Here is a 57,671-nt window from a genome sequence, read left to right on the forward strand (position 1 = left end):
GGCCCCGCCCGCCTCCCCCGCCCCGTCCGTCGGAGCCGAGCCCCCGCTCGGTCCCCTCTACCAGCCGCGGGGCGGGGAGCCCTGGAACGCATCCGCAGGAGACCGACCGTGAACGCCCCGCTCCCCGATGTCCCCGAGGTCCGCGTCGTCGGCCTACCCCAGCTGACCCAGGGGTTCGACCTGGTCGAGCGTCTCGACCTGCCCATGCACCTCAAGGTGCACGGCCCCCTGGAGGCGATGACCGGTGAACGGCTGGCACAGCTCGCCGAGCACATATCCCTGACCGGCCGCGGCGGCGCCGGGTTCCCCTTCCACAAGAAGCTGCGTTCCGTGGCCAAGGCCGCGATCCGGCGGGGGGTGCGGCCGGTCGTCGTGGTCAACGGCAGTGAGGGGGAGCCGCCCTGCCGCAAGGACACCGTCATGCTCAACCGGGCTCCGCACCTGATCCTGGACGGCGCGCTGCTCGCCGCCGAGGCCCTGGGCGCCCGCACGCTGGTGGTGGTCGTCACCCGTAACTCCACCGAGGTCTCCATCCGCGCGGCACTGGCCGAGAGGGGCCTGTCCGACCGGCGCGGCCAGCAGTTGAGAGCCCGGGTGGTACGGACTCCCGAGCGCATGGTCTCCGGCGCGGCGGGGTCCGTGATCCGCGCCGTCAACGGCGGTCCCGCACTGCCGCCGGGCCGCAGCGGGCGCTCGTCCGAGTCGGGCGTCGACGGCGCCCCGACGCTCCTGTCGAACGCCGAAACGTTCGCGCAGATCGCCGTCGCCGCCCGGGTCGGCGCCCGGCGCTACAACCACACCGGGCTCGAATCGGAACCCGGCACGGTCATGCTCACGATCTCCGGCGCGGTCGCCCGCCCCATGGTGATCGAGGCGCCCACGGGAGTGCCGCTGCCCTACGTGCTCCAGATGGCGGGCGCGCCGCCGGTGCCGCAGGGCGTGCTGACCGGTGGCTACCACGGCAACTGGATGGACTCGGTGGCCGCCCACGAGGCCGTGATCTCCAAGGAGTCCTTCTCGGCCTACGGCGGCGCACTGGGCGCCGGCGCCATCCTGCCGATCGGCCCGGAGAGCTGTCCGCTGGGTGAGGCGCTGCACGTGGCCAACTGGCTGGCGGCCGAGACGGCGGGCCAGTGCGGGCCCTGCTACCGGGGGCTGCCCGCGGCGGCCGGCGGCCTCTCGGACGTCATCAACGGCGGCGGACAGGCCGCCCTGGAGGCGCTGCGCGCGGTGACCCAGGCCGTCAAGGGCCGGGGCGTGTGCCACCACCCCGACGGCTCGGCCCGCTTCTTCGCCTCGACCCTGTCGGCGTTCACGGACGATCTCGCCGCGCACGTGCTGCACGGCGGGTGCGGGCGCGAGACGTACGGCGTGCTCCCGCTGCCGGGCCCCGAGCAGGAGGAGGCGGCGGAGGAGTCGATCCCGAGCGGCGAGAAGCTGGTGATCGACTGGACCCTGTGCGAGGGCCATCTGCTGTGCACGGACGTACTCCCGGAGCTGATCAGGACCGCCGCGGACGGGTTCCCGATGTTCTCCAACGCGTCGGTACCGCAGCACCTCCAGGCGCGCGCCCAGCGCGCGGTGCGCCGCTGCCCCGAGCTGGCGCTCCGGCTGGAGCAGTCCGGCCCGCCGCGGACACCGGAGAAGAAGCCCGCACGGGCGGAGCTGCCCCCGGGCGGCGGCCGCAAGGCGCTGGGCTCGGGCCGGGGCTGACCCGCCGCGGCGGCCGACAACTGAAAACAGAACGGACCGGCGGGCTCCTGCGGGAGCCCGCCGGTCCGTTCGCGCCCTGCCATCAAAAGGCAAACAGCACACCATGGAAGCAGAAAAGCCGCACCTTACGGAGATGCGATACGAAAAAGCGGACCATCCCGATCGGACGGTCCGCTTCTTCATCGCACTGTCGTGCCGCTTGTGGAGCTAAGGAGAATTGAACTCCTGACCTCCTGCATGCCATGCAGGCGCTCTACCAACTGAGCTATAGCCCCTTATGGGACGCCTCTTCGGGAATCCCCTCGGCGACGTCGACAAGATTACACGTTCTTTCGGGTCCCTCACCAATCGAATCCGCTCTGCACCCATTTCGACCGATATGGTCGCCGATGTGACCGTTTCCGTATCCAGAAGCACATCGGCCGGGGACTCACGGCCCGACACCCCGGCCGACGCCCGAACCGACACCCCGCCCACAGGCGCACCGTTGGAGCGCGCGGGACACGCGGGGCGTACGGAGCATGTGTCCAGGAGACGCGTTCTCGCCGCCGTGACGGCCTGTCTGGCGTCCTTCGCCGCGTTCTGGGCGGCCCAGCGGGCCGCCGGGGTCTCGATGATCGACCTGATGGTCTACCGGGCCGAGGGCCGGACGGTGCTCGACGGCGGCGACCTCTACGCGATGCGCGTGACCCACGCCCATCTGCCCGCGACGTACCCGCCCTTCGCGGCCCTGCTGTTCACCGTGCTCACCCTCCCCGGCGTCCCGGTGCTCCGCGCGCTCGCCACGGCCGCGAACCTGCTGCTCCTGGTGGTGTTCGTACGGCTCTGCCTGCGCGTCGTCGTACCGCACGCCCCGCGGGGCCGGGCCTGGACGATCACGCTGTGGTCGGCCGCGCTCGCCGTCTGGTGCGAGCCGGTCTGGACGACGCTGCGCTACGGGCAGATCAATCTGCTGCTGGCGGTCGCGGTGGTGTGGGACCTCTCGCGGCGGGCGGGGCACCGCTGGGCCGGGGCCGGCACCGGCCTCGCGGCGGCGGTCAAGCTCACGCCCGCCCTGTTCGCCGCCGTGGCGCTGCTGACGGGCCTCGTACGGGCCGGGGCGGCCCTGCGGACGGGCGGCGGCCGCCGCGCCCCCGGCCCCGGCGGCCCGTGGCTGCGCCTGGCCGCCACCGCGACGGCCGTCTTCGCCGTGGCCGGCGGCGTGGGCGCCGCGATCCTCCCCCACGACTCGCTGCGGTTCTGGACGGGCGTCCTCTTCGAGGCGGACCGGGCGGGCCGCGCGGAGGACGTCGCCAACCAGTCGCTGCGCGGCGTGCTGGCCCGACTGCCGGACGTCGCGCACGGCGCCGGGTCCTGGACCGAGGGCCGGGCCTGGGTCTGGCCCGTCATGGCCGCCGTGGTGGCGGCGGCGGGCCTGGCCACGGCGGTGGCGGCCGCCCGGCGCGAGGACCGCGCCGGGGCCCTCGTCTGCTGCGCCGCGACCGCGCTGCTGATCTCCCCGGTCTCCTGGTCCCACCACTGGGTGTGGTGCGTACCGGTTGTGCTGTTCCTGGCCGTGCGCGCCGGCACGCCGTGGGCGGTCGCGGCCGGGCTTGTCTTCTGCTCGTACGCCCTGTGGTGGCCGGTGCCCGGCACCGGCGGCCTCGGCGGGGTCCCGGGCGGCGAAGCCGTCGGCGACATCGTCCGGCCGGCGCTCGCCGCCCTCTACCCGCTGACGGCTCTGGCGCTCCTGCTGTACGTCGCGCGCACGAGTCTCAGGCGCGCGTACGGGACTCAGGCCGTGGCGAACGTGTAGAACCGCTTGAGGGTGCAGTGCTCGTCGAGGAGCCGCCCGTAGATCGGCTCGCCCTCCAACTCCCGGTAGGTCTCGATCGGGTCGCCCTTTATGATCAGCGCCTGTGCGCACTCCTCGCACCAGTACTGGTATTTGGGGTTGGGCGGGTCCATGTCCCGGACGATGGGCGTGCCGCTGCCGCACCAGTCGCATTTTCGCCTGTGTGCCCCCATGGTCAACTCCGCCTGTGGCCGCGGGCCGTGCGCGCGTGGGCAGTCCCGCCGTTGTCGCCGAGTGGGGGAGCCACGTGACCCGAGTGGCGCGAGGGGCGGTCGGGGCACCCACGCACCGCCGGGGGGACAAGCAGGTCATCGGGTTCGTCGATGCTGCTGGCGGACAATACGCACTCCCTCTCTGTCCGGTCCCTCGCCCCGTCCGGCCGTCCGATTCTGCCACGCCGGAGCAGGCCGGTCAGCCTGAAAGGACGCACCTGGCAAGGGCCGGTACGGGAGATCGGCGCCGGTCGGCCGCCCGTGGCCCCGTCCGCTCCGGCCCGTTCGGGCACGGCGGCCCGAACACGCTTGCGGTGCACGGGCGTTGGGACTCGTCCCCTCAGGGACCCGTATCTCCGGTGGCTCCGCGTCCACGCGTCCCGGTGTTCGTGTTCCCGGTGTCTCCCTGTCCCGTCTCCGCCCCGGTTCCCGGACAGCAAGAATCCCGCCCCCTGTCGGGGACGGGATCCGGTGTCGCGATTGTGGAGCTAAGGAGAATTGAACTCCTGACCTCCTGCATGCCATGCAGGCGCTCTACCAACTGAGCTATAGCCCCGCGTGTTCTTCGCGCTCCGCGCTGCGAACAAGAAGAACTTTAGCCTGCGACCTGCCGGAAAGTGAAATCCGCTCGGCAGGGGCGCCGGGGGCCTGGGCTCAGTCGTCGTCGCCGAGGACCGGCTCGGGAAGCGTGCCCGCGTTGTGCTCCGTGAGCCGCCAGCCGCGCGCGCCCTCGCCGAGGACCGACCAGCAGCAGTTGGAGAGCCCGCCGAGGCCTTCCCAGTGGTGCGCCTCCAGCCCCAGCAGCCGCCCGATGGTCGTACGGATCGTGCCGCCGTGGCTGACCACCACGAGCGTGCCCTCGTCCGGCAGCTTCTCGGCGTGGCGCAGCACCACGGGCGCGGCCCGGTCGGCGACCTCGGTCTCCAGCTCGCCGCCCCCGCGCCGCACCGGCTCGCCGCGCTTCCAGGCCGCGTACTGCTCGCCGAACCGGGCGATGATCTCCTCATGGGTCAGCCCCTGCCAGGCGCCCGCGTAGGTCTCCCGGAGGGCCGCGTCGTACGTGATGTCGTGGCCGGTGATCGTGGCCAGCTCACCGGCCGTGGCGGCGGCCCGCCGAAGGTCGGAGGAGATGATCGCGGCCGGCTTCAGGGAGGCCAGCAGCCGGGCCGACCTGCGGGCCTGGCCGAGCCCGGTGTCGGTGAGCTCGATGTCCGTGGTGCCCTGGAAGCGGCGCTCCAGATTCCATGCCGTCTGGCCGTGGCGCCACAGGATGATCCGGCGGCCCCTGCCCCCTTTGCTCCCGTTCAGCTCAGCTCACCGTCCGGGTCGGCGGCGGGCACGGCGGCGGCGTCGGACGCGCCGCGGGTCTTGACTGCGTCCTCGGGCAGGTCCAGCTCGGGGCAGTCCTTCCACAGCCGCTCCAGGGCGTAGAAGACCCGCTCCTCGGTGTGCTGGACGTGCACGACGATGTCGACGTAGTCGAGAAGGATCCAGCGCGCGTCCCGGTCGCCCTCCCGGCGCACCGGCTTGGCGCCGAGCTCCTTCTGGAGCCGCTCCTCGATCTCGTCGACGATCGACCTGACCTGGCGGTCGTTGGGCGCGGAGGCGAGCAGGAAGGCATCGGTGATCGACAGCACGTCGCTGACGTCGTACGCGATGATGTCGTGCGCGAGCCGGTCGGCGGCCGCCTGGGCGGCGGCGTTGACGAGCTCGATGGAACGGTCGGTGGCGGTCACAGGCAGGCTTTCGTCGGCGGTCGTGGCAAACCCCAGGGTCTCACGGACCACCGACAACACGCGCGGCCATTGAAACGCACCTTCGAGTCTCCGCCTCCCCCGCGAACCTCGGCGACGGCCCGACCGGACCGGCCGCACCGGACAGCCGGCGCTAATCGACCTCGTAGTCCTGTCCCAGGACCACCGAGACGTCCGCGTTCGGTACCGCCTTGTCCTGGCGCACCGCGCTCGTCGGCAGCCCCAGCGTCTTCGCGACCTCTTCCGCCTGGGACTTCTTCGCCGCGTCGCCGTAGCTGACCCGCGATGTCGGGGCCGCGTCGTCCGTGCCCGCGTCCACGAACGCGTAGCCCGCGTTGACCAGGGAGATCCGTGCGGACTCCGCCGCGTCCTGGGCGCCGCTCGCGTTCCGCACGCCGACCCGTACGGCCGCGCCCGGTTCCGGGGCCTTGACCGAGCCGCCCAGGACGTCCTTGACGACGGTCTCCGCGGTCTTGTCACTGAGCGTGCCGGTCGGCTGGACCGGCAGGACGGACGTCCGGTAGTCGCCCACCTTCGCGTGCTCGGCGAGGTTGGCGAGCGAGGCGCCCAGGTCCTTCTCCGGGAGCGACGGGTCCAGGATCATCGCCAGCGTCTCGATGGTGACCGTCGCCGCCTCCGGGTCGTCCGACATCTTGCGCAGGACACCCTGGATGACCTGTCCGAAGCGCTGGAGCTGCTTGGTCTCGGGCTCCTCACCGGCCCGGTACGTGGCGTAGGCCACGGCCATCCGCCCGTTGAGCGTCTCGTTCTCGCCCTTCTCGACCAGCGGGTCCTCGCCCTTCTTCGCGGCGGGGACCTCGGTGTCGGTGGTCACCTCGATCGAGCCGACCATCTCGACGAGGTTCTCCAGGTACGGGGTGTCGAGCCGCCAGGTTCCGGTGATCTCTGTCCCGAGCAGGGAACCGATCGACTCCCGGGTGCCGTCCGAGCCGTCGTTTTCGACGGACTGGGCGAGCGTCGTGGGGGCCCCCTCCTCGTCCGCGACCGACAGGGAGTTCGGCAGCAACAGGGTCGTGCCCTGTCCGGTGGTGGCGTTGTTGACCAGCAGCGCCGTGGAGGTGCCCTTGCCCTCGGTGTTGTGCAGGTGCACCACGATCACGTCGCGCTTCTCCGGACCGGAGGCGGCACTCGCCGTCCGGTCCCCGCCCGAGGTGCCGGGCAACATGCCCGCGTACCAGAGGTAGCCGATCCCGCCGCCCAGCGTCAGCGCCAGTACGACGGTCAGCGCCACCACCCGGCTCCGGCCGCGCCGCTTGGCCTCCTCGCGGCGCTCGGACCGGCTCTCGGTGAACTTGAGCCAGTCGATGACGTCTTCGGACTCCTCGTTCGGCTCCTCGATGAACGAGAACTGCTCGGTGCGGTAGTCCTTGTCGGCGGCGTCTCCGGCGGTCCCGACGTCTCCGGCGGTCCCGACGTCTCCGGCGGTCCCGGCGTTTCCGGCGCCATGGGCGGAGTCGGTGCCCGCGGGATCCCCGGTACGCGTGCCGGTGCCGGGGGCGTTTCGCGGGTCAGTGCCCTGGCGCTCGGCCGGGTCCCCCTCCGCTCGGCGCTGCCCGGGGACGGCGGAGGCGCGCCCGGCCTCCGGTTCCGTCGCCGTCTCCGGCGCGAGCGGTTGTCGCCGCTCCTCGTGAGGCTGCGTCTGAGTCCGCGTCTGGTTCTGCTGCGGGATGTCCCACTGCTGCGCGGGCTGCTGGACGCCCGAGGGGTCATACGTTCCGTACGACTGCTGCTGGTCCGTGGCGTAGCCGTACGCGTCGTACGACCCGTACCCCTGCCCGCCCGGCTGCCCGCCCTGCTGCTGTGCGTACGGGTCGTGGCCGTAGTCGTAGCCGTACGCCTGCTGCTGGGGCTGCCCGTAGGCGTCGTACTGCTGCTGCTGTTGCTGTTGTTGGTGCTGCTGCTCGTAAGGCTGCTGCTGTTGCTGAGGGATCTGTTGAGACTGCTGAGCCTGCTGGTACACCGGCTGCCCGTACGCGTCGTACCCGACGATCCGCGGCTGAGGATCGTACGGGCCGTACGGATCGTACGGCTGCTGCTGGTCGTTCACCCGGTGTGCCCCTCTCCGTGGCTCATGCTCCCTGGCTCACGCGCCCCGGTACAACTGCCGCTTGTCGATGTAGCGGACCACACCGTCGGGCACCAGGTACCAGACCGGATCGCCCTCGGCGACCCGCTGCCGGCAGTCCGTGGACGAGATCGCCAGCGCCGGTACCTCGACCAGCGAGACGCCGCCCTTCGGCAGCCCGTCGTCCGTCAGGTCGTGGCCCGGCCGGGTGACCCCGATGAAGTGGGCGAGCGAGAACAGTTCCTCGTGGTCCCGCCAGCTCAGGATCTGGGAGAGCGCGTCGGCTCCGGTGATGAAGAAGAGATCCGCGTCACCGTGGAGGGCCCGCAGATCCCGGAGCGTGTCGATCGTATAGGTCGGGCCACCGCGGTCGATGTCGCTGCGGCTGACCGAGAACTGCGGGTTGGACGCCGTCGCGATGACCGTCATCAGATACCGGTCCTCGGCCGGGGAGACCGTCCGGTGGCTCTTCTGCCACGGCTGCCCGGTCGGTACGAACACCACCTCGTCCAGGTGGAACAGGGCGGCAACCTCGCTGGCCGCCACCAGGTGCCCGTGGTGGATCGGGTCGAACGTACCGCCCATGACGCCGAGTCGGCGCTTGCCGTGGCCCGTGCCATGCCCCGTGCCTGGTGCCGCGTCGTGACCGGACGCGGGATCCGTGGGCGTCTGCTGGTCTCCCATGCGTGCAGAGCCTACTGGCACGGGGATTCGATCCTGCCCCAGCCGTCTCGATTCCCCCGCGGCCGCTCCGGACGCCGCCCGGCGGCCGCTCAGCGGTCGCGGTTGAAGCGCGTCGTGATCCACAGCAGCAGGAGCAGGGCGAACAGGGCGCCACCGCCGGTGAGAAGCGGGTTGAGGCTTTCGTGGTTGCCGCCTTCAACGCCCTCGGCGAGCATTACCAGGCTGGCGGCGGTGCCGGAGGAGAGGCTCATTCTGCGGGCCCTTTTCGTCGGTTCGGAGCGGTGACTGCGCCCACATCGTATGCGGGCCCCTCGGGCACGCTTACGCCGACTCAGTCGTTGGGGTCGTTGTCGCGGTATCCGCGCAACAGGAACCAGGCGAGCAGGGCGGCTCCGACCAGCGAGACGACCAGCACGATCCGGATCGTGTCGCCCGGTCCCTGTTGAGCAGAGGCCGCGGCGAGCAGTGTGGCGGTTTCCGGCATGTCGGTGGTGCTCCTCGGTCTTTACCGTCCGGCCGGGACCATCACCGTCCGGCCGGGGGCCCGGGCTCTTTCCCTGTTGATTCACGGCCGTGGGCCCCGCTCCACGGTAGACCCAGGGCCCAGGCCCTGTCCGGCCGGTCTTCGTGGATCAGCCCGCGGCGTCTGGTGCGTGCGATCGCAAGGCGGAGGATCGCCCGTGTACTGGATGTACTCGGGCGACTCCGACAACGCGGCGAGCGTGCGTGCCAGGCGTCGCGGGCCCACGAAGACCGGCCGGACAGGGCCTAGGCTGGGCGCGGCAGGGGGACGAGCGGGCAGCGGACTCGTACGAACAGGGGACTTCCATGACCGATGACCGTCACGACAGCCAGGCGCGGCACAACGGCGGTGAGCCGAACGGGGCGAACGGACCGGGCGGAGGCAGCGGGCCCGGGGAACCGCCGTCCTCGGGACGCGTGCCGAGCAGGCAGCGCCGGCGCTTCCCCGGCATCTCCTCACGGGCGTACGAACACCCGGCGGACCGCTCGGCGCTGGTGGCACTGCGCAGGCTGAGCGGCTTCGACACCGTCTTCAAGTCACTGAGCGCGCTGCTGCCGGAGCGGAGCCTGCGGCTGCTCTACCTCTCCGACTCCGTACGGGTCGGCGAGACGCAGTTCGCGCACTTGCACACGATGTTGCAGGACGCCTGTTACATCCTGGACCTGGAGAAGGTCCCGGCCATGTACGTGACCCAGGACCCGCGGCCCAACGCCATGTGCATCGGGCTGGACGAGCCGCTCATCGTGGTCAGCACGGGCCTGGTGGAACTGCTCGACGAGGAGGAGATGCGGGCGGTCGTCGGCCACGAGGTGGGCCATGCCCTCTCGGGTCACTCGGTCTACCGGACGATACTGCTCTTCCTCACCAGCCTCGCGGTCAAGGTCGCCTGGATCCCGCTGGGCAATGTCGCGATCATGGCGATCGTGACCGCGCTGCGCGAGTGGTTCCGCAAGTCGGAGCTGTCGGCCGACCGGGCGGGGCTGCTGGTCGGGCAGGACCCGCAGGCGTCGATGCGCGGCCTGATGAAGATCGCCGGTGGCAATCACCTGCACGAGATGAACGTGGACGCGTTCCTGGAGCAGGCGGAGGAGTACGAGTCGGGCGGCGATCTGCGCGACTCCGTCCTCAAGATCCTCAACGTGCTGCCGCGCTCGCATCCCTTCACGACGGTCCGGGCCGCCGAGCTGAAGAAGTGGGCCGAGAGCCGTGACTACCAGCGGCTCATGGACGGTCATTACCCGCGCCGCGACGAGGACAAGGACACCTCGGTCACGGACTCCTTCCGCGAATCCGCGTCCCACTACGCGGACACGGTCCGCACGAGCAAGGATCCGCTGATGAAGCTCGTCGGGGACATCGCGGGCGGGGCGGGCGACCTGGGCGGCAAGCTCCGCGACCGGTTCACGGGCGGTGGCGGTGGCGGTAAGTCCGGCGGGAACGGCACCGGCCGCGCCACGGACGACGGACAGGACACGCCACCGGCCTGACCGGCGAACCGGCCACCGGACCGGCCGGGCCCACGGGACCGGCCACCGGACCGGCCGTCCGACCGCTGAACGCCCACCCGGCGACGGGACCGCGCCACGCCCGCCCGGGCGGTCACCGCCCGGGTCCGCACGCACCGCTCCGGCCCCCGCCGCCGGGGCCTACCGCGCCGGCGCCGTGGGGGTCGGCTCCGCCGCGCGGGAGAGCGTCCCGCACAGGCCGGTGCCGGACGGACCGGTCGTGTACGGGTCGGTCCCGGCCGGGTCGTCCGGTTTCGCCCGCTGCCCCTCCAGCAGGGGCCGCAGCGTGCCCGGCGGCTCGGCCGAGCAGTCCTGCGGCCCCGCCCGCGTCTCGCTGCTGAGCAGTTCCAGGCTGTGCTTGGGCAGGTCCGCCATGTCGATCCGGAACCGCAGCTCCCGCCGTACGGTGAACAGCGAGGCGTCCCGTACGGGCAGCCCGTGCGCCCCGGCCGGGCGCAGGGCGTAGACGAAGAGGTGGTCCGCGGTCACCTCCAGCGTGCCTGGAGCGGTCTCCTCGTAGCGCAGCGTCCCGTGCACCCGCACCTGGCTGTCGGCCTGGGCCACCTTCCCCGGGTCGAAGCGGACGAGCCAGCCGACCGGCGCGTGGCGGCCGTCGTCGGCCGGGGCGGCGAAGCTGCTGTCGAACTGCGTCTGCTGGCCCGGATCGAGCAGCACCCGCACCGGGCGGACGGTGCGGCCCGCGAGGACGTCCGGATCCAGCGAGGACGCCACGAGGTAGTCCTTGACGGTCGTCAGCGCGGCCGTCACCTGGCTCTCCGAGAAGTCCCCCGCGCCATGGGCGGCGGGCAGCGTGATCCCGGCCGCCCCGACCCGGAACTGGGCCGCCGGGCTGTGCGCGAAGAGGTCCTCCGGGGCTCCGCCGGGCACCGGCCCCTGGGGCGCCAGGGGGATCACCGACATCCGCGCCTGGGCCGCGCCACCGACGACGGGCGGCCGGTAGGGAGAGCGCACGCCCAGGTAGACCGCCGTACCGAAGGCGAGCACGATCACCAGGACGAGCATCAGGAACTGCCGGGGACCGTTCCTGAACACCCGGGCGGGCCGGCCGCGGCGGTGCGGAGGCGGCGGGGGCGGCACCCTGCGGACGGCGTGGGCGTGGTCGCCCATGCGCTCCTTCGCGGAGTACTCCTTGAGCCGGGCAGCGCGGATGAACGATTCGTCGAAGACGACGGACCGGTATTCGTCATCGCCGCCGGGGAGCCCCTCGGGTTCCCCTTCGGGTGGGTCTCCACGCCCTGCCATACCCTCAGAGTAGGTCGGCGGGGGCGAACGTAAACGTTGGGCCGCCGGTCGGCTTCGGAGGCCCTTGTGAGCCCTCCGGGTCTCACGGGCTCCGCGGCACCATCGAGGCCTCCGGGGCCGACGCCGCGGCGGATCCCGACGGCACCGTCTGCCCCGGCTTGTCGATCCCGGTCCGCGCGGGCTGGGGCACCCGGTCGTCCCGGCTGCCCGTCGCACCCCGGTAGACGGCCGTGAAGGCGATCGCGACCATGCCGATGCCCATCACCACGGCGAGCACCCAGGCGACGGGGCGGTGCCAGCGGGCGCTGCCGCGGTACGGGCGGAGCGTGCCGCCGTGCCGTCCGTACGGGCCCGCGCCCGCGTCGTCCGGGTCGTTGTCCAGCTCGTACGGATACTCCGGACCGTAGGCGCCGTCCCGGCCGTACAGCTCCTCGTACGCGTCGCGGTCGTTGTCGTCCTCGGCGGCTCCCCCGCCGGCCCGCGCCCGGGCCGCCTCGGCCTCGGCACGCGCCTGGGCGGCGGCCAGCAGGCGCTCCACGGCGGAGGGTTCATGGACGGTGGCCGCCTTGACGAAGTCCTCGTCGAACACCACGGAGGCGAAGTCCTGGTCCGCGCCACCGCGGTCGTCGTCGGGCTCCCAGCCGTCGGGAAACGGCTTGCCCCCCACGTCGTCCGGCACCCCCTCAGAGTAAACCTGGGACGGGTTTTTGGGCAGGCCGAGTCCGAAGTCTCCGGAAAACGGCGCGGCCGCGCCGCCTACCGGGTGTGGCCGTCGCCCGTCACGATGTACTTCGTCGAGGTCAGCTCCGGCAGCCCCATCGGCCCGCGCGCGTGCAGCTTCTGCGTGGAGATGCCGATCTCGGCCCCGAAGCCGAACTGACCGCCGTCCGTGAAGCGCGTCGACGCGTTCACGGCCACCGTGGTGGAATCCACCAACTGGGTGAACCGGCGGGCCGCCGCCTGCGAGGTGGTGACGATCGCCTCCGTGTGCCCGGACGACCAGAGCCGGATGTGCGCGACGGCCGCGTCCAGCGAGTCCACCACCGCCGCCGCGATGTCGTACGAGAGGTACTCGGTCTCCCAGTCCTCGGCGGTGGCCGGTACGACCGTCGCCTTCGAGCCCACCGCGTACGCCGCCACCCGCTCGTCCGCGTGCACCGTGACTCCCGCGTCCGCGAGCGCGTCCAGCGCGCGCGGCAGGAAGGCCGCCGCGACGTCCTGGTGGACGAGCAGCGTCTCGGCCGCGTTGCAGACGCTGGGCCGCTGCGCCTTGGAGTTGATCAGGATGTCGACGGCCATGTCGAGGTCGGTCTCCGCGTCCACGTACACATGGCAGTTGCCGGTGCCGGTCTCGATGACGGGAACGGTGGACCCCTCGACGACGGTACGGATCAGGGAGGCGCCGCCGCGCGGGATGAGGACGTCGACCAGACCGCGCGCCCGCATCAGTTCCCGCACGGAGTCCCGGCCCTCGCCGGGCACCAGCTGGACGGCGTCGGCGGGCAGCCCGGCCCCGCCCACGGCGTCGCGCAGCACCCGCGCGAGCGCGGTGTTGGAGGCGGTCGCCGAGGAGGAGCCCCGCAGCAGCACGGCGTTGCCCGACTTCAGGCAGAGCGCGGCGGCGTCCACGGTGACGTTGGGGCGCGCCTCGTAGATGATCCCGACGACGCCGAGCGGCACCCGCACCTGGCGCAGGTCGATGCCGTTGGGGAGTGTCGAGCCGCGCACGACCTCCCCGACCGGGTCGGGGAGCGCCGCCACGTCCCGTACGTCGGCGGCGATGGCCCGCATGCGCTCCGGTGTGAGCGTCAGCCGGTCGACGACCGCCTCGCTCGTGCCGTCCGCACGCGCCCGTTCGACGTCCTCGGCGTTGGCCGTGACGACCTCGTGCGTACGGACCTCCAGGGCGTCGGCGATCGCCAGCAGGGCGTCGTCCTTGGCCGCGCGCGGCAGCGGAGCGATGTCGGCGGCGGCGGCGCGGGCCCGGTAGGCGGTCCTGGCGACCGGGGAGAGGTTGTCGTACGGCGAGAGCGAGGTCATGCCCGCAGGGTAGTGCGCGTCCCGCGGGCATTCCGCACGTATTCCGCACTCCGAGACACCGCGTCCGCGGGCCGTCCCGACGCGGCGCGGCGCCCGGACCGATGGCCCCGGCGCGGCGCCCGCCGGCGCAGGGGCCACGACCGGTGGCCTCGGCGCCCCTGGCCGGCGGACTCGGCGCCCCTGGCCGCCGGGCCCTGGCCCGTCGTCAGTACGGATGGACCCCCACCGACGCCGCCGGCGGTGGCCCGTACCCCTCCGCCACCCGTTGGTGGTACGTCTCGCGGTCGATGACCTCCAGCCCCACGATCGCCCACGGCGGCAGCTTCGAGGTCGAGCGGTGCTCTCCCCAGAGTCTGAGCGCCACCGCGGCGGCGTCGTGCAGGTCCCGGGCCTCCTCCCAGTAGCGGATCTCGGCGTGATCGTTGGCGTACCGGCTGGTCAGCAGGAACGGGTGGTCGTGTGCCAGTTGCTCCAGCCCGCGCCGGACCTCGGCCAGCGGCGCCTCCGCGCCCGAGACGCTGAGCGTGACGTGCCACAGCTTCGACACCGGACGCTCGGTGGCGCGGGTGTCCGCCACCGCCCTGGAGTCTCCCGCCGCGCGCGCGTCCGCGACCGTCCCGGTGCCCCGCACCGCCGTCACGTCCCGTACCGCCGTCGTCTCCCGGGCCGACACCGTTGTCCCCTGCGCGCCCTGCGGTGCTCGCGCCCTCTGTATGCCCTGCGGTCCGTGCGGATCGTACGGTCCGTGCGGATCGGGCACTGCCTCCCGCTGTCGCTCGCCGTCGCCGTCTTCCCCCGTCTCGACGCTGGTCAGGGCCCGTTCCTCCCGCCCAGTCCTCCGAATGCGGTCGCTTCCCCCTGTCCCTCGGGGCACCGCCCCCGGGCGCGCTCGTCTCACCGGCGGCCTCCTGTTTGATGCGTCGTCGTGCTTCCCCGTCGTACCCCTTGAGACAAAGTTGACCAGTCCCGGGCAGACGATGGGGCGCTTTTGGTAAAGCTCCCCTTACAAAGGCTGGAGTTTCAGCCGTTTCAGGGGCGCGTCAGGGGTGCAGGAGGACCAGATCGTCCCTGTGTACGACCTCACGCTCGTACGCGGGGCCGAGTTCCCGCGCCAGCTCCCGGGTGGAGCGGCCGAGCAGCCGGGGCATCTCCCTGGCGTCGAAGTTGACCAGCCCGCGTGCGACGGCGCGGCCGGTGGTGTCCCGCAGTTCGACCGGGTCGCCCGCGCTGAAGTCGCCCTCCACGGCGGCGATCCCGGCGGGCAGCAGCGAGGTCCGGCGCTGGACGACGGCCCGGACAGCGCCGTCGTCCAAGGTCAGCGCGCCCTGCGGGGTGGAGGCGTGGGCCAGCCAGAGCAACCGGCCCGTCGAGCGTCGTCCGGTGCTGTGGAAGTACGTTCCGGTGTCGCGGCCCGCGAGCCCGTCGGCGGCCCGGCTCGCCGAGGTCAGGACCACCGGTACGCCGGCCGCCGCGGCGATCCCGGCCGCCTCGACCTTGGTGACCATGCCGCCGGTGCCGACACCCGCCCGCCCGGCGCTGCCGATGGCGACGCCCGCCAGGTCGTCGGGGCCGCGCACCTCGGCGATCCGGGAGGAGCCGGGCCTGCTGGGGTCGCCGTCGTAGAGCCCGTCGACGTCCGAGAGCAGGACGAGCAGGTCGGCGCGGACGAGATGGGCGACGAGGGCGGCCAACCGGTCGTTGTCGCCGAACCGGATCTCGTCGGTGGCGACGGTGTCGTTCTCGTTGACGACGGGGAGGGCGCCCATGCCGAGGAGTTGGTCGAGGGTGCGGTAGGCGTTGCGGTAGTGGGCGCGCCGGCTGGTGTCGTCCGAGGTCAGCAGCACCTGTCCGACGCGGACTCCGTAGCGGGCGAAGGAGGCCGTGTAGCGCGCGACCAGGAGTCCCTGGCCGACGCTGGCGGCGGCCTGCTGACGGGCCAGGTCGCGGGGGCGGCGGTCCAGGCCGAGCGGGGCGAGGCCGGCGGCGATGGCGCCGCTCGACACCAGCACGATCTCGCGGCCTCCGTCGCCGTCCTCCCGGCCGCTGCCCGGGCCCCCGCCCCGGACGGCGGCGAGGACGTCGACGAGGGCGTCCACACGGTCCGCGTCGAGCCCCCCGGAGGCGGTCGTGAGCGAGGACGAACCGACCTTCACGACGATCCTCCGGGCCCCTGCCACGGCCTCCTGCCGGGTCACCGCCTCCTGCCGTGCCGCTGCCACGTGCTCCGCCTGCTCTCGCTGTCCTGGCCGTACGGGCCCCCGGTCGCGGAAAGTCGCGGGACCGGGCGCCCTCCGGACACCCTCGGGCCCGGTGCGGGCCCCTCCGGGCAGGTCAGCCTACGCGAGCGCGGCTCCCGGGGGACCGCGGTTTTCACCGGCTGGGACGGCGCCGGCCGGGCGGGGCCGGGCCTGGACCGATCCGGGCCCGGATCGGACCGGTCCGGTACGGATCCGACCGAGGCCGATCGGTCCGGATCATCGGTCCGGTCCGGTCCGGTCCGGATCGGACCGCGGCCGGACCGGACCGCGGCCGGACCGGACCGCGGCCGGGGCCGGCACCCCCATGTCCTCGTGAATCGCGCCGTCACCGCCCCCACAGCCCCCGGGCACGTGATCCCCGTCAAACCCACACCCCGGAGCACAACCCGCGGCCGGTGACGACCGTCTGTCAGGTGTAACAACAGTCGGGAAACATCGGGGCCACCACGGCGATAGGCTGGCGGTCATGACACGCCGATAGCACACCGACGGCGGTGACACCCCCGCTTCAGTCCTCGGCAACCACAACGAGATGGGCCCATCAGTAATGCCAGTAAAAGTGAGCGTCGTCATTCCGGTGTACAACCCGGGCAAGTACATCGACCCGTGCATCAAGTCTTTGCTGGCGCAGACGCTGCCCGCCGAGGACTTCGAGGTTCTCTTCGTCGACGACGGCTCCACGGACGACACTCCCGACCGGCTCGACAAGCTGGCGGTCGAGCACCCCCACTTCCGGGTGATTCACATCCCCAACTCCGGCTGGCCCGGGAAACCGAGAAACATCGGCGTGGCCGAGGCGAAGGGAGAGTACGTCCAGTTCGTCGACCAGGACGACCACCTCGCCTCCGACGCGCTGCGACGGCTGTACGAGATGGGCCACCGCAACGGCTCCGACATCGTGATCGGCAAGGTCGCCTCCAATTTCCGCGGGGTGCCGCACGGCGTCTTCAAGGTCAACCGCGAGAAGTGCGACCTGAGCAACGCCCCGCTGTACGACAGCCTCACGCCGCACAAGATGTTCCGGACCGAGTTCCTGCGCGAGAACAACATCGCCTACCCCGAGGGCAAGCGGCGCCTCGAGGACCAGCTCTACATGATGGAGGCGTACTTCCCCGCCAAGGTCGTCTCGATCCTGGGGACCTACACCTGCTACTACTACTCGCGGCGTGACGACGGCCAGAACGCGGGCTCCGCGAAGATCGTGCCGTCCGGCTACTACGGCAACCTCCGCGAGGTCCTCAAGGTCGTCGTGGACAACACCGAGCCCGGCGAGTTCCGGGACCGCATCCTCCGCCGGTTCTACCGGGTGGAGATGCTGGGCCGGCTGAGCGAGCCGGGCATCCTGAAGTTCACGCCCGAGTTCGCCGACGAGATGATCGAGGCCATCCGCCCGATCGCCGACGAGTACATGAACGACGAGGTGCACAACGGCCTCGGCGCGCTGACCCGGCTGCGCTCGACGCTCCTGCGCGCCGGTGACCGCGACGGGCTGATCGCCCTCGCGCGGTTCGCCTCGTCCGTCAAGGGCGCGGCCCACCTGGAGAAGTTCGAGTGGCAGTCCAACGGGAAGGCCCAGCTGTCGCTGTCCGTCCGGCTGGTCCAGGGCGAGGAGAAGAAGCCGCTGCGCCTGGTACGCCGGGACGGCCGCCACTTCCTGCACCCGGCCATCACCGAGCCGTTCCTGCCCGAGGGCGAACTCCTCGACATCACCGACGAACTGGACGGCTTCAAGGGCGAGCTGTCCATCCGCAACCGCGAGACGGCCGTGGAGTGGCCCTGCCCCGTCACGTACGCGACCGAGGTGGAGAAGCTCACCGCCCGGGACGGCGACGCGGCCGACGGCGACGAGGACACGTACGAGGTCGTCCTGCGCGGCAAGGGTGAGGTCACCAGCGAGGCGGTCAAGGGCCGCGGCCGGGTCTCCAAGGGGTTCTGGGACATCTGGGTGCCGGTCCGCGGCCTCGGCCTCGTCCGCAAGGCACGGCTCGGCGCCGACCGGGACCCGTCGGTGGACGCCGACTGCCTGCCGGCGGTGCTGGGTTCGCCGGCCCGCCCGGTCATCCCGTACTTCACGGACCCGCACGGCAACCTGACCCTCGATGTCGCGGGCCGCGCCAAGAAGCTGGCCACCTACCTGGCCGACCGGCCCGTGCGGCGCATGCCCGGCCGCTCCGAACTGCGCATGGAGGTGTTCACGACGTCCAAGTCCGCCTCGTGGCCGGTGGAGTTGACGCTGACGTCGGCGGACGGCACCAAGCGGACCGCCCCCGCCACCCTGCGCCCCGACCAGGGCCGCGCCCACCTGTCCGTCCCCGCCCGGGTGCCGGACCTGCCCGTCGGCACGGCTCGGCTCGCGGTACGGCTGGACGGCGCCAAGGGAGCCGAACTCCCCCTGTGCGACGTGCCGGTGGCGGGCGGCGGGCGGCTCCAGCTCGACCGCACCGACCTGGCGGAGGTCGACGCGATGATGGTCCGCCAGATGACCTCCAGGCGTCGCCGCGCCTCGCTGCGCCGGGCGCTGCGCACCGTCGGCGGCCCCGTCGTCCGGCGGCTGCCGAAGTCGGCCCGCAAGAAGGTGCGCCGCCTCGCGGCGCGTCTGTGACGCCCCGCGCCGACGCCCGCCCCTCCTCCTCGCTCCCCCGAGCGGCACGAACAAGCACGATCAAGCACGAACAAGGACGTGATCACATGCGACAGCTCTCCGTCGAAGGCGCCTGGGTCCACGAACCGAAGGTCTTCCCGGACAGCCGTGGCAGCTTCCACGAGTGGTTCAAGGCCCCCGGCTTCGTGGAGTCGACCGGCCACGCGCTGAACCTCGCCCAGGCCAACTGCTCCGTCTCCAGCCGGGGCACGCTGCGCGGCATCCACTTCGCGGACGTGCCGCCGGGCCAGGCGAAATACGTCAAGTGCGTGAGAGGGGCCGTGCTCGACGTCATCGTGGACATCCGGGTCGGCTCCCCGACCTACCGCAGATGGGACGCCGTCCGGCTGGACGACGTGGACCACCACGCCGTCTACCTCGCCGAGGGGCTCGGACACGCCTTCGTGGCGCTGACGGACGACGCGACGGTGGTCTACCTCTGCTCCGAGGGGTACGCGCCCGAGCGCGAGCACGGCATCAACCCGCTGGACCCCGAGCTCGGCATCGAGTGGCCCGAGGGCATCACCCCGCTGCTGTCGGACAAGGACGCGGCGGCGCCGACCCTGGCGGAGGCCGAGGCCCAGGGCCTGCTCCCGTCGTACGAGGCCTGCCGCGCCTACTACGCGGAGCTGGCCGCGCGCGGCTGACCTCCGCCGGGAGGCGGGCACACGGAAGGGGCCCGGGCGACGTTCGACACGTCGCCCGGGCCCCTTCGCGCGGTTCTGTACAGCCTGAGCCGAACCGCCGTCCGGCACCGTCCGGACCGGGGCGGCGGCCCCGGCCGGAACGGATCAGCCGACCACGGCCTCGATCTGCCGCCGCAGCGGCACGAACGCGGAGCGCGGCCTGCGCAGGTTCCGCGCCCGCGTCAGGCCCTGCCAGAAGCCGGCCCGCAGCAGCGCCTCGGGCTGCACCGCGTTCTTGCGGACCAGCACCTCGTCGGGCACGTCCTGCGGGTCCGGTACGACGTACTCTTCGATGATCTTGTCGTAGGCGTCCTTCAGGACCGTGCTCTCCGGGTTGGCGCCGAAGATGGCCACGACCCCGGTCGGAGCGGTGTCGACGTCGACCACCAGCAGGTCCGGGCGGAAGCGCCGCAGCACCGTCGCCACCTTGTAGACGTCCCCGGCCCAGAACTTGGTGTGCCGGTCGCGCGCCGCCTCGTCCACGTCCCTCGGCAGCATGTCGTCCAGCACGATCACGCTGGACCACCGGGAGTGCTTCTCGACGTTCATGAAGTCGCGCAGCGCGTACTCGAAGAGGTGCATGCCGTCGATGAACGACAGCTCCAGCTTCGGGTCGCCGCCGAGAAGATTGACCGGATCCCGACGTGCGAGCGCGCGGAACGGGTTGCGCCCGTTGCGCAGGTGGATCAGCGGGTCCTTGCGGGCGAAGAAGTCGTCGCTGGTCGACTTCACGAGGTGGACGTCACAGCTGATGTCCGTGACGACCTTGAAGGCCGGGTCGACGGCCACCGAAGGCACCCGGGAGAGCGCCAGGCTGCGCCCGTCATTGACCCCGATCTCCAGGTAGTTGCGGGGCTTGTACACACGGTGCAGGTGGCGCAGGAAGCCGTGGCGGTCCACGTAGAGGGCCCTTCACTGAGAATCAACAACGGAGGCTTGATTCTCAGTGAACTTAGTGGGCCCCTCGACCATCCGTAAACATCTACCGGTCAGTAACAGCCACGTGTCGCCAGGCTTCCAGCTCAGCGCGGTGTGCGATCTCCCACGGGTTACGCGGTCGGCGCCCCCGCGCCGCGCTCGGCCTTCAGCAGGGCGGGAAACGCCTCCTGAAGCGCCGCGCGCCAGTCCCGGATCGGCTCGATCCCGGCCGCCCGCCACCGCTCGTGGCCCAGCACGCTGTACGCGGGCCGGGGCGCGGGCCGGACGAACGCCTCACTGGTGGTCGGCCGGACCCGCTCGGGGTCCGCGCCGAGCAGCCGGAAGATCTCCCGTGTGAACGAGAACCAGGTGGTCTCGCCGCCGCTGGTGCCGTGGTAGATCCCGGGCGCGGCCGTGCCGTCGAGGGCCGCCCGGCCGAGCCGGACCAGCCGGTCCGCCAGGTCCCCGGTCCAGGTGGGCTGACCGCGCTGGTCGTCCACCACGTCCAGGGTGTCCTTGACGCCCTCCAGCTTGATCATCGTACGGACGAAGTTGCCGCCGCCCGCGCCGTACAGCCAGGCCGTGCGCACCACGTAACCGCGCTCGGGGAGCGTGTCGAGCACGGCGCGCTCCCCGGCCAGCTTCGTCCGGCCGTACGCGCTGCGCGGGGCCGGCGGGGTGTCCTCCCCGTACGGGGCCGAGGCGTCGCCCGCGAACACGTAGTCCGTCGAGACCTGGACGAGGACGGCGCCGGAGGCCGCGCACGCCTCGGCCAGGACCCGGGGGCCCGTGCCGTTGACGGCGAGCGCCTCGTCCTCCTTGGCCTCGGCGTCGTCCACGGCCGTCCAGGCGGCGCAGTTGACCACCACGGCCGGGCCGTGTTCCGCCAGGGCGGCACGTACCGAAGCGGGGTCCGTGATGTCCAGGGCGGTACGGTCCAGGCCTACCGCGCTCTCCCCGGCGGCGGCCAGCTGGGCCAGGAGGTCCTGGCCCAGCATCCCGCCGGCGCCGGTGACCAGCCAGCTGCTCACAGGGCGGCACGCTCCTTCAGCGGCTCCCACCAGGCGCGGTTGTCGCGGTACCACTGGACGGTCTCGGCCAGGCCCGTGGCGAAGTCCTTGCGCGGCTCGTAGCCCAGCTCCGTGCGGATCTTGGTGCAGTCGACGGAGTAGCGGCGGTCGTGGCCCTTGCGGTCGGTGACGTACTCGACGCTGGTGTCCCAGTCCGCCCCGCACGCCTCGAGCAGCAGCCCGGTCAGCTCCTTGTTGGACAGCTCCGTGCCGCCGCCGATGTTGTAGACCTGCCCGGCGCGGCCCTTCGTGCGGACCAGTTCGATGCCCTGGACGTGGTCGTCGATGTGCAGCCAGTCCCGGACGTTGCCGCCGTCGCCGTAGAGCGGCACCTTCTTGCCGTCCAGCAGGTTCGTGATGAACAGCGGGATGACCTTCTCGGGGAAGTGGTGGTGCCCGTAGTTGTTGGAGCAGCGGGTCACCCGCACGTCCAGGCCGTGGGTGCGGTGGTAGGAGAGCGCGATCAGGTCGCTGGACGCCTTCGCCGAGGAGTAGGGCGAGTTGGGCTCCAGCGGGTGGGTCTCCGGCCACGAGCCCTCGTCGATCGAGCCGTAGACCTCGTCGGTGGAGATGTGCACGAAGGTCTTGACGCCCGCGCGGTGCGCGGCGTCGATCAGCGTGTGCGTGCCCACCACGTTCGTGCGGACGAACTCCGCGCCGCCGTCGATGGAGCGGTCGACGTGCGACTCGGCGGCGAAGTGCACCACCTGGTCGTGCTCGGCCATCAGCTTGCCGACCAGCTCGGGGTCGCAGATGTCGCCCTGGACGAAGGCGAAGCCGGGCCGGTCGCGCACCTCGTCGAGGTTGGCCGGATTGCCCGCGTAGGTGAGCTTGTCGAGCACCGTGATCTCGACGTCGCCGGGCCCCTGGGGGCCCAGAACCGTACGGACGTAGTGCGAGCCGATGAAGCCGGCACCGCCGGTGACCAGGATCCTGGTGGGGCGGGAGGCGTCGGAACGAGTCATGAGGAGATCTGCACCTTGCTGTGGTCGCCGAGGACGAGTCGGTGGGCGGACGGGTTGCGGGGCGCGGGCGTGATCTCGACATCGCGGCCGATCAGCGAGGCCTCCACCCGGCGCACGCCGGTGAGGGACGAGTTCCGCAGAACGATGGAGTACTCGATCTCGCTGTCCTCGATCCTGCACCCTTCGGAGACCGACGTGAAGGGGCCGATGTAGGCGTCGCTGACGACCGTGCCGGCGCCGATGATCGCGGGGCCGACGATCCGGCTGCCGGTGACCTGGGCGCCCGCCTCGATCCTGACCCGCCCTATGATCTCCGACGCCTCGTCGACGGAGCCGTCGAGGCAGGGCTCCACGGTCTCCAGCACGGAGCGGTTGACCTCCAGCATGTCGGTGACGTTGCCGGTGTCCTTCCAGTACCCGGAGATGGTCGTGGAACGGACGTCCCGGCTCTGGTCGATCAGCCACTGGATGGCGTGCGTGATCTCCAGCTCACCGCGCCAGGACGGCTCGATGGAGCGCACGGCCTCGTGCACGGCCGGGGTGAAGAGGTAGACGCCGACGAGCGCCAGATCGCTCTTGGGCTGCTTGGGCTTCTCCTCCAGCGCCACCACCCGGCCGTCGCCGTCGAGTTCGGCGACGCCGAACGAGGTCGGGTTGGGGACCCTCGTCAGCAGGATCTGCGCGTCGGGCCGGTCCGCCCGGAAGGCGTCCACCAGGCCGGTGATGCCACCGACGATGAAGTTGTCCCCGAGGTACATGACGAAGTCGTCGTCACCGAGGAACTCCCGCGCGATGAGAACGGCGTGCGCCAGCCCCAGCGGGGCGTCCTGCTGGAGGTAGGTGACCTTTATCCCGAACCGGGAGCCGTCCCCGACCGCCTCGCGGATCTCGTCGGCCGTGTCGCCGACGATGACGCCGACCTCCGTGATACCCGCGTCCGCGATGGCCTCGAGACCGTAGAAGAGCACGGGCTTGTTGGCCACCGGCACGAGCTGTTTCGCGGAGGTGTGTGTGATGGGGCGCAGGCGGGTGCCCGCCCCACCGGACAGTACAAGAGCCTTCACGTTTCTCATCCCAGGAGAGTTTTCAACGCTGTCCGGGCATCGCCCGACAGTCAGACTTTACCGACGATTTCCGGCGTGGACCGCAGCCGGTCACCTCCGGCGGGTGAACTGACCGGTTCGAGGTGGCTCGGAAGGGCCGTCCACAGGAGCGCCCGGACCGTCCCCGGACCGCCCACGAGGGCTCGCGGAAGGCGCCCAGAAGGCCCTCGGAAGACCCCCGGAAGGCCCTCGAGCGCCTTCGGGCGCCAACTCCTCAGGCTTTCTGTCCGGTTGGCCGCGAGGCGGTGGCCGACACCGCCGCGGCCGCCTTCGCGGTCCTCCCCCCGGCCCGGGCCCAGGCGCGGGTCAGGCCCGTACGGCGGATCCGCGCACGCACCCGCCGGGCCACCCGCCGCGCGGGCGACCTGCGCCGCCGCACGACCTTGGGCGGGTGGATGCTCTCCAGGCCCGGCTTGCCGATCCAGTCCGGCACGGTCACCTCGAACGAGGCGTCCTTCAGTCCGCTGCCCTTCTCCCCGAAGTGGGGGAAGGCGAGGTACGGAGTCCGGTCGCGGCCCCGGTGGACCACCTCGGGTCTGGTCCCGTCCCGGACGAAGACGAGCACGTCCCGCAGCAGGTCGAACCGCCCGAGCGCGACGCACTCCAGCCGCAACCGTTCCGAGACCTTGATCAGCCGCGCCACGCCCGGTCCCCAGTAACGCCGCATCAGGGGCGCGGCCAGCTCCATCTTCTGCCGCTGGACCTCCTCCGGCTGCTTCATGAAGCCGGGCGGGAACTGCTGGAGCAGGCCGACCGTGAAGGGTCTGACCATCAGCCGGTCCCGCTTGGCGCCCGGCGGCACGATGTCCGCGATGAGCTTCATCAGCGCGCCCACGGCCTCGAAGCGCATCGTGTGGTCGCCGCTCTTGGTCACGTGCTTGCCGTCGTCACGGCCGACGAGGTAGTAGCAGGTGTAGTCGGAAATCACCGAGACGCCCCCGCCCCGGAGGTACGCCTCCATCGTGAAGAGGGCGTCCTCACCGGTCCGCATCCCCTCGTCGAACCGCAGGCCGAGCCGTTCGACCAGCTCGCGCCGGAACAGCTTCTGGGCGCTGAGGGTGTAGATGACCTTCGAGTTGTAGACGTCGACGCGCTCGGCCGTCCGGCCCCACATCGACGACGGCGCCCCCCTGTTGACTCCCTCCACCTTGCCGAGGACCACGTCGGTGCCGGCCCGGTCGGCCATGGCCACCATGCGCTCCAGCGCCTCCGGGCCCAGGTAGTCGTCGGCGTCCAGGAAGAAGACGTACCTCCCCCTGGCCAGGGCGAGGCCCACGTTGCGCGGGCCGCTCGGGCCCCCCGAGTTGGCCTGTCGCACCACCTTGGTCGGGATGGCGGTCGAGGCGGCGAACTTCTCCAGATATGCCCCCGTGCCATCGGTCGAGCCGTCGTCGACGGCGATGACCTCGATACGGTGAGCCATGGTCTGCGACTCCACCGACTCCAGGCAGCGGACCAGGTAGGGCATCGCTTCGTATGCCCCGACGATCACACTCACATCAGGAACTGTCATCTCGTTCATCGAAATGACAGACAGGCACCACCCTTTGTTGGTTGTCTGATCACGATCGTCTGAATCTGTGATGCCGGTCACATAAAAGTACCGACATGTCCCGGCCTGCTCCGCCCCTGCCGTCCGCGCGCCCCCGTGCGCACGTGCTCCACACGTGGTCCGCGCGCGTGGTCCGCGCACGGAAACGGCCCGGCGGCGCGCTCGGACGCGTACCGCCGGGCCGTGGGCCCTCATCGGGGCCGTGCGGGCCCTTTCCCGTTCCTGTGCGTTCCGGCTCAGCCGCCCACGGGTCCCACGGGCGAGTCCAGATCGTTGTTCTCGGGCTCCGTCGGGGCGTTCTCCGAACTCTCCAGGCCCTCCTCGGCCCGCGGGCCGACCGGCGCCTGGTCGTCCGGCGCGGGCGCCTCCAGCGGCTCCACCAGACGCTGCTCCACCCCCAGGTTGCGGGCCTCCGCCTTGGCGGCCAGCGCCCGCGTGGCCGCGTTGAACCGCTCCATCGAGGTCGGCTCGTCCGGCCCCAGCAGATACCGCTTCAGCTCGGCGCGGGCCCCGGCCAGCCGGTCGGCGGCCGGATCGGCGACCGCCGCGAGCAGCTCGTCCAGCTCGGCGGCGCTGTTGGAGAGGATCACGGCGGCGCGCACGGCGGTGTTCTGCCGCTTGAACTCGGCGGCGCCCAGCTCCGCCGAGTCGGTCACCGCGTAGGGCTTCCCGCTGGCGATGAAGTCGGAGACCACGCTGGAGATGTCGGAGACCATCGCGTCCGACTCGTTGAAGCAGTCGTACAGCCGCGGCTCCGCGCCGTCGATGACCCGGTGCTCCCACCAGCCGAAGGACCGCCAGTAGGCGGTGTTCCACTCGTTCCGCAGCCGGGTCAGCTCCGCCTGGCGCGCCGGGTCGGCCTTCGACTCACGCGACTCCTCGGCCTCGTCCCGGCCGCTGTCGGCGACGCCCGACAGCTCGGTCAGCCGCGCCTGGATCCGGTTCAGCTCGGAGCGCGCCGCGCTCATGTCCGCGCGCGAGGCCGCCGCCTCCTCGGCCCACCGGGTGTCGCCGGCCCGCTCGGCCGCGGCCTTCTCCACCATCGCCGTGATCCGGGCGTGCACGGCCTTCGCCTTGGGGCTGCGCGTACCGGTGAAGGGGTGCGGCTTGTACAGCAGCCGGACCGGGGGCTCGGCCGTCAGCAGCCGCTTGACGATGTTCTCGCCCGCCAGCAGCAGCGAGGTGTTGCCCGGGTTGTCGTCCCAGCCCTCCCAGGTGGGCGCGTACAGGATCGTGGGGATCGCGTTCTTCGGGGCGCCCGTCGCGGGCCGGATGGGCGCCAGCTGCGGCCGGCCCACCTCGACGATGTCCTCGTCCCGCACCCCGACGTCGGCCAGCGCGTAGCGGTCGCGGCCGGCCCGGCCCGCCGTCCAGACCTCGTCGTACGCCTTGCTGTAGGGGTTGACGCTGGCCAGCTTGTCGCTGTCGCCGTGGCCGATGAAGACGTGCTTCATCGTCGGGACGCGCAGCATGTGGATGTTCTTGCCGACGTTGGCCGCGTACAGCGCGACGCGCACGCTCGACAGGTCCAGGTTCATCAGGTGCACCCCGCCCGGGACGCAGAGCACCGGCACGGACGTCGGGGCCAGCTGACTCGCGATGGCCCGCTCCCGCAGCACGATCAGCGGCCGTCCGTCGATCTGGTCCATGGTCTCCAGCCACATGTTGACCTGGTACGCGGAGTCCTTGGAGCCGGAGAAGTACAGGATGACGGTCGGCCGGTAGTCGGCCAGCCACTCGTCCACGGCCGCGAGCACCTTGTCCGCGGCCGGCACCAGCCGGGCCGGGCGCAGGTACGGCAGCAGGGCGAGGATGTAGAGGACGGCGAGCGCCAGGGTCAGGCCGAGCCCCACGTAGCCGTAGAGGTTGTCCCGCGTCTGCACCGTGACGATCACGCCGGCCATGGCGAAGAGGTCCAGGTGCAGCATCTTCTCGGCGGAGCGGTGCAGCAGGCCGCGCGGCGGCGCGTCGGGGATCCGGATCCCGGTGAGGTCGATGTTGCGGGTGACCACGGGCAGCCGCCGGCGCAGCCGGAGCAGGGTGACGATCGCGCCGTGCGGTGCCTGGAGGCCGTAGAAGACGAGGACCACGACCACGGTCACGTAGAAGATCCGGTCCTCACCGAGCCCGGACCTCGCCACCATCAGTGCCATCAGCATCTGGCGGATCAGGAACCGGATCGACAGCCCGGCCCGTACCTTGGCCAGCCTGTTGACCAGATAGCTGCCGCGCTTGTGCAGGTACGTGTCCGCGAGATACGTCACGGCGGCCGCCGCGGCGAAGAGCCAGAGGTTCGGAATTATCGCGGCGAGCATGACGCACGGGAAACCCAGTCCCAGAAGAAGTGCTGCTGCCAGCTCTGATCCGCTGCCCACACGGGCCAGGCGAATGGCTGTCGAAATCACGGAATACCTGCTCCAGAGCGTGCCGGCTGTTGATATTGCGACGAGAGCGTGAAGGTCCGGGGCCTTTCGTCCGGGTCTTTCCGAGCCGCTCCGCACGGCAGGACCCCGGCTCCACGAATTCGGGCCCCCGTGGTTCCCGCGTCTGCGGCGTCCACGGAGGCCCGTATCAAGATTGTCGAGAATTATGACACATCTTCCTGGCGGTCCAGGACGGCGGCCAGCGCCTGCTCGAAGTCCGACGCCTCGGACGCGCCCCTGGTCGGGTCCTGCTGCCGTACGTCGATGACGTGTCCGGTCAGCTCGGAGAGCAGCACGTCCAGGGAGGTCCGCGCGACCGCCTCGGACGACAGCAGCGACCCCTCGGGCTCCTGGCCGAAGGCCTTGGTGCGCATCGGAGTCGCCGTACGCTCCGGGTTCACGCAGTTCACCCGGATGCCCTCGGCGGCCCACTCGTCCGACAGCGCCTGGGTGAGGTTGACCATGGCGGCCTTCGTGGACGAGTACAGGCTGTACTCGGCGCGCCCGCGCGTGTAGCTGCTGGAGGTGTAGAGCAGCAGCTGGCCCTTGGTCTCCGCCAGGTACTTGTACGAGGCGCGGGCGATCTGCACCGGCGCCAGGTAGTTGACGTTCAGCGCCTCCTGGATGGTGGTGTTGTCCGTCTCGGCCAGCTTGCCGATGCGCAGGACGCCCGCCGTGTTGATCACGTAGTCGATGCGGCCCGTCTCGCCGTACGCGCGGGACAGCGCGTCGTCGACGTGCTCGGGGTTCTCCACGTGCGTGCCGGTGGTGGAACGGCCCAGCGCGTACACCGCGGCGCCGTAGGACTCGGCGAGCTTGCAGATGTCCGCGCCGATGCCGTACGACCCGCCGAAGACGACCAGGGTCTTGCCGGTCAGCAGCTCGCGGTAGGCCTCGTCGGAGGACTGCTGCGGCGCGGCGGCGGACGCGAGCTGGAAGAGCTTGTCGGCGATGAAGACGTCGACCGGCTGGGTGACCTTCATGTTGTACTCGTCGCCCGCGACGACGTGGATCGGCACGTCCGGCAGGTACTTGAGCACCACGGAACAGTCGTCGGTGGCCTGGAAGTTGGGGTCACCGGCGGCGACCTCGTACGCCCTGCGGATGGTGGACAGCTTGAACGCCTGCGGGGTCTGGCCGCGCCGCAGCCGGGAGCGGTCGGGGACGTCCGTGATGAACTCGCCGTCCTCGCCGTGCGTCCGGGTGACGATGATCGTGTCCGCCGACGGGATCGCCACGTCCACCGCCTGGTAGCGCTCCAGCGCGTCCACGCAGTCCTGGATCACGCGCTGCGACAGCAGCGGACGGACGGCGTCGTGGAACAGGACGTTGCGGTCCTCGCCCTCGGCCAGCCCCTCGCCCAGCGCCGCGATGGCGCGCTCGGTGGTCTCGTTGCGCGTCGCGCCGCCCTCGATGACCCGGCTGACCTTGCTGAGCCCCGCCTTCGCGACGATCTTCTCCACGTCGCCCGTGTAGCCCGGAGCCATCAGCACGATCACGTCGTCGATCGACTCGGCCTGCTCGAAGATCCACAGGGTGTGCTCGATGACCGCCTTCCCCGCGATCTTCAGCAGCTGCTTCGGGATCGACAGGCCCACGCGCTGACCGGTACCGCCTGCCAGGACGACGGCGGTGGTGCGGGGCTTCGCGGACGACGCGGAAGCGGGAGTTCCAGACACAGGACTGACCTACCTTGCGGGCTCAGAGGATGGGCCGATGGTCCCACCCGCGGCAATCGTCGTGCAAGGTGGACCACCACCGGGCGACACCGGCCCGCAACCCCTGATTCACCTGCGAAGACCTGTGAACCAACGGGACGTGGCCGGAAGTCGTACGTGAAGGACACCACAGAAGTTTCACGTCGGAGCGCGGGGGGTTTCAAATGAGAGGCTACGCAAACGGGCGGCCACGGCGAAACGCCCTGACCGCCCGTGTCCGTAACGCGACCCCAGAAGAGGTGTGAAACGGTCAGAAGGGGTTGAAGTCGTCGAACTCCCGCTGCGCCTCGTCCCGCTCGGCCTCCCGCTCCCTGCGCCGCTGCACCGCCGGCCGGAGCGCTTCCATGCGGTGGTCCTCGCCCCGTCGGCCCAGCATCTCGGCGCCCGCCATCACCGTCGGCTCCCAGTCGAAGACCACGGCGTTGTCCTCGGCGCCGATCGCCACGCCGTCGCCCGCGCGGGCCCCGGCCTTCATCAGCTCCTCCTCGACACCGAGCCGGTTCAGCCGGTCCGCGAGGTAGCCGACGGCCTCGTCGTTGTTGAAGTCGGTCTGGCGCACCCAGCGTTCGGGCTTCTCGCCGCGCACGCGGAAGAGCCCGTCGTCCTCGCGGGTGACGGTGAAGCCCGCGTCGTCCACGGCCTTGGGCCGGATGACGATCCGGGTCGCCTCTTCCCTGGGCCTGTCGGCACGGGCCCTGGCGACGATCTCGGCGAGCGCGAAGGAGAGCTCCTTCAGCCCCTTGTGGGCCACCGCGGAGACCTCGAAGACGCGGTAGCCGCGCTCCAGGAGGTCGGGGCGGATCATGTCCGCGAGATCCTGGCCGTCCGGGACGTCGACCTTGTTGAGCACGACGACGCGCGGCCGGTCGTCCAGGCCGCCGTACTGCGCCAGCTCCGCCTCGATCGTGTCGAGGTCGGAGACCGGGTCCCGGTCCGGCTCCGCCGTCGCCGTGTCCAGCACGTGGACGAGCACCGAGCAGCGTTCGACGTGGCGCAGGAACTCGAGGCCCAGCCCGCGTCCCTGGCTGGCGCCCGGGATCAGGCCGGGTACGTCCGCGACGGTGTAGACGGTGGCGCCGGCGGTGACCACCCCCAGGTTGGGGACCAGCGTGGTGAACGGGTAGTCGGCGATCTTGGGCTTGGCCGCGGAGAGCACGGAGATCAGCGAGGACTTGCCGGCGCTCGGGTAACCGACGAGCGCCACGTCGGCGACGGTCTTGAGCTCCAGGACGACGTCACCCGCGTCCCCCGGCTCACCGAGCAGCGCGAAGCCGGGGGCCTTGCGGCGGGCCGAGGCCAGCGCCGCGTTGCCGAGCCCGCCCCGGCCACCCTCGGCGGCGACATAGGTGGTGCCGTGGCCCACCAGGTCGGCGAGGACCTCACCGCGCGAGTCGAGGACGACGGTGCCGTCCGGCACCGGCAGCACCAGGTCCTGACCGTCCTTGCCGGAACGGTTGCCGCCCTCGCCGGGCTTGCCGTTGGTGGCCTTGCGGTGCGGGGAGTGGTGGTAGTCCAGCAGCGTCGTCACCGACTGGTCGACGACGAGGATCACATCGCCGCCCCGGCCGCCGTTGCCCCCGTCGGGCCCGCCGAGCGGCTTGAACTTCTCCCGGTGCACGGAGGCGCAGCCGTGGCCTCCGTTACCCGCGGCGACGTGCAGCTCGACGCGGTCCACGAAGGTGGTCATGGGGATTGCCTCCAGTACATCAGGTCCATCGGGTCCGCCCACGGCGTGTGGGCGGGGTCATACGGTCGGACAGGTCGGGGGATCGACCGGGCGGGTCGACCAGGCGGGTCCACCGGGCGGACCGCGAACGTACGAAGGGCGGACCCGCTCCCCGTCTGTCGGGAAGTGAGGTCCGCCCTCGCGGGAAACCGCTCTACGACTGCCCTGTGATCAGGCGGCCGGAACGATGTTCACGACCTTGCGGCCACGGCGGGTGCCGAACTGCACCGCACCGGCGCTCAGCGCGAACAGCGTGTCGTCGCCGCCACGGCCGACGCCGGAGCCCGGGTGGAAGTGCGTGCCGCGCTGGCGGACGATGATCTCACCGGCGTTGACGAGCTGGCCGCCGAAGCGCTTCACGCCGAGCCGCTGGGCATTCGAGTCGCGCCCGTTACGGGTGGACGATGCGCCCTTCTTGTGTGCCATGTCTCCTCAGTCCCTTACTTCGCGGCCGTCGGGATGCCGGTGACCTTGATCGCCGTGTACTGCTGACGGTGACCCTGGCGGCGGCGGTAGCCGGTCTTGTTCTTGTAGCGCAGGATGTCGATCTTGGCACCCTTGTGGTGGTCGACGACCTCGGCCGTGACCTTGATCCCGTCCAGAACCCACGGGTCGCTGGTGACGGTGTCACCGTCGACCACGAGCAGGGTCGAGAGCTCGACCGTGTCGCCAACCTTGGCAGTGGAAATCTTGTCAACCTCAACGGTGTCGCCGACAGCAACCTTGTGCTGGCGACCACCGCTGCGCACGATGGCGTACACGCGGATCTCACTCTCGCTCGGAACGGAACCCCTGATGCCAGCCGCCCGCACGGGCCGAAGCCCGCGACGGTCCGGATGAGGACGAGCGGCCTCCCCCGGATGCCGGGAGGTAGGTGCTCAGGAGTAGGCGCGCATACAGACACGCCGAGGGTCAAGACTACGATCCGCCCTCGGCGACGGTCAAACCGGCCCTGCCGGAGACGGCCCCGCGGCCGGGCTCCGGGGGCCGGAAGAAAAAAGTCGGGACGGCGATGTCGAGAACACGTGCCCGGCTCCGTCCCCGCCTGTGAACGCGACCACAGCGGCGCTCGGCGCGTCCCCCTGCCCGGAGCGGTCGCCCCGAGGGGAGCGATCGACGAAACGGGCGGTGCCCCACCCCCGGTGTTCGGGGAGTGGGGCACCGCCCTGCGTGCGCGGGAGGAACGATCAGCTGTCCGTCGGCGCCGTGACGCCCGCGGGCGGCTGCTGCTCGGCCGCCGCGGTCTTCTTCGCGGTCGACTTGGTGGCGGCCTTCTTGGTCGCCGACTTCGTCGTCTTCTTCGCCGTGGTCGTCTTCTTGGCCGTCGTCTTCTTCGCCGCGGTCTTCTTGGCCGTGGTCGTCTTCTTGGCGGCCGTCTTCTTCGCCGGGGCCTTCTTGGCGACCTTGCGCGTCGTCTTCCTCGCCGGGGCCGGGGCCTCCTCCGGTTCGGCGGACGGCGACTCCGACTCCGACTCCGGCTCCAGGACCGGAGCCGGGTCCGACGCGGCCACGGCGGCCTCCCGCTGCTGCGCGGCGGGCACCACGACGATCGCGGCCTCCTCCGCGCCCGAGGGCGACCCGGCCGGGGCCGTGACCTTGCGGGTCACCCGGCGACGGGCACGCGGCGGGGCCGTGGGCTCCGCCGCCTCGGCGGGCGCGGCGGCCTCGGCCACCGGCTCGGGCCGGGGCTCCGGGGCAGCGGGAACGACCACCTCGGCGGGCGCCTCCGCGTCCGCCGCCTTCGGCGAACCGGCCGGGGCCGACGCCTTGCGGGTCGCCCTGCGACGCGTACGGCCCTGAGGGGCCGCCTCCGCCTCGGGCGCCTGCGCGACGACCGGCTCGGCCACTGTCTCCGGCTCGGCCGTCGTCTCGGGCTCGGCCGGCACCGGCCGCGACTCCGGCACCACCACCGGCTGCGGCTCCGGCCGCACGGCGGGCGCTCCGGCGTCCGCCGCCTTCGGCGAACCCGCCGGGGCCGACGCCTTCCGCGAGGCCCGGCGGCGGGTACGGCCGCGAGCGGCCGCCTCCGCCTCCGCCACGCTGTTGAACAGCTCCTCGTCCGGCGCGAACTCCGGCGCGGGCAGCGCGACCGGGACCGCCGCCTCGGCGGCCACCTCGGCCTCGCTCTCGGCGACCGCGGCCTCCGGCTCAGGAGCGCTCTCCGGCCGCGCGGCGGGGACCACCGGCTCGTGCTCGTGGTCCGCGCCGGCCGCGCCACGGCCGCGCTTCTTCGAGCGCTTGCCGCCCCCGCCACCGCCCGCCGCCACCGGCTGTTCCATGTGGACGATCACGCCGCGGCCGTTGCAGTGGACGCAGGTCTCGGAGAACGACTCCAGCAGCCCCTGCCCGACCCGCTTGCGGGTCATCTGCACCAGCCCCAGCGAGGTGACCTCGGCCACCTGGTGCTTCGTACGGTCCCGGCCCAGGCACTCCAGCAGCCGCCGCAGCACGAGGTCCCGGTTCGACTCCAGCACCATGTCGATGAAGTCGATGACGACGATGCCGCCCAGGTCGCGCAGCCGCAGCTGGCGCACGATCTCCTCGGCCGCCTCCAGGTTGTTCCTGGTGACGGTCTCCTCCAGGTTGCCGCCCTGGCCGGTGAACTTGCCGGTGTTGACGTCGACCACGACCATGGCCTCGGTCTTGTCGATCACCAGCGAGCCGCCGCTCGGCAGCCAGACCTTCCGGTCGAGCGCCTTCATCAGCTGCTCGTCGATGCGGTACGTCGCGAAGACGTCGACCTCGCTCGTCCAGCGCTGGAGCCGGTCGGACAGGTCCGGAGCGACGTGGGCGACGTAGCCGTGAATGGTCTGCCACGCCTCGTCACCGCTGACGATGACCTTTGAGAAGTCCTCGTTGAAGATGTCGCGGACGACCCGGACGGTCATGTCGGGCTCACCGTAGAGAAGGGTCGGCGCGCCGCCGTTCTTCGCCTTCTTCTTGATGTCCTCCCACTGCGCCTGCAGACGCTCCACGTCCCGCCGCAGCTCGTCCTCGCTGGCGCCCTCGGCGGCCGTACGGACGATGACACCCGCGTCCGCGGGGACGATCTTCTTGAGGATCGTCTTCAGCCGGGCGCGCTCGGTGTCGGGCAGCTTGCGGCTGATACCGGTCATCGAGCCCTCGGGCACGTACACCAGGTACCGGCCGGGCAGCGAGACCTGGCTGGTCAGCCGGGCGCCCTTGTGGCCGATGGGGTCCTTCGTCACCTGGACGAGGACCGACTGGCCGGACTTGAGGGCGCTCTCGATCCGGCGCGGGCCGTTCGCCATGCCCAGCGCCTCGAAGTTGACCTCACCGGCGTACAGGACGGCGTTGCGTCCCTTGCCGATGTCGACGAAGGCGGCCTCCATGGACGGCAGGACGTTCTGCACCTTGCCCAGGTAGACGTTGCCGACGTAGCTGGTGGCCTGCTCCTTGTTGACGTAGTGCTCCACGAGCACGTTGTCCTCGAGGACGCCGATCTGGGTGCGCTCGCCGTTCTGGCGGACCACCATCACCCGCTCGACGGCCTCCCGGCGCGCCAGGAACTCCGCCTCGGTGATGATCGGCACCCTGCGGCGGCCCTGCTCGCGGCCCTCGCGGCGGCGCTGCTTCTTGGCCTCCAGACGGGTCGAGCCCTTGATGGACTGCACCTCGTCGGAGCCCGTGCCCGCTTCGGTGTCGCGGGCGCGGCGCTCGCGCGGCTCGCGCACCTTGACGACCGTACGCTCCGGGTCGTCGCCGCCCGCCTCCGGTTCGCCCGCGGACTCCCCGCTGCGGCGGCGCCGGCGACGACGGCGACGGCTGCTGGCGGAGCCGCCGCCGGAGGCGGCCTCGAGCTCCTCCCGGCCGGCGTCACCGTCGCCGTCGCCCTCCTGCTCGTCCTCGGACTCCTCGGCGCGGGTGCCGGACTCCTCCTGCGGCTCCTGCTCGTCCGTGCTCTCCTCCGCGTCCGCGGACTCGCCACGACGGCGGCGGCGGCCACCACGGCGACGGCGGCGCGAGGGACGGTCCTCGTACTCGTCGGAGTCGTCGCCGTCGGCGGACCGCGTCTCGTCGGCCGCGGCCTCGGCGGCGACCTCGGCGGGCTCCCGTACCGGTGCCGCCTCGGTTTCCTCCCGTACCGGTGCCGCCTCCCGTACCGGTGCCGTCTCCGCGGGGCTCTCCGCCGGCTCGGCGGGCTCGCCACGGCGCCGGCGCCTGCGACGGCCCGGGTTCTCCGAGGCGACGGGCTCGGCCGGCGCGGGGGCCTGGACCTCCTCCTCGTCCTCCTCGGCGGCCACGGCCGCGGCGGCCGCGGCGGCGGCCGTCTCCGGCGTCTGGAACATCGGCTCGGTGAAGACCGGCGCCTGGAACACGGCGACGGCCGGCCGCGCGGCGCGGCGGCGCGTGCGCTGCTCCGGCGCCTCGGCCTTCTCGGTCCCGGCGACGGGCCGCGCGGGCTCGGCCCCGGGCTCGGGCGTGGTCTGCGCCGCGACGGCCTTGCGTCGCGTACGGCTGCGAGGAGCGGGCGGCTCGGCGGCCGCGACGGGCTCCTCCTCGGCGGTGAGCTGCGCGACGGAACCCGTCGCGGCGCTCTCGTCACCCGTCGTCGGCGCGCCGCTGGGCGCGGTGGCCCGCCGGGTGGCACGGCGGCGCGGACGCGGCGCGGCGGGCGCCTCGGGTGCCTCGGCGGTCTCCGCGACATCGGTGACGGCCTCGGCGGCGGCCGCGGCCTCGGCCTCCGGCGCGCTGCTCGTCGGCGCGGCCGTGGGCGCGGCGGTCTTGCGCGTGGCCCGGCGGCGCGGACGCGGCGCGGCGGGGGCATCCGTCCCGGCCGGAGCGGCGGCCTCGACGGCCTCCTCGCTCACGGCCGTACGAGCGGGTTCCGCCGGCGCCACCGCCTCGGACTCGGGCGGCGTACCGGCGGGCGCGGTCGCCTTGCGCGTCGCACGGCGGCGCGGACGCGGCGCGGCAGGCGCCTCAGCCGTGGCCGCGGCCTCCGCGGCCTCCGTCTTCTCTCCCGCCTCGACGGGAGCCGGAGCCGGGGCCTCGGACGGCGTCGGCGCGCCGGCGGGCGCGGTCGCCTTACGGGTCGCCCGGCGGCGCGGACGCGGCGCGGGCACCTCGGCGGTGGCGCCGGCCGGAGCCGCACCGTCCTGCGCGGCCGGTTCGGCGGGCGGGGCGGCCGACGCGACCGTCGTCTCCCCGCCGCCGTCGGCGCCGACGGGCGGGCCCGCGGGCCGGGACGCCGCGCGGCGCCTGCGGCGCGGCGGCAGCGTGTCGCTGGGAGTGTTGTTCTCTTCGTTGGTGTCCCCGGGGGTACGGGGCTCTGTGGGCTCATGCATGCGGGCGGTTCTCCCGTCACGCTCCCGGGCGCCGCGCCATGGATCCGGTCCGGCCGCGGCCCGCGCTGTGCGCGAATGCCGCCGTCCGGGGCGCGGGCGCCGCACGGGAGCTGTTATGTCCGGCTCGCCGGTTCCCTGCGCGATGTACGCACGGCCTGGCGAAAGTCTTCTGGTCAGTGCGCCGTCCGTACCCGGTGACTGCCGGGTCCCAGGGCCGCGCTACAACGACCGTCCTACGCGGAACCTGCACCTTCCGGCGCCGTCGCGGCGGCGGTCCCGGCGGCCGCGGATGCGGCGGGCCGGACTGCCTCGCGGTCGGGCGCGAGCGGGTCGGTCACCGTGCCGGACTCCTCGTCGAAGAGCCCCTGCGCCAGCCTGGTCACCGCTGCGGGGACCGGCGGCGCCAGGTCGGCCACAGCTCGGAGACCGGACAGGACGTCGTCGGGTCGTACGGCAGGCGTCACGTGCCGAACAACCAGGCGCAGTATCGCACAGGGCGTGTCCCCGGGCCTATCGGGCCGGGAACGGTCCACGTCAAGTCCGGCCACCGCGCCACGTGCGTCGAAGGTCCGCATCCCGCTCTTCGTGCGGCGCTCGACCTCGACGGATCCGGCCGCGAGGAACGCGGCCACCGCGTCCTCCGCCTCCTGACGCGCCACTCCGTCCAGCCGCAGCTCCCACACGGAAGCGGTCAGCCGGTCGGCGAGTCCCGGCGTGCGGGCCTCCACGGCGTCGACGATGTCGAGGCCGGGCGGCAGCGACTCGTCGAGCAGGTCGCGCAGCTTGTCGGGGTCGCGCGCCTCCACCAGGGCGATCTCCAGGAACTCGGCCTCGCTGCCCGTGCCGGTGGGGGCGGCATTGGCGTAGGAGACCTTCGGGTGCGGGGTGAAGCCCGCCGAGTACGCCATGGGCACCTCGGCACGCCGCAGCGCCCGCTCGAAGGCGCGCTGGAAGTCACGGTGGCTGGTGAACCGGAGGCGGCCGCGCTTGGTGTAGCGCAGTCGGATGCGCTGCACCGCCGGTGCGGGCGGCGGGCCTTCGGGCTGTCGCTTGCCCAGTGGTTCTTCTCCTCGCTGCGGGCGGCGCGCGGCTACGCGCCACCCTCGGATGTGGGGCCCCGCGTCCCGGCTCGGCCCCGCTGTCGCGAGTAAAACCCCGGTGGCGGTTCCGCGCCGTGGACGGTCGTTGTACCACCCAGAGTACGCGTACGGCCCTCCACCGGTTCCCCAGGCTGGGGAAACCCCACGCCGACCGCGCCCCCGGGCACCCCCTCGCGCCGGCCTCCGAGGCCGGCGCGGCGTGGGCGAAGGCCGAGCTGATGGCGTCGTGGGCCATGTCCACCCGTCCGCGGTGTGCGGTTGCCGCGTACAGCGTCGAGCCCGCCGAATCTCATGCGTCCGATTGCGCGGCCTGGGCGCGCCCGGACCCGACGACGTCGCCGGCAGGAGGGGCCTTAGTTGTTGACCACTGTCAGCGGCAGCAGTTTCTTGCCCGTCGGGCCGATCTGGATCTCCGTGTCCATCTGCGGGCAGACCCCGCAGTCGAAGCACGGCGTCCAGCGGCAGTCCTCGACCTCGGTCTCGTCCAGCGCGTCCTGCCAGTCCTCCCAGAGCCAGTCCTTGTCGAGGCCCGAGTCCAGGTGGTCCCAGGGCAGGACCTCCTCGTACGTACGTTCCCGCGTCGTGTACCAGGCCACGTCCACGCCGAACTCCGGCAGCGTCTTGTCCGCGCAGGCCATCCAGCGGTCGTACGAGAAGTGCTCGCGCCAGCCGTCGAACCGGCCGCCGTCCTCGTACACCGCGCGGATGACCGCGCCCACGCGCCGGTCGCCGCGGGAGAGCAGGCCCTCCACGATGCCGGGCTTGCCGTCGTGGTAGCGGAAGCCGATCGAGCGGCCGTACTTCTTGTCGCCGCGGATCTTGTCGCGCAGCTTCTCCAGCCGGGCGTCGGTCTCCTCGGCGCTGAGCTGCGGCGCCCACTGGAACGGCGTGTGCGGCTTGGGCACGAAGCCGCCGATCGAGACCGTGCAGCGGATGTCGTTCTGGCCGGAGACCCGGCGGCCCTCGGCGATCACGTTGACCGCCATGTCCCCGATCTGGAGGACGTCCTCGTCGGTCTCCGTCGGCAGGCCGCACATGAAGTACAGCTTCACCTGGCGCCAGCCGTTGCCGTACGCCGTGGAGACCGTGCGGATCAGGTCCTCCTCCGAGACCATCTTGTTGATGACCTTGCGCATGCGCTCGGAGCCGCCCTCGGGGGCGAACGTCAGCCCCGACCTGCGGCCGTTCCTGGTCAGCTCGTTGGCGAGGTCGACGTTGAAGGCGTCGACGCGGGTGGAAGGGAGGGACAGGCCGATCTTGTCCTCCTCGTACCGGTCCGCGAGCCCCTTGGCGATGTCGCCGATCTCGGTGTGGTCGGCCGAGGAGAGCGACAGCAGGCCGACCTCCTCGAAGCCGGTCGCCTTCAGGCCCTTGTCGACCATGTCACCGATGCCGGTGATGCTGCGCTCGCGCACCGGCCGGGTGATCATGCCGGCCTGGCAGAAGCGGCAGCCGCGCGTACAGCCGCGGAAGATCTCGACGGACATCCGCTCGTGCACGGTCTCCGCGAGCGGGACAAGCGGCTGCTTCGGGTACGGCCACTCGTCGAGGTCCATGACGGTGTGCTTGGAGACACGCCACGGCACGCCGGAGCGGTTCGGGACGACGCGGCCGATCCGGCCGTCCGGCAGGTACTCGACGTCGTAGAAGCCCGGTACGTACACCCCGCCGGTCCGCGCGAGCCGGAAGAGGACCTCCTCGCGCCCGCCGGGGGCGCCCTCCGCCTTCCAGGCCCGGATGATCTCGGTGATCTCCAGGACGGCCTGCTCGCCGTCGCCGACGACCGCGCAGTCGATGAACTCCGCGATCGGCTCGGGGTTGAACGCGGCGTGCCCGCCCGCGACCACGATGGGGTGGTCGACGGTGCGGTCCGCCGCGTTCAGCGGGATGCCGGCCAGGTCCAGGGCGGTGAGCATGTTGGTGTAGCCGAGCTCGGTGGAGAAGCTCAGGCCGAACACGTCGAAGGCGCCGACGGGGCGGTGCGAGTCGACCGTGAACTGCGGGACCCGGTGCTCGCGCATCAGCTGCTCCAGGTCCGGCCAGACGCTGTAGGTGCGCTCCGCGAGCACGCCCTCGCGCTCGTTCAGTACCTCGTACAGGATCATGACGCCCTGGTTGGGCAGGCCGACCTCGTAGGCGTCCGGGTACATCAGCGCCCAGCGGACGTCGCAGCTGTCCCAGTCCTTGACGGTGGAGTTCAGCTCACCGCCGACGTATTGGATCGGCTTCTGCACATGCGGGAGCAGAGCTTCGAGCTGTGGGAAGACCGATTCGGCAGGCATCTCGCGGACCTTCGTGAGCTGACAAGGGTGACCATCAACCCTACCCCGGTGCTCACCCGGTCAGCTCCGCACGGATCTTCCGGGCGGACGCCCGCGCCCACACCCCGGGCAGCTCCCGCTCGCTGTCGGCGGCCCGCGCCTGCTCCTGGCCGTACAGCAGTCCCCAGGTGAACGCGGACTCGCCCGCCGCGTGGGCCTTGATCGCGAGTGTGCGCAGGGCGTCCCGGGTCACGACGCTGTCCTGGTGCTCGCCCAGCAGCGTCTGTACGGCCTTCACGCGCTTGGCGAACCGTTTCGCGGGCTTGCCGAGCGCGGGGCGGGCGGCCTCGGCCGCGTACCGTGCCCGTTTGGCCGCCTTGCGGGCGCCGTGCAGCGCCGCGTCGCGCTCCGGGCCGGGCGGCAGCGCCAGGGCGTGCTCGGTCCGGTCCGCCAGTTTCCCGTACGCCTTGAGGATCGCCTTGGGCAGCGCCTTGCCGGGCTTCCGGGCGGCGGCCGGGCGCAGCGGCGGATCGGCGAGGAGCGTGTCGATCGAGGTGAGCAGGGCCAGGTACCGGGGGCTGTCGAGCACGGCGAGCGTACGTTCGCGCGATCCGGCGGACCCGGCGGCGTGCCAGGCCTGGAGCCGGGCGCTGACGGGCCCGAGGAGCAGCGGAGCGGGCAGTGCGCCGGCCCGGGCGCGCAGCCGCGCGTCGAGCACCTCGTGGTCGCGGTCGACCCCCAGCTCCGCCGCGAGCCATTTCAGCTCGTCGGCGACCGGGTCGGTGGCGGCACGGTCGAGGAGCGCGCGGTGGGTACGGAAGGTGGAGCGCATCCGGCGGGTGGCGACGCGCAGCTGGTGCACCGCGTCGGGCAGGTCCCGGCGGACGGCCGGGTCCTGCGCGACGATCGCGTCGGCCTGCGCCCGCAGATAGGCGAGGACGTGGTCGCCGGCGGTGACGGGCCGGGGCCGGGACGCCGCCGGGGCCGCCGGCCTCGCTGCCGCGCCCGCCGTCTCGGTGGCCCCCGCTGTCTCGTCCCCGGGGCCCGGCGCGGTCTCCGCCAGTGCCCGGGCCAGCTTCGACGGAGCGGACGAGCGGCGCAGCCCCGCCTTGCGCAGCCGCTTGTCCACCGCGTCGAGCAGTGCGGGATCCGTACCGTCGGCCAGTTCGACCTCGATCTCGGTCCACGCGACGGCGGCGACCCGGTCGCCGAGGCGCTGGGCGCGTACGGAGTCGACGCTCACCTCGGCCAGCCGGGTCCCGTCGGCGTCCAGCAGGTGGCTGACGTCGCGGGAGGAACGCAGCCGGACGACGGGGATCAGCTCGGCGTCCCGGGTGCGGGAGCGCACCAGCGGGGCCAGCGCGGCGGGGACACCGCCGGCGAGCGGCGCCCGTATCTCGTCGCGCACGTCGGCGGAGACGGGGAGCTTGAGATGCCAGCCCTCGTCGGCGCCGCCCCTTCTGCGGCGCAGGGTGACGGAGTCGGCGGCCAGGCGCAGGTCGGCGGTGTCGTAGTAGACGGCGTCGAGTTCCACCACCCCGCGTACCGCGACCGACGCGACCCCGTCGACACGGGTCAGGACGCGGGTCAGGTCGGGCAGGCCGTTCGTACCCCCGGAGGCGACGGTCCCGCCCTTTCCGGCGCCCTCCCCCGGACCCTTCCCGGCGCTCTTCCCGGCGCTTTTTCCCGCGCTCTTCCCGGCGCCCTTTCCGGACGGCCCGGGGAGTTCGTACTTCCTCTCGACCTCTCGCTTCATGTCCGCCATGTACCCGAATCTACGTCGCGGGATCGCGCGCCGGGCGATCCCGCGACATGGCGCGTACCGGAGAACGTGGCACGTACGCGAAGGGCTCAGGCCGACATCGGCCGCTGCACCCGGATCGACTGGAGCAGCCCCACCGCTATCCAGACCGCGAACATCGACGTACCGCCGTACGACACGAACGGCAGCGGCAGCCCCGCCACCGGCATGATGCCGAGCGTCATCCCGATGTTCTCGAACGACTGGAAGGCGAACCAGGCGATGATCCCCGCCGCCACGATCGTCCCGTACAGTTCGGTCGTCTCCCGCGCGATCCGGCAGGCCCGCCACATCACGACCCCGAGCAGGAAGAGGATCAGCCCGGCCCCGAGGAAGCCCAGTTCCTCGCCCGCGACCGTGAAGACGAAGTCGGTCTGCTGCTCGGGCACGAACTGGCCGGTGGTCTGCGAGCCGTGGAAGAGCCCGGTGCCGGTCAGGCCGCCGGAGCCGATGGCGATCCGCGCCTGGTTGGTGTTGTAGCCGACGCCCGCCGGGTCCAGCTCCGGGTTGGCGAAGGCCGCGAACCGGTTGATCTGGTACTCGTCCAGCACCCCGAGCGCCGCGACCGCGATCGCGCCGACCACTCCGGCGCTCACCAGGCCGATGATCCAGCGGTTGGAGGCGCCGGAGGCGAGCAGCACGCCGAGCACGATGACCACCATCACCATCACCGAGCCGAGGTCCGGCATCAGCATCACGACGGCCATCGGTACCACAGCCAGCGCCAGGGACTTGGCGACCGTGCGGTGGTCGGGATAGGTCTGGTCGCCCGCGTCCACCCGGGCGGCCAGCATCATCGCCATCCCCAGGATGATGGTGACCTTCACGAACTCGGACGGCTGGAGCGAGAGCCCGGCGATCCTGAGCCAGGCGTGGGCGCCGTTGATGGTGGCGCCGAGCGGGGTCAGGACGAGGACCACCAGGACCACGGAGAGTCCGTACAGCACCGGCACCGCGCCGCGCAGCGTGCGGTGCCCCAGCCAGACGGTGCCCGCCATCAGGGCGAACCCGATGCCGGTGTTGAGGAGGTGACGGACGAGGAAGAAGTACGGGTCGCCCTCGTTGAGCTGGGTGCGGTTGCGGGTCGCCGACCACACCAGCAGCGAGCCCAGCAGCGACAGGGCCACCGCCGAGAACAGCAGCGGCCAGTCCAGTCTGCGCACCACCGAGTCGCGGGCCGCGAGTTTCGCCCAGGTCCCGCGCTCGGGACCGTATCCGGAGACCGAGAAGCCACCTGTGCCGGCCATGGCGTCAGTCCCTTCGTACGGGGGAGGCGGGCGGGCCCGCGAGCGTCTGCTCGTCCAGCGGGTCCTTCGGCGGCTCGTACGGCGCGATCTTCGGCGCGTCGATCGAACCGTCCGGCTCGATCGTGGGCAGGGCGACCTGCGGCTGGGGCATCAGGGCCTTCTTCAGGTTCTGCTCGCCCTTCGGGTTCAGGCCGTACATGGCCTCGTAGATCTTGCGCACGGCGGGCCCGGAGGCCCCGGAGCCCGTTCCACCCTGGGAGATCGTCATCACGATCGTGTAGTCCTCGGTGTACGAGGCGAACCACGAGGTCGTCTGCTTGCCGTAGACCTCGGCCGTACCCGTCTTGGCGTGCATCGGGATCTTGTCCTGCGGCCAGCCGCCGAACCGCCAGGCGGCGGAGCCGCGGGTCGCGACACCCGCGAGGGCCTCGTCTATCTGGTCGCGCGTCTTCTTCGACATCGGCAGCCTGCCGTGGGACTTGGGCGCGATCTGACGGACGTTCTTGCCGTCGGGGCTGACGACGGCCTTGCCCACGGTGGGGTTGTAGAGCGTGCCGCCGTTCGCGATGGCCGCGTAGATGGTCGCCATCTGGATCGGTGTGACGAGCGTGTCGCCCTGGCCGATCGAGTAGTTCACGGAGTCACCGGCGCGCATCAGGTTGCCTTCGAGGCAGCCCTCGTAGGCGAGCTGCTGGACGTAGGTGCCGCCCTTCTTGCCCTGCTTGCACCAGGCGTCCTTGTTGGCCTCCCAGTACTTCTGCTTCCACTCCCGGTCCGGGACCCGGCCCGTGACCTCGTTGGGCAGGTCGATCCCGGTCTCCGCGCCCAGGCCGAACTGGTGGGCGGTCTTGTAGAACCAGTTCTTGGCGTCCTTCTTCGGCTTCATCCCGCCGTCCTTGAGCCACTCCTTGTGCGCGAGGCCGTAGTAGACGGTGTCGCAGGAGACCTCCAGGGCGCGGCCGATGGTGATGTTGCCGTAGCCCCTGGACTCGAAGTTCTTGAAGACCTGGCTGCCCACGTTGTACGAGCTGGGGCACGGGTAGTCGCCGTCGAACTCGTAGCCGGCGTTGACGGCGGCGGCGGACGAGACGACCTTGAAGATCGAGCCGGGCGCGGCCTGCGCCTGGATGGCCCGGTTCAGCAGCGGGAAGTTGGACTTCTTGCCGGTGAGCTTGGCGTAGTCCTTGGCGGAGATGCCGCCGACCCAGGAGTTGGGGTCGTAGGTGGGGTTGGAGGCCATGGCGATGACCCGGCCGGTCTTCGCCTCCATCACCACGGCGGCGCCCGCGTCCGCCTTGTAGTGCTGGTTGGTGTTGCGGTCCATCTCCTTGCGGGCGGCCTTCATCGCCTGGTTGAGCTCGTACTCGGTGACGGCCTGCACGCGCGCGTCGATGGAGGTGATCACATTGGCGCCCGGCTGGGCGTCGTCGCTGCGCTGCTGGCCGATGACGCGGCCGAGGTTGTCGACCTCGTAGCGGGTGACGCCGGCCTTGCCGCGCAGCTCCTTGTCGTACGTGCGCTCCAGGCCGGAGCGGCCGACCTGGTCGGAGCGCAGGTACGGCGAGTCCGTGTCCTGCGCCTTGGCGATCTCGTCGTCGGTGACGGGCGAGAGGTAGCCGAGGACCTGCGCGGTGTTGGCCAGTCCGGGCGCGGGGTAGCGGCGTACGGCGGTGGGCTCGGCCGTGATGCCGGGGAAGTCCTCGGCGCGCTCCCTGATCTGGAGCGCCTGCTGGGTGGTGGCCTCGTCGGTGACCGGGATCGGCTGGTACGGCGAACCGTTCCAGCAGGGCTGCGGCGTCTTCGCGTCGCAGAGCCTGACCTTGTCCATGACGTCCTTGGGCTTCATGTCGAGGACATCGGCGAGCCGGGTCAGGACGGCCTTGCCGTCGTCGTTCATCTTCATCAGCTCGGTGCGGCTGGCGGAGACGACGAGCCGGGTCTCGTTGTCCGCGAGCGGCACCCCGCGCGAGTCGAGGATCGAGCCGCGCACGGCGGGCTGGACGACCTGCTGGACGTGGTTGTTCTTGGCCTCGTCCGTGTACTCCTGGCCGTTGCGGATCTGGAGGTACCAGAGCCGGCCGCCGAGGGTGAGCAGGAGGGAGAGGACGAGGACCTGGATGACGACGAGCCGGATCTGGACCCGGGGGGTCCGCCCGGTCTCGGGGATGTTGCTCACTGCGACCCCCCACGGGCGAGTTGGGACCTCGGGCGCGCGCCGCGCCGGTACGTACGGCCGGGCGCGCCGCCGGGCGAGGGGGCGCGCCGGGACGGGTGGGGAGTCGGGCTCACAGTCGCTTGACCCCCTTGATCCGTCCTGCCCGTGCCGCGCGGTTCCTGGCGGCGCGCAGGCGCAGTCCGCCGCGCTGGCCGCCGATGGTCAGCCCCGTGCCCGAGGCGAGCCAGCCGGCGGCGACGTCGCCGCCACCACCGCCACCGCTCTGGGTCTCGGCGAGCGGATCGTTCTCCGCCTTTCTCGCCAGGGCCATGACCAGCGGAATGGTGAACGGCGCGAGGAGCAGGTCGTAGACGGCGGCGGTGAACAGCAGGCCGCCCAGGCCGACATGGCGGGCGGCGGTGTCCCCGACGAGGGCGCCGACCGCCGCGTACAGCAGGGTCGAGCCGAGCGCCGCCGCGACGACCGCGATCATGGGGCCGAGGGCCGTGCGCATCTGGCCCTTCTCGGGCTTGGCGAGTCCCGCCAGGTAGCCGATCACGCAGAGCACCAGCGCGTACCGGCCCGCCGCGTGGTCGGCGGGCGGCGCCAGGTCGGCGAGCAGCCCGGCGCCGAATCCGATCAGCGCGCCGCTGACATGCCCGTACACGAAGGCCAGCGCGAGCACGACGAGCAGCATCAGGTCGGGGACGGCCCCGGGGAGCTGGAGCCGGGCGAGGATGGACACCTGGACGACCAGGGCGACGACGATGAGCGTGGTCGAGAGCAGGACGCGGTTGAAGCGCATGGGAATCAGCTCTATTCCTGGTCGTCCGCTTGGCCGGCGGTGCCCGCGCCGGCGTCGGTGCCGGCGGTGGCGTCGGGGTTCCCGCTCGGCGCGTCCGGGTCGTCCACCGGCGCGTCGGCGCTCTCGGTGTCCGCACCGTCCTCGCCGGAGGTGAAGCCGTCGGACGGCGAGGGGGTGACCGTGACGGTGACGGTCGGGGTGGGCTCGGCCTTGGGCTTGGGCGGCAGCACCGCGTCCCGCGGGTCCTCCCGGGGGGCCTCGACCACGACGCCGACGATGTCCAGCTTGGTGAAGCCCACGAAGGGACGCACGAAGATCGTTCTGGTCAGGTCGCCGCCGGAGGGGTCCACCCGGACCACTTGGCCGACCGGGACGCCGGGCACGAACGGCTTGTCCTTGCGGGAGCCGAAGGTGACCAGCCGGTCCCCCTTCTTGACCTTCGCCTTGCCGTTGAGCAGCTGCACGGACAGCGGCTGGTCGCCCTGACCGGTGGCGAAACCCAGCTCGTCGGTCTTCTCCATGCGGGTGCCGACGGTGAAGTCCGGGTCGTTGGCGAGCAGGACGGTCGCGGTGTGCGGTCCGACGGTGGTGACGCGGCCCACCAGACCGTCGCCGTTGAGGACCGTCATGTCGCGCCGGATACCGTCGTTCGCGCCGATGTCGATCGTGACCGTCCAGGAGAACCCCTGCGCGGCTCCTATGGCGATGACCTCGGCGCCCTTGATCCCGTACTGGCCGGCGCCGGCCTTCGCGAGCATCTTGTCCAGCTCGCGCACTCGGCTGCGGTTGCGGTCGTCGCTGCCGAGCCGCTGTTTGAGTTCGGTGTTCTCCCTCTGGAGCGCGGCGATGCGGTTGTGTCGTTCACCCGAGTCCCGTACGGCCCCTATGGCGTTGCCGACCGGATCGACCGCGGAGGCCACACCGTTCTCCACCGGTCCCAGGACCGTCGCGGCGGCCCGCCGCGCGCCGTCGACCGGGGATCCCTCGCCCCCGCGAATGTCCACCGTGATCAGCGCGAACGCGATGGCGATCAGCAGCACCAGGAGCAAACGGCTCTCTCGTGTGTCCCTCACGTGCGGCGGCCGTGCCTTCCTCGTAGGAATGATTCTGCCTGTATGTCAACGATCCGCCGTACGCGAGGTCATGGCCTTGGATCGCGGGTCCCCCGGCCCGGCGGCCCGGGGGGGAGGCACACATCGGAACGACGGAGAGGGACCGCCGCTCCCGCCCGGCGGCGGGAGCGCGTCACCTCGGCCCCTCGGACCTCAGCGGCGGGGCTGTGCGTCCAGGACCTGCTGGAGCGCCTCGAACTCCTCGACGCACTTGCCCGACCCGAGCGCCACGGAGTCCAGTGGGTCCTCCGCGATGTGGATGGGCATCCCGGTCTCGCGCCGCAGCCGCTCGTCCAGGCCGCGCAGCAGGGCGCCGCCGCCGGTGAGCACGATCCCACGGTCCATCACATCGCCGGACAGTTCGGGCGGGCACTTGTCCAGCGTGGTCTTCACCGCGTCGACGATGGCGTTGACCGGCTCCTCGATGGCCTTGCGGACCTCGGCCGCGGAGATCACCACGGTCTTCGGCAGGCCGGAGACCAGGTCGCGGCCGCGGATCTCGGTGTGCTCGTCCTTGTCGAGGTCGTAGGCGGAACCGATGGTGATCTTGATGCTTTCCGCCGTCCGCTCACCGAGCAGGAGCGAGTACTCCTTCTTGATGTGCTGGATGATCGCGTTGTCCAGCTCGTCGCCCGCGACCCGGATGGACTGCGCGGTGACGATGCCGCCGAGCGAGATCACGGCGACCTCGGTCGTGCCGCCGCCGATGTCGACCACCATGTTGCCGGTGGCCTCGTGGACGGGGAGACCGGAGCCGATGGCCGCGGCCATCGGCTCCTCGATGATGTGCACCTGGCGTGCGCCGGCCTGGGTGGACGCCTCGATCACGGCACGGCGCTCCACGCCCGTGATCCCGGAGGGCACACAGACGACGACCCGGGGACGGGCCAGATAGCGACGCTTGTGAATTTTGAGGATGAAGTAGCGCAGCATGCGCTCGGTGATCTCGAAGTCGGCGATGACGCCGTCCTTCAACGGCCGGACGGCCACGATGTTGCCCGGTGTCCGGCCGATCATCTTCTTCGCCTCGGCGCCGACCGCGAGAATGCCGCCCGTGTTGGTGTTGATGGCGACCACGGACGGCTCGTTGAGTACGATCCCCCGGCCCCTGACGTACACCAGCGTGTTGGCGGTCCCGAGGTCGACAGCCATGTCACGGCCGATGAACGACATGTTGTTCCCCATGAGGATGCGTCTGGCCTTCCCAAATCGAGCGTTGACGGCTTCTCAGGATGGCGAGGTGGGTGCTGTGGCTTTGGAGGGTTCCATCGTAGTGCCGACGGTACGGTGACGGCGCGGTGGCCCACCTCAAAAAGGGTGACGAAGTGTCCGTGCCAGGCCTTCCCGAAAGTGGCCTGGATATGCCCAAAGGCGACCGAATTCCTTCGATCGCCCCAGGTTATCAGCGCCGTTCGGCTGATGGTCGGTCAGGAAAGTCCCGGGAAGAAGATTTTCAGTTCCCGAATGGCGGACTCCTCGGAGTCCGAGGCGTGGATGAGGTTCTCCCGGACGACGGTCCCGAAGTCCCCCCGGATGGAGCCCGGGGCCGCGGCGATCGGGTCGGTCGGGCCGGCGAGCGCGCGGACTCCCTCGATGACCCGCTCCCCTTCCACCACCAGTGCGACGACGGGACCGGACGCCATGAATTCCACGAGCGGCTCGTAGAACGGACGGCCCTTGTGCTCGCCGTAGTGCTGCTCCAGGGTGTCCTGGTCGAGCGTGCGCATCTCCAGCGCGACGATGCTCCAGCCGGCCTTGCGCTCGATACGGCTGATCAGCTCGCCGATGAGCCCACGCCGGACCGTGTCAGGCTTGAGCAGGACGAGGGTGCGCTGGGTCATGGTGTGCGGCTCCTTGGGAAAACGAGTGCGGTGAGGTGAGATTACCGGGGGCGCGCGGGGCCGGGTAACCCGGATCACCACCGGGCCCCGGGGCCGGGTGAAACCGGATCACCGGCGCCCCGCCGGACCGTCCGGCAGGGGGCGCGTTCCCGGCCGCTCGCCCTGCCGCGAGGCCCGGTACCCGACCGCGCCCGGGGCCTCGCTACGCCGCCCCGCCCGGGGCCCCGGCCCCGGCGCTCTCCCGGTCCTCGGCCTGGGCCGCCCAGCGGGCCTTCGCCTCGTCGATCACCCGGCCGTAGTGGATCGACGCCCACCACAGCGCCGCGAAGATCGCACCGAGGACGAACATCATCGGCACCACGAAACCGCCGGCGATCAGCCCGATCTGCAGGGCCCAGCCGAGCGCGAGACCGCCGGGGCGGGTGATCATCCCGCAGAGCAGCACGGACAGCAGCATGGCGATGCCGCAGACCGTCCAGACCGTCCCCACCGACAGCTCGTCCGACTTCATGGCGACCAGTCCGGCGAAGCCGATCACGAAGAATTCACCGATCAGCGTCGACGCGCAGAGCGTACGCATGGCTCTCAGCCCTTCCTCATCAACAGCAGCCGGGCCTCGCCGACCGTGATCACCGAGCCGGTCACCAGCACACCGGCGCCCGCGAACTCCCCCTCGTCCTCGGCCAGGGTGATCGCCTCCTCCAGCGCGTCGTCCAGCCGCGGCTCGACCTGGACCCGTTCCTCCCCGAAGACCTCCACCGCGACGGCGGCCAGCGCGTCCGCGTCCATCGCGCGGTGGCTCGAATTCTGGGTGACGACCAGCTCCGCGCAAATGGGCTCCAGCGCTTCGAGCACCCCGCGCGCGTCCTTGCCGTCGCTCGCCCCCACCACGCCGACCAGCCGGCTGAACCCGAAGGCCTCGGTGACGGCCGCGGCGGCCGCCCGGGCCCCGGCCGGATTGTGCGCCGCGTCCAGCACCACCGTCGGCGAACGCCGCACGACCTCCAGCCGGCCCGGCGAGGACACCGCCGCGAACGCCTTGCGGACCGTGTCCACGTCCAGCGGCCTGGCGTGCTCCGCGCCGATCCCGAAGAACGCCTCGACCGCCGCCAGCGCCACCGCCGCGTTGTGCGCCTGGTGCTCGCCGTACAGCGGCAGGAAGACCTGCTCGTACTCACCGCCGAGGCCGCGCAGCGTCAGCAGCTGGCCGCCGACCGCGATCTCGCGGGAGACCACCCCGAACTCCATGCCCTCACGGGCGACCGTCGCGTCCACGTCGACGGCCTTCTTCAGCATCACCTGCGCCGCGTCCACCGGCTGCTGCGCCAGGATCACCGTCGCGCCCGGCTTGATGATCCCGGCCTTCTCCCCGGCGATCTCACCGGCCGTGGAACCGAGCCGGTCGGTGTGGTCCAGGTCGATCGGCGTGATCACGGCGACCGAGCCGTCCAGCACGTTCGTCGCGTCCCAGGTGCCGCCCATGCCGACCTCGACGACCGCGACGTCCACCGGGGCGTCGGCGAAGGCCGCGTACGCCATGCCGGTCAGCACCTCGAAGAACGACAGCCGGTACTCCTGCGCCGCGTCCACCATCTCCACGTACGGCTTGACGTCCTCGTACGTCTCGATGAACCGCTCGGCGGACACCGGGGCGCCGTCCAGGCTGATCCGCTCCGTGACCGACTGGATGTGCGGGCTGGTGTAACGGCCCGTGCGCAGCTCGAACGCGCCGAGCAGCGCCTCGATCATGCGGGCCGTCGACGTCTTGCCGTTGGTGCCGGTGATGTGGATGGAGGGATAGGCGCGCTGCGGGTCCCCCAGCACGTCCATCAGCGCGGCGATCCGCTGGACCGAGGGGTCGAGCTTCGTCTCGCCCCAGCGGCCCGCCAGCTCCTGCTCGACGGCGCGCAGCGCCCGGTCCACCTCCGGATCCTCGGGCCGGGCCGGGACGCCGTCGCCCTGGCCGGGCCCGGCCTGGGCGCGCAGGGTACGGCTGCCGGCCTCGATCACCGCGAGGTCGGGATCGCGGTCTGTCTCAGCGGCGATGATCTCCTCGAAGTCGTCGGGGTCACCGGGCTCGCCGGGCTGGTCGGAAGGACGGTGCTCGCTCACGGGGACCAGTCTACGGAGGACTGCCGACACCGGGACGAACGCCGTCCGTCCCGGATGTCCCGAGGCCGGTCGGGTACGGGACGGGACGGCCGGCACGGGCCGGCTGCCGCCGTCCGCCGGGCGGGACGGCACGTCGGCGGCCGTTCGGCACGGACCCCGCCCATGACTCGTCCGGCACGACGCGCCCGCGGGAAACGCCGATCGCCCCGGACCACATGGTCCGGGGCGATCGGCGTCGTACGAGCCACGCGCCCGTGTCCGGGCCGGCTGTCAGCCAGGCAGGTTCGCGAGCTGCGCGGTCAGCCGCTCGATGTCCGCCTCGGCCTTGGCGAGCCGGCCGCGGATCTTGTCGACCACCTGGTCGGGAGCCTTCGCGAGGAACGCCTCGTTGCCGAGCTTCGCCGTCGCCTGCGCCTTCTCCTTCTCGGCCGCGCCGAGGTCCTTCGTCAGCCGCTTGCGCTCCGCCTCGACGTCGATCGTGCCGGACAGGTCCAGCGCCACGCTCGCGCCGGAGACCGGCAGGGTCGCCGTCGCCTGGAAGGACTCCCCCTCGGGCTGGAGGCGCAGCAGCTGCCGGATGGCCGCCTCGTGCGGCGCCAGCGGCGTGCCGGACAGGTCGAGCCGGGCCGGGACCTTCTGGCCGGGCTGGAGCCCCTGGTCGGAGCGGAACCTGCGGACCTCGGTGATCACCTGCTGGAGGTGTTCGATCTCCCGCTCGGCCGCCGGGTCGCGGAAGCCGCTGTCGGCCGGCCAGTCGGCGATGACGACGGACTCCCCGCCGGTGAGCGTGGTCCACAGCGTCTCGGTGACGTACGGGACGACCGGGTGCAGGAGGCGGAGGGTGACGTCGAGGACCTCGCCGAGCACCCGCCCGGAGACCTTCGCCGGCGCGCCGCCCGCGAGGAACGCGGTCTTGGACAGCTCGACGTACCAGTCGAAGACCTCGTCCCACGCGAAGTGGAAGAGCGTGTCGGAGAGCTTCGCGAACTGGTAGTCGTCGTAGTACGCGTCGACCTCGGCGACCACGGCGTTCAGCCGGGAGAGGATCCACCGGTCGGACGCGGACATCTCGGCCGCGTCCGGCAGCTCGCCCTCGATGGTCGCGCCGTTCATCATGGCGAAGCGCGTGGCGTTCCAGATCTTGTTGGCGAAGTTGCGCGAGCCCTGGACCCAGTCCTCGCCGATCGGCACGTCGACGCCCGGGTTGGCGCCGCGGGCCAGGGTGAAGCGGACCGCGTCGGAGCCGTAGGTGTCCATCCAGTCCAGCGGATTGACCGCGTTCCCGAAGGACTTGGACATCTTCTTGCCGAACTGGTCGCGGACCATGCCGTGCAGCGCGATGGTGTGGAACGGCGGCGTGCCGTCCATCGCGTACAGGCCGAACATCATCATCCGGGCGACCCAGAAGAAGAGGATGTCGTAGCCGGTGACCAGGACGGAGTTCGGATAGAACTTCTCCAGGCTCGGGGTCCGCTCGGGCCAGCCCAGCGTGGAGAACGGCCACAGGCCGGACGAGAACCAGGTGTCGAGGACGTCGGTGTCCTGCGTCCAGCCCTCGCCGGTCGGTGCCTCGTCGTCGGGGCCGACGCAGACGACCTCGCCGTCCGGGCCGTACCAGACGGGGATGCGGTGCCCCCACCACAGCTGCCGGGAGATGCACCAGTCCCGCAGGTTGTCGACCCAGCCGAAGTAGCGCGACTCCATCTCCTTGGGATGGATCGCGACCCGCCCGTCGCGGACGGCGTCCCCGGCGGCCTCGGCCAGCGGGCCGACCTTGACCCACCACTGCATGGACAGCCGGGGCTCGATGGTCGTCTTGCAGCGGGAGCAGTGGCCGACGGAGTGCTGGTACGGGCGCTTCTCGGCGACGATCCGGCCGTCGGCCCGCAGCGCGGCGACGATGGCGCTGCGCGCCTCCATCCGGTCCAGGCCCTCGAAGGGGCCGGGCACGGTGATGACGGCCCGCTCGTCCATGACGGTGATGTTCGGCAGGTCGTGCCGCCGGCCGATCTCGAAGTCGTTCGGGTCGTGGGCCGGGGTGACCTTGACGGCGCCCGTGCCGAACGCCGGGTCGACGTGTTCGTCGGCGACGACGGGGATGGTGCGGTCCGTGAGCGGCAGCAGGATCCGCTTGCCGACCAGGTGCCGGTAACGCTCGTCGTCCGGGTGGACGGCGACGGCGGTGTCACCGAGCATCGTCTCGGCTCGGGTGGTCGCGACGACGACGGTGTCCTCGCCCTCGCCGTACTTCAGCGAGACCAGCTCGCCGTCGTCGTCCTGGTACTCGACCTCGATGTCGGAGATCGCGGTGAGACAGCGCGGGCACCAGTTGATGATGCGCTCGGCGCGGTAGATCAGCTTGTCGTCGAACAGCTTCTTGAAGATGGTCTGGACGGCCCGGGACAGGCCCTCGTCCATCGTGAAGCGCTCGCGCGACCAGTCCACACCGTCGCCGAGCCGCTTCATCTGCCCGGAGATCTGCCCGCCGGACTCCGCCTTCCACCGCCAGACGCGCCGGACGAACTCCTCCCGCCCCAGGTCGTGCCGGGACCTGCCCTCCTTGGCGAGCTCGCGCTCGACGACGTTCTGCGTGGCGATGCCGGCGTGGTCCATACCGGGCTGCCACAGCGTCTCGTACCCCTGCATGCGCTTGCGGCGGGTCAGGGCGTCGATGAGGGTGTGCTCGAAGGCGTGCCCGAGGTGCAGGCTCCCGGTGACGTTGGGCGGGGGGATGACGATCGTGTAGGGCTCTTTGTCGCTCTTGGCGTCCGCCTCGAAGTAACCCCGCTCCACCCAGCGCTCGTACAGCTTCCCCTCTACCTCGGCCGGAACGTACTGGGTCGGCAGTTCGGGGATGCTGGCTGGCTGGCGCTGAGCGTTATCGGTCACGCCGGTCAGTTTAGAGGTGTCACAGCCGTGTACTGAAACGAGATGTTGCGTAACGGTCCCGCCCCCGGCGACCTCACGCTCCGGCTCTTCCGTCAGGATGTACGGAACGCATAAACATTACGAGGGGAACCAGAGTCAGATGAGCTACAACCAGCCGGGCCCGTACGGGGGGCAGCCGCCTCAGCAGCCTGGGCCGTACGGTCAGCCGCCGCAGGGGCCGCCGCAGCCCGGTTACGGTTACCCGCAGCAGCCGCCCCAGGGCGCCCCGCCGCAGGGGCCGGGTTACGGCTACCCGCAGCAGGCCCCCCAGGGCCCGTACGGCCAGCCCCCGCAGGCGCCGTACGGCCAGCAGCCCCCGCAGGGCCCGTACGGCCAGCAGCCGCCCTACGGCGGCGCCCCGTACCCGCCGCCGCAGGGGGGCGAGCCCAAGAAGAAGACCGGCCTCGTCATCGGGGCGTCCGTGGTGGCCCTCGCGGTGATCGCGGGCGGCGCGTACTTCCTCGTCGGCGGTGGCGGCGGCAGCTCGGTCGCGGACGACGGACCGCACAAGCTGACGACACCGGCGACGGTGCTGGGCGGTACGTTCAAGAAGAGCGAGGACGGCGGCAGCGGCACCTTCTCCGACGACGACCTCAAGGACGCCGCCCAGTGGGGCGTGAAGAACCCGAAGGACGTCAGCGCGAGCTACGCGTCGGGCAGCAAGGACAACCCGATGGCCCAGAAGCAGCTGTCCTTCGGCGGTGTGTACGGCGAGATCGACGACCCGGAAGCCACCGTCGACGCCATGTTCGCCTACATGAAGAAGTCGGCCGCGGAGGACAAGGACAGCGAGACCGAGGGCGAGTTCGTCGGTGAACCCGAGGCGTTCGAGCCGGAGGGGCTGGAGGGCGCCGTCCTGAAGTGCCAGGACGTCAAGCTCACCAACAAGGAGGCCGGGTCGGGCGCGGCCGCCGGGCCCAAGGAGTTCACCATGCCGATGTGCATCTGGGGCGACCGCAGCACACTCTCCCTGGTGATGAACGTCGATGTCGCCGGCCTGGTGACCGGGCAGAGCACCGCCCTCAAGGACGCGGCGGACACCGCGGCCAAGCTCCGCGGCGACGTCCGTGTGAAGCTCTGACGGCGGATCGCGGGACGTACACACGACGCGGGGGCGCCCGGCCGGTCCCAACCGGCCGGGCGCCCCCGCGTCGTGTGTGTCGCCGCGTGCGTGCCGCTACGTGTGTGCCGTCACGCCGACTTCTCGTGGCGGCCGTCGTTCTTCACGATCCTCGGCTCGCGCGGGACCAGTGTCGGGTTGACGTTGTCGCGGACGACCTCCGCCGTGATGACGACGCGGGCGACGTCCTTGCGGGAGGGCACCTCGTACATCACCGACTGGAGGACCTCCTCCAGGATCGCGCGCAGGCCGCGCGCGCCCGTGCCGCGCAGGATCGCCTGGTCGGCGATGGCCTCCAGGGCCGGGCGGTCGAAGTCCAGCTCCACACCGTCGAGTTCGAAGAGGCGCTGGTACTGCTTCACCAGCGCGTTGCGCGGCTCCACCAGGATCTGGAGCAGGGCCTCGCGGTCCAGGTTGTGGACGGAGGTGAGGACCGGGAGGCGGCCGATGAACTCGGGGATCATCCCGAACTTCACCAGGTCCTCCGGCATGACCTCCTGGAACTGGTCGCTCGCCTCGATCTCCCGCTTGGACCGGATCGTGGCACCGAAGCCGATGCCCTTGGCGCCCGCGCGCGACTCGATGATCTTCTCCAGGCCGGCGAACGCGCCGCCCACGATGAACAGCACGTTCGTCGTGTCGATCTGGATGAACTCCTGGTGCGGGTGCTTGCGTCCGCCCTGCGGCGGAACGGAGGCCGTGGTGCCCTCCAGAATCTTCAACAGGGCCTGCTGGACGCCCTCTCCGGAGACATCGCGGGTGATCGACGGGTTCTCGCTCTTGCGGGCGACCTTGTCGATCTCGTCGATGTAGATGATGCCGGTCTCGGCCTTCTTGACGTCGTAGTCGGCCGCCTGGATCAGCTTCAGCAGGATGTTCTCGACGTCCTCGCCGACATAGCCGGCTTCCGTCAGCGCCGTCGCGTCGGCGATGGCGAACGGCACGTTGAGCATGCGGGCCAGTGTCTGCGCGAGGAGCGTCTTCCCCGAGCCGGTGGGGCCCAGCAGCAGGATGTTGGACTTCGCGAGCTCGATCGCGTCTTCCCGGCCCGAGGCGCCGCCGTTCTCGCCGGCCTGAACGCGCTTGTAGTGGTTGTAGACCGCCACCGAGAGGGCCTTCTTGGCGGGCTCCTGGCCGACGACGTACCCCTCGAGGAACTCGTAGATCTCACGGGGCTTGGGCAGTTCCTCCCACCGCACCTCGGAGGTCTCCGCGAGTTCTTCCTCGATGATCTCGTTGCAGAGATCGATGCACTCGTCGCAGATGTACACACCGGGCCCTGCGATGAGCTTCTTCACCTGCTTCTGGCTCTTCCCGCAGAACGAGCACTTGAGCAGGTCGCCGCCATCACCGATGCGTGCCACGAGGTGCTTCCCCTTCGCCTGGGAGCAGCTTTGGTTCAGCGGCTCCTGTGCCTCATATCCGACGGTACCTTGCCCGGGCCCGGGTTCGGGCCCCCCTTGGCGCGGTTCACATGGTCGTGCGACCCGTGCGACCGCGCCAAGGGTGCCGGTCGTCAGGCGGCCGCTGCGGCCGTGGTGCTCTTGCGGGTCGACACGATCTGGTCGACCAGGCCGTACGCGAGCGCGGCGTCCGCCGTCAGGATCTTGTCGCGCTCGATGTCGTCGCGGACCTTCTCGATCGGCGTGGTGGAGTGCTTGGCCAGCATCTCCTCCAGCTGGGTGCGCATGCGCAGGATCTCGTTGGCCGCGATCTCCAGGTCGGAGAGCTGCTCGCGGCCGGTCTGGCTGGACGGCTGGTGGATCAGCACGCGCGCGTTCGGCAGGGCGAGGCGCTTGCCGGGGGTGCCCGCGGCGAGCAGCACCGCGGCGGCGGAGGCGGCCTGCCCCATGCACACGGTCTGGATGTCGGGCTTCACGAACTGCATCGTGTCGTAGATGGCCGTGAGGGCCGTCATCGAGCCGCCGGGGCTGTTGATGTAGATCGAGATGTCCCGGTCCGGGTCCATCGACTCCAGGCACAGCAGCTGCGCCATGACGTCGTTGGCGGACGCGTCGTCGATCTGCACCCCGAGGAAGATCACGCGCTCCTCGAACAGCTTCGCGTACGGGTCGTACTCGCGCACACCCTGCGAGGTGCGCTCGACGAAGCGGGGCACGACGTAGCGGTTGTCCACCTGCGGGCCGGTGTAGAGGCCGCTCGCGGCGTTGTGGTTCATGTGGGTGTTCACCATCCTGTGGCGTTCGGTGGGCTGGACCGGCTGATGCGGAGCGGGAACGGACGGCGATCGCGCCGCGAGAGCCGTCAGGCGCCCGTGCCGCCGCCGCCCGGAACACCCGAGGCAGCGGAGATGATCTCGTCGATGATGCCGTACTCGCGGGCCTCCTCGGCGGTGAACCAGCGGTCGCGGTCACCGTCGCGGATGATGGTCTCCTCGGTCTGGCCGGTGTGCCGTGCGGTGATCTCGGCCATGCGCTTCTTGGTACGGAGCAGCTGCTCGGCCTGGATCTTGATGTCGGAGGCGGTGCCACCGAGGCCGGCGGAGCCCTGGTGCATGAGGATGTCGGTGTGCGGCAGCGCGAAGCGCTTGCCGGCGGTGCCACCGGTCAGCAGGAACTGTCCCATGGACGCGGCGAGGCCCATACCGATGGTGACCACGTCGTTCGGGATGTACTGCATGGTGTCGTAGACGGCCATGCCGGCCGTGACGGAACCACCGGGGCTGTTGATGTAGAGAAAGATGTCCTTCTCGGGCTCGGCCGCGAGGAGGAGGAGCTGCGCCGTGATCTTGTTGGCGATGTCGTCGTCGACCTGCTGGCCGAGGAAGATGATCCGCTCTCCGAGCAGCCGGCTGTAGACCTGGTCGCCGAGGCCACCACCGAGGGACGGCTCACCGGCGGCGTAAGGCATCAGATTCGTCACGTATACACCTGCTCGTCTCTGACGGCTGCGGCCGTCTCAGCGTCTTCGTACCGGGGACGGGATACTCCCCTGCCCTCGTATTCATGGACCCTAACGCGCTGGTCGGCGGGCGCCATCCCGCTTCCGTTGCTGTTCGCTGGGAGCGCAAGGTAAGGGCTGGTACGGGGCGCCGGGGGCGGGGCGCGGGGCCGTTCCGGCGGGTGTGGCCCGGACGCGGTGTGACCCGGGCGGGGCCCGGCGGACGGAGCGGGCCCCGGGCGCGGTGTCGCGTCCGGGGCCCGTCCTCGCGTTCACGGCGGTGCGACGACCGTGGTGTGTGCCGC

General features: G+C 71.5%; 44 protein-coding genes and 2 tRNA genes. 6 read left to right on the forward strand and 40 right to left on the reverse strand.

Annotated features, from left to right (window positions below):
• The first annotated feature begins 108 nt into the window (after positions 1-108).
• Positions 109-1,713, forward strand: coding sequence for an NADH-ubiquinone oxidoreductase-F iron-sulfur binding region domain-containing protein (locus tag IG02_RS0116995; RefSeq protein WP_030748036.1), 1,605 nt, complete (start codon positions 109-111; stop codon positions 1,711-1,713).
• 202 nt (positions 1,714-1,915) lie between these two features.
• On the opposite strand, the gene IG02_RS0117000 is transcribed toward IG02_RS0116995, so the two are convergent.
• Positions 1,916-1,988, reverse strand: a tRNA-Ala gene (locus IG02_RS0117000).
• 248 nt (positions 1,989-2,236) lie between these two features.
• On the opposite strand from IG02_RS0117000, the gene IG02_RS0117005 reads away from it, so the two are divergent.
• Positions 2,237-3,508, forward strand: a complete 1,272-nt coding sequence (locus IG02_RS0117005; protein ID WP_037803227.1) for a glycosyltransferase 87 family protein — start codon at positions 2,237-2,239, stop codon at positions 3,506-3,508.
• On the opposite strand, the gene IG02_RS0117010 is transcribed toward IG02_RS0117005, so the two are convergent.
• The 8 genes from IG02_RS0117010 to IG02_RS42170 all read right to left on the reverse strand — a co-directional run bounded on the left by IG02_RS0117010 (position 3,487) and on the right by IG02_RS42170 (position 8,767).
• On the reverse strand, positions 3,487-3,720 hold the full coding sequence (locus IG02_RS0117010) for a hypothetical protein (RefSeq protein ID WP_030748042.1): 234 nt from the start codon (positions 3,718-3,720) through the stop codon (positions 3,487-3,489). The genes IG02_RS0117005 and IG02_RS0117010 overlap by 22 nt on opposite strands.
• A gap of 522 nt (positions 3,721-4,242) precedes the next feature.
• Positions 4,243-4,315: transfer RNA gene (locus IG02_RS0117015), tRNA-Ala, on the reverse strand.
• A 98-nt stretch (positions 4,316-4,413) separates the two neighbouring features.
• On the reverse strand, positions 4,414-5,067 hold the full coding sequence (locus tag IG02_RS0117020) for a histidine phosphatase family protein (RefSeq protein WP_030748045.1): 654 nt from the start codon (positions 5,065-5,067) through the stop codon (positions 4,414-4,416).
• Positions 5,064-5,495 (reverse strand): ribosome silencing factor, encoded by a 432-nt coding sequence (gene rsfS, locus IG02_RS0117025; RefSeq protein ID WP_030748048.1) that lies wholly within the window; start codon positions 5,493-5,495, stop codon positions 5,064-5,066. The genes IG02_RS0117020 and rsfS overlap by 4 nt, the downstream gene beginning before the upstream one ends.
• Before the next feature lie 151 nt (positions 5,496-5,646).
• Positions 5,647-7,581 (reverse strand): LCP family protein, encoded by a 1,935-nt coding sequence (locus IG02_RS0117030; RefSeq protein ID WP_030748051.1) that lies wholly within the window; start codon positions 7,579-7,581, stop codon positions 5,647-5,649.
• A 36-nt stretch (positions 7,582-7,617) separates the two neighbouring features.
• Positions 7,618-8,283 (reverse strand): nicotinate-nucleotide adenylyltransferase, encoded by a 666-nt coding sequence (gene nadD / locus IG02_RS0117035; protein ID WP_030748054.1) that lies wholly within the window; start codon positions 8,281-8,283, stop codon positions 7,618-7,620.
• Positions 8,284-8,372: 89 nt separating this feature from the next.
• Positions 8,373-8,534, reverse strand: coding sequence for a hypothetical protein (locus IG02_RS42165; protein WP_037803230.1), 162 nt, complete (start codon positions 8,532-8,534; stop codon positions 8,373-8,375).
• Between the two features lie 80 nt (positions 8,535-8,614).
• Positions 8,615-8,767 (reverse strand): hypothetical protein, encoded by a 153-nt coding sequence (locus IG02_RS42170; RefSeq protein WP_037803232.1) that lies wholly within the window; start codon positions 8,765-8,767, stop codon positions 8,615-8,617.
• 344 nt (positions 8,768-9,111) lie between these two features.
• Between IG02_RS42170 and IG02_RS0117050 the strand changes: the two genes are divergently transcribed.
• Positions 9,112-10,293, forward strand: coding sequence for a M48 family metallopeptidase (locus IG02_RS0117050; protein WP_234314785.1), 1,182 nt, complete (start codon positions 9,112-9,114; stop codon positions 10,291-10,293).
• Positions 10,294-10,452: 159 nt separating this feature from the next.
• Here the strand turns inward: IG02_RS0117050 and IG02_RS0117055 are convergent, their stop codons facing one another.
• The 5 genes from IG02_RS0117055 to proB all read right to left on the reverse strand — a co-directional run bounded on the left by IG02_RS0117055 (position 10,453) and on the right by proB (position 15,791).
• Positions 10,453-11,574, reverse strand: coding sequence for a hypothetical protein (locus IG02_RS0117055; protein ID WP_030748059.1), 1,122 nt, complete (start codon positions 11,572-11,574; stop codon positions 10,453-10,455).
• Positions 11,575-11,656: 82 nt separating this feature from the next.
• Complete coding sequence (locus IG02_RS0117060; protein WP_030748062.1) at positions 11,657-12,253, reverse strand: hypothetical protein; 597 nt, start codon at positions 12,251-12,253, stop codon at positions 11,657-11,659.
• A 77-nt stretch (positions 12,254-12,330) separates the two neighbouring features.
• On the reverse strand, positions 12,331-13,614 hold the full coding sequence (locus IG02_RS0117065; protein ID WP_030748071.1) for a glutamate-5-semialdehyde dehydrogenase: 1,284 nt from the start codon (positions 13,612-13,614) through the stop codon (positions 12,331-12,333).
• Positions 13,615-13,819: 205 nt separating this feature from the next.
• Positions 13,820-14,512: a hypothetical protein gene (locus IG02_RS42865; RefSeq protein ID WP_420707758.1), complete on the reverse strand. Its 693-nt coding sequence runs from the start codon at positions 14,510-14,512 to the stop codon at positions 13,820-13,822.
• Between the two features lie 142 nt (positions 14,513-14,654).
• Complete coding sequence (gene proB, locus IG02_RS0117075) at positions 14,655-15,791, reverse strand: glutamate 5-kinase (protein ID WP_037803323.1); 1,137 nt, start codon at positions 15,789-15,791, stop codon at positions 14,655-14,657.
• Positions 15,792-16,431: 640 nt separating this feature from the next.
• Here proB and IG02_RS0117085 point away from each other — a divergent pair.
• Positions 16,432-18,474 carry a glycosyltransferase family 2 protein gene (locus IG02_RS0117085; RefSeq protein ID WP_234314786.1) on the forward strand — a complete coding sequence of 681 codons (2,043 nt, stop codon included), beginning with the start codon at positions 16,432-16,434 and terminating at the stop codon, positions 18,472-18,474.
• 86 nt (positions 18,475-18,560) lie between these two features.
• The gene (gene rfbC / locus IG02_RS0117090; RefSeq protein WP_030748085.1) at positions 18,561-19,160 is read left to right on the forward strand and encodes a dTDP-4-dehydrorhamnose 3,5-epimerase; all 600 of its coding nucleotides are present in this window, start codon (positions 18,561-18,563) and stop codon (positions 19,158-19,160) included.
• 144 nt (positions 19,161-19,304) lie between these two features.
• Here rfbC and IG02_RS0117095 read toward each other — a convergent pair whose 3' ends face one another.
• The 23 genes from IG02_RS0117095 to IG02_RS0117205 all read right to left on the reverse strand — a co-directional run bounded on the left by IG02_RS0117095 (position 19,305) and on the right by IG02_RS0117205 (position 53,306).
• Positions 19,305-20,099 carry a methyltransferase type 11 gene (locus tag IG02_RS0117095; RefSeq protein WP_030748088.1) on the reverse strand — a complete coding sequence of 265 codons (795 nt, stop codon included), beginning with the start codon at positions 20,097-20,099 and terminating at the stop codon, positions 19,305-19,307.
• 149 nt (positions 20,100-20,248) lie between these two features.
• Complete coding sequence (gene rfbD, locus IG02_RS0117100) at positions 20,249-21,115, reverse strand: dTDP-4-dehydrorhamnose reductase (RefSeq protein ID WP_051765275.1); 867 nt, start codon at positions 21,113-21,115, stop codon at positions 20,249-20,251.
• A gap of 29 nt (positions 21,116-21,144) precedes the next feature.
• Positions 21,145-22,152, reverse strand: a complete 1,008-nt coding sequence (gene rfbB / locus IG02_RS0117105; protein ID WP_030748093.1) for a dTDP-glucose 4,6-dehydratase — start codon at positions 22,150-22,152, stop codon at positions 21,145-21,147.
• On the reverse strand, positions 22,149-23,216 hold the full coding sequence (locus IG02_RS0117110; protein WP_030748096.1) for a glucose-1-phosphate thymidylyltransferase: 1,068 nt from the start codon (positions 23,214-23,216) through the stop codon (positions 22,149-22,151). Before IG02_RS0117110 ends, rfbB begins: the two co-directional genes overlap by 4 nt.
• Before the next feature lie 253 nt (positions 23,217-23,469).
• Positions 23,470-24,777, reverse strand: coding sequence for a glycosyltransferase family 2 protein (locus tag IG02_RS0117115; RefSeq protein WP_420707759.1), 1,308 nt, complete (start codon positions 24,775-24,777; stop codon positions 23,470-23,472).
• A 266-nt stretch (positions 24,778-25,043) separates the two neighbouring features.
• Positions 25,044-27,212 carry a hypothetical protein gene (locus IG02_RS0117120; protein WP_030748103.1) on the reverse strand — a complete coding sequence of 723 codons (2,169 nt, stop codon included), beginning with the start codon at positions 27,210-27,212 and terminating at the stop codon, positions 25,044-25,046.
• A gap of 182 nt (positions 27,213-27,394) precedes the next feature.
• Positions 27,395-28,909, reverse strand: coding sequence for a bifunctional cytidylyltransferase/SDR family oxidoreductase (locus IG02_RS0117125; RefSeq protein WP_030748105.1), 1,515 nt, complete (start codon positions 28,907-28,909; stop codon positions 27,395-27,397).
• A gap of 289 nt (positions 28,910-29,198) precedes the next feature.
• Entirely contained in the window at positions 29,199-30,635 is a 1,437-nt protein-coding gene (obgE, locus tag IG02_RS0117130) for a GTPase ObgE (RefSeq protein WP_030748107.1), read from the reverse strand.
• Positions 30,636-30,845: 210 nt separating this feature from the next.
• Positions 30,846-31,100: a 50S ribosomal protein L27 gene (rpmA, locus tag IG02_RS0117135; RefSeq protein WP_030748109.1), complete on the reverse strand. Its 255-nt coding sequence runs from the start codon at positions 31,098-31,100 to the stop codon at positions 30,846-30,848.
• Between the two features lie 14 nt (positions 31,101-31,114).
• The gene (gene rplU / locus IG02_RS0117140; RefSeq protein ID WP_030748110.1) at positions 31,115-31,435 is read right to left on the reverse strand and encodes a 50S ribosomal protein L21; all 321 of its coding nucleotides are present in this window, start codon (positions 31,433-31,435) and stop codon (positions 31,115-31,117) included.
• A 426-nt stretch (positions 31,436-31,861) separates the two neighbouring features.
• Complete coding sequence (locus IG02_RS0117145) at positions 31,862-35,983, reverse strand: Rne/Rng family ribonuclease (RefSeq protein ID WP_030748112.1); 4,122 nt, start codon at positions 35,981-35,983, stop codon at positions 31,862-31,864.
• Positions 35,984-36,216: 233 nt separating this feature from the next.
• Complete coding sequence (locus tag IG02_RS0117150; RefSeq protein ID WP_030748114.1) at positions 36,217-36,999, reverse strand: TIGR03936 family radical SAM-associated protein; 783 nt, start codon at positions 36,997-36,999, stop codon at positions 36,217-36,219.
• Between the two features lie 437 nt (positions 37,000-37,436).
• The gene (locus tag IG02_RS0117155) at positions 37,437-39,365 is read right to left on the reverse strand and encodes a TIGR03960 family B12-binding radical SAM protein (RefSeq protein WP_030748116.1); all 1,929 of its coding nucleotides are present in this window, start codon (positions 39,363-39,365) and stop codon (positions 37,437-37,439) included.
• 52 nt (positions 39,366-39,417) lie between these two features.
• Positions 39,418-41,109: a CYTH and CHAD domain-containing protein gene (locus IG02_RS0117160; RefSeq protein WP_234314787.1), complete on the reverse strand. Its 1,692-nt coding sequence runs from the start codon at positions 41,107-41,109 to the stop codon at positions 39,418-39,420.
• An 86-nt stretch (positions 41,110-41,195) separates the two neighbouring features.
• A complete protein-coding gene (rodA, locus tag IG02_RS0117165; protein ID WP_030748120.1) occupies positions 41,196-42,392 on the reverse strand; it encodes a rod shape-determining protein RodA in 1,197 nt (398 codons plus the stop codon).
• Positions 42,393-42,396: 4 nt separating this feature from the next.
• On the reverse strand, positions 42,397-44,568 hold the full coding sequence (gene mrdA / locus IG02_RS0117170; protein WP_030748123.1) for a penicillin-binding protein 2: 2,172 nt from the start codon (positions 44,566-44,568) through the stop codon (positions 42,397-42,399).
• A 109-nt stretch (positions 44,569-44,677) separates the two neighbouring features.
• Positions 44,678-45,352, reverse strand: coding sequence for a rod shape-determining protein MreD (mreD, locus tag IG02_RS0117175; protein WP_030748125.1), 675 nt, complete (start codon positions 45,350-45,352; stop codon positions 44,678-44,680).
• Between the two features lie 11 nt (positions 45,353-45,363).
• Entirely contained in the window at positions 45,364-46,425 is a 1,062-nt protein-coding gene (gene mreC / locus IG02_RS0117180) for a rod shape-determining protein MreC (RefSeq protein WP_030748128.1), read from the reverse strand.
• Positions 46,426-46,617: 192 nt separating this feature from the next.
• On the reverse strand, positions 46,618-47,637 hold the full coding sequence (locus IG02_RS0117185) for a rod shape-determining protein (RefSeq protein ID WP_030352375.1): 1,020 nt from the start codon (positions 47,635-47,637) through the stop codon (positions 46,618-46,620).
• A gap of 254 nt (positions 47,638-47,891) precedes the next feature.
• Positions 47,892-48,305, reverse strand: a complete 414-nt coding sequence (ndk, locus tag IG02_RS0117190) for a nucleoside-diphosphate kinase (protein ID WP_030748132.1) — start codon at positions 48,303-48,305, stop codon at positions 47,892-47,894.
• A gap of 202 nt (positions 48,306-48,507) precedes the next feature.
• Complete coding sequence (locus IG02_RS0117195) at positions 48,508-48,885, reverse strand: DUF4233 domain-containing protein (RefSeq protein ID WP_030748134.1); 378 nt, start codon at positions 48,883-48,885, stop codon at positions 48,508-48,510.
• Between the two features lie 5 nt (positions 48,886-48,890).
• Positions 48,891-50,417, reverse strand: coding sequence for a bifunctional tetrahydrofolate synthase/dihydrofolate synthase (folC, locus tag IG02_RS0117200; RefSeq protein WP_030748137.1), 1,527 nt, complete (start codon positions 50,415-50,417; stop codon positions 48,891-48,893).
• A gap of 270 nt (positions 50,418-50,687) precedes the next feature.
• Complete coding sequence (locus IG02_RS0117205; RefSeq protein WP_030748140.1) at positions 50,688-53,306, reverse strand: valine--tRNA ligase; 2,619 nt, start codon at positions 53,304-53,306, stop codon at positions 50,688-50,690.
• Between the two features lie 139 nt (positions 53,307-53,445).
• On the opposite strand from IG02_RS0117205, the gene IG02_RS0117210 reads away from it, so the two are divergent.
• Positions 53,446-54,426 (forward strand): hypothetical protein, encoded by a 981-nt coding sequence (locus tag IG02_RS0117210; RefSeq protein ID WP_030748143.1) that lies wholly within the window; start codon positions 53,446-53,448, stop codon positions 54,424-54,426.
• A gap of 110 nt (positions 54,427-54,536) precedes the next feature.
• Here the strand turns inward: IG02_RS0117210 and clpX are convergent, their stop codons facing one another.
• From clpX to IG02_RS0117225, 3 genes are all read right to left on the reverse strand, one after another.
• Entirely contained in the window at positions 54,537-55,829 is a 1,293-nt protein-coding gene (clpX, locus tag IG02_RS0117215) for an ATP-dependent Clp protease ATP-binding subunit ClpX (protein WP_030748146.1), read from the reverse strand.
• A 152-nt stretch (positions 55,830-55,981) separates the two neighbouring features.
• The gene (locus IG02_RS0117220; RefSeq protein ID WP_030748148.1) at positions 55,982-56,659 is read right to left on the reverse strand and encodes an ATP-dependent Clp protease proteolytic subunit; all 678 of its coding nucleotides are present in this window, start codon (positions 56,657-56,659) and stop codon (positions 55,982-55,984) included.
• 71 nt (positions 56,660-56,730) lie between these two features.
• Positions 56,731-57,336 carry an ATP-dependent Clp protease proteolytic subunit gene (locus IG02_RS0117225; protein ID WP_030748149.1) on the reverse strand — a complete coding sequence of 202 codons (606 nt, stop codon included), beginning with the start codon at positions 57,334-57,336 and terminating at the stop codon, positions 56,731-56,733.
• Positions 57,337-57,671 lie beyond the last annotated feature (335 nt).

It is taken from the genome of Streptomyces sp. NRRL F-5135 (genome assembly GCF_000719775.1).
GTDB classification, from domain to species: domain Bacteria; phylum Actinomycetota; class Actinomycetes; order Streptomycetales; family Streptomycetaceae; genus Streptomyces; species Streptomyces hebeiensis.

Bases quoted from the DNA above. Each gene is read 5' to 3' on its own strand.
- IG02_RS0117065 (WP_030748071.1), bottom strand. From the start codon at position 13,614: ATGACCTCGCTCTCGCCGTACGACAACCTCTCCCCGGTCGCCAGGACC.
- IG02_RS0117155 (WP_030748116.1), bottom strand. From the start codon at position 39,365: ATGCCTGCCGAATCGGTCTTCCCACAGCTCGAAGCTCTGCTCCCGCAT.
- IG02_RS0117010 (WP_030748042.1), bottom strand. From the start codon at position 3,720: ATGGGGGCACACAGGCGAAAATGCGACTGGTGCGGCAGCGGCACGCCC.
- IG02_RS42165 (WP_037803230.1), bottom strand. From the start codon at position 8,534: ATGAGCCTCTCCTCCGGCACCGCCGCCAGCCTGGTAATGCTCGCCGAG.
- rfbC (WP_030748085.1), top strand. From the start codon at position 18,561: ATGCGACAGCTCTCCGTCGAAGGCGCCTGGGTCCACGAACCGAAGGTC.
- rodA (WP_030748120.1), bottom strand. From the start codon at position 42,392: ATGGCCGGCACAGGTGGCTTCTCGGTCTCCGGATACGGTCCCGAGCGC.
- rfbD (WP_051765275.1), bottom strand. From the start codon at position 21,115: ATGCTGGGCCAGGACCTCCTGGCCCAGCTGGCCGCCGCCGGGGAGAGC.
- rpmA (WP_030748109.1), bottom strand. From the start codon at position 31,100: ATGGCACACAAGAAGGGCGCATCGTCCACCCGTAACGGGCGCGACTCG.
- IG02_RS0117050 (WP_234314785.1), top strand. From the start codon at position 9,112: ATGACCGATGACCGTCACGACAGCCAGGCGCGGCACAACGGCGGTGAG.
- mreD (WP_030748125.1), bottom strand. From the start codon at position 45,352: ATGCGCTTCAACCGCGTCCTGCTCTCGACCACGCTCATCGTCGTCGCC.
- IG02_RS0117195 (WP_030748134.1), bottom strand. From the start codon at position 48,885: ATGCGTACGCTCTGCGCGTCGACGCTGATCGGTGAATTCTTCGTGATC.
- nadD (WP_030748054.1), bottom strand. From the start codon at position 8,283: ATGGGAGACCAGCAGACGCCCACGGATCCCGCGTCCGGTCACGACGCG.
- obgE (WP_030748107.1), bottom strand. From the start codon at position 30,635: ATGACCACCTTCGTGGACCGCGTCGAGCTGCACGTCGCCGCGGGTAAC.
- rfbB (WP_030748093.1), bottom strand. From the start codon at position 22,152: ATGACTCGTTCCGACGCCTCCCGCCCCACCAGGATCCTGGTCACCGGC.
- IG02_RS0117210 (WP_030748143.1), top strand. From the start codon at position 53,446: ATGAGCTACAACCAGCCGGGCCCGTACGGGGGGCAGCCGCCTCAGCAG.
- ndk (WP_030748132.1), bottom strand. From the start codon at position 48,305: ATGACCCAGCGCACCCTCGTCCTGCTCAAGCCTGACACGGTCCGGCGT.
- IG02_RS0117145 (WP_030748112.1), bottom strand. From the start codon at position 35,983: ATGCATGAGCCCACAGAGCCCCGTACCCCCGGGGACACCAACGAAGAG.
- IG02_RS0117225 (WP_030748149.1), bottom strand. From the start codon at position 57,336: ATGCCTTACGCCGCCGGTGAGCCGTCCCTCGGTGGTGGCCTCGGCGAC.
- IG02_RS42170 (WP_037803232.1), bottom strand. From the start codon at position 8,767: ATGCCGGAAACCGCCACACTGCTCGCCGCGGCCTCTGCTCAACAGGGA.
- IG02_RS0117055 (WP_030748059.1), bottom strand. From the start codon at position 11,574: ATGGCAGGGCGTGGAGACCCACCCGAAGGGGAACCCGAGGGGCTCCCC.
- IG02_RS0117185 (WP_030352375.1), bottom strand. From the start codon at position 47,637: ATGTCGTTCATCGGCCGTGACATGGCTGTCGACCTCGGGACCGCCAAC.
- IG02_RS0117115 (WP_420707759.1), bottom strand. From the start codon at position 24,777: ATGAACGAGATGACAGTTCCTGATGTGAGTGTGATCGTCGGGGCATAC.
- IG02_RS0117220 (WP_030748148.1), bottom strand. From the start codon at position 56,659: ATGGTGAACACCCACATGAACCACAACGCCGCGAGCGGCCTCTACACC.
- IG02_RS0117160 (WP_234314787.1), bottom strand. From the start codon at position 41,109: ATGGCGGACATGAAGCGAGAGGTCGAGAGGAAGTACGAACTCCCCGGG.